This window comes from Oceanobacillus rekensis (assembly GCF_002153375.1).
GTDB classification, from domain to species: Bacteria; Bacillota; Bacilli; order Bacillales; family Amphibacillaceae; genus Oceanobacillus; species Oceanobacillus rekensis.
Window position 1 is genome coordinate 288,357 of record NZ_MTBQ01000003.1, and the last position, 57,671, is coordinate 346,027.

Genomic DNA, 57,671 nt, shown 5'->3' on the forward strand with positions numbered 1-57,671 from the left:
GGCACTCTTGCAAATTCCTTTCCAGCTGCTTCCATCAATGTTTTTCTTTTTTGGGCAGGAAGGTTAAAAAATGTTTGTTTCGGCAATGTTCCCCAACCTCTCGTGAAGTGACATGATGTCATGTATTTATAATAATATCATAAGCAACGTCATTCCACCTGTCAACGATTTTGATGACACTGTGTCACTTCACTATAGTTAGCCTATCATTTAAATGTGGTAGAAATATGGTAATTTTAAGAGCCAATTGTTTTTCCTATTGGCTGTTTTCTAAAACATTAGAACTGCGATTACTCATCCCACCGAAAAGAATTCTTGCTTTTTTTACTTCGCAGTTTCTATAAAGTGCGAAGTAACTGCTGGTTGATTACTATCAGTATGAGAAAGTTCGGCGACCGCTCTGAGAAATAGAAATACACTGCGCGCATCCTAGACGGCTGGTGAGCCCCTTCCTGCTGATGCATTTCAGGGTCTCACCTATTCCCGTAGGAGTCTTCGTGTATTTCCCAGAGCTGGTTTTAAGCTTGCAATCGATTAACTGCTTAGTGATTGAAATAAAAATTGTATCACAACTTCACTAGCCCGGGTGAGCGGAGGGCGGTGACTCCTGCTTAGAGCAGCACGTGTCCGAAGACCCCGCAGAGTGGTTTTCTCTTCGGAGGCTGAGGCCGTGCCCTAAGGTGCGCATCAGCCCAGAGCGATCCCGGACGGCAGCATAAGACTTGTCTTTGGATAACAGCCAGCAGTTACGTCGCACTTTATCTCAACTCTACGATGATAAAATGCAAAAATTATTACAAAATGAGCCTTCTGATTCATTAAAAGGCTTTGTCCAATAATGACAAAGCCTTTTAATGAAAAAGAGACTGATTATTGATTATTTCCAGTCAAAAATATTCTTAATAATCCTCTTGTCCTTCTTCTTTGATGGAAGCTGTTGGAGCCAGATCTTCCTCCTCTACTTTCTGAAAGCCTTTATCTAATCTTCCCGCATTTTCAATATCACCGGAAGCCTTATAACCTGCAATTTCTGTATTGGAAGTTGTCCCATAGAGACCCATCCCACCTAATTTCACACTTACCTTTTCATTCGTATGCTCTTTTTTCTTATCCATTTATTTCACCTCCTACTGGTAATATAACCAAAGGAACTCAATATATTGCTTTTAAAAAATGCATAGTAAACTGTTACATATGGTACATATTATCTAATGAGGTGATAGGATGGAAAATCATAAAAAGAATAAGAAATTACCAAAACAGGTAAGCAGGGAAAGAATTAGCACCCAACCCGGATTAACTATGGATCATCCATTAGATCCAGATAATCGATTATCTGGGGACTCTGTAGACGAACATCGAAGAATAGAATCTGCTAATACTTTTATTGCGGAGAAGGAAATTCGGGCAATCATTTCATAACTCATAACAGTGCAGAAAGAGACTTCGCTAATTTAAAGAAGTCTCTTTCAACCACGCGCATACAATAAAGAGCAAGATTCCCATTTATTATCATTAGGGTATTGTAGATAAAAACGGAAAATCCTCTAGTAACCTTCTGCAGCTATAAGCTCTATCAGTTCATCTTCAATAACTTTTCCAGTTTCTTCATCTAACAGGTTATTTACCATTATGGAAATGATCAGCTGCCTACCATTTTTCGTTTCCATGTACCCAGATAATGTGCTCACACCCTCAATTGTGCCTGTTTTTGCTTTTACGATAAGGTCTTTCATCCGTTCACGAAGTGTGCCACCGATCATTCGATCTTCATTCCCTGCAATTGGGAGTGCATGTAAATAATCCGAAAACCAAACTTTTTTCTGTACTTCATATAATAGATGCGAAATTTCATTTGCTGGTATCAAATTACTGTGCGATATTCCGGAACCATCCTTAATCATTATACTTTTCATATCCAGCCCAAATGCAGCCATTTCCTTTTCTAAGACGACAAATCCTTTTTCCCAGCTGCCCACACCATGGACTCTTTTGCCCATTTCCTTGATAAGAATTTCGCCAATCCCATTATTACTTAATTTCATGAATGGAACCATCAACTCAGAAAGTGGAACAGATTTTCGAGATAAAAGTAGCTTTGCATGCTTTGGAACCTGTTTCTGTTTGATTGTCCCGTTCCAGTTGATTCCATTTTCCTTAAGTGCTTGACTAAAAAGGTTCATTGCATATTCACTGACACCCCATACTGCCATCCATTCTTTAATAGGCTCTGCGTCCTGAGAAATCTCCCCTTTAATTGTAATGAGGTTGCCCCCGTGTTCGCGTTCTATAATCAGCTCATCCTCAACCATTTCATGGACCGTCACAGCTTCGTTTTTAATTTTTATATAATCATTGTTTGGAATAATCGTAAATCTTGGTTTTTCTCCAGCCTTAGTGGGCATAACCTCAATCACGACAGAACCTGTATCATAATCCTTATTTGGAGAAGCGGTTAGAGCAGAAACTTGTGCACCGTAATGATATTGCTCATCTGTCCATACCAAATCTTGAGAAAGCCTAGCATCATCATACCAATTATCATCCCCAATAATATTCCCTGTTATGGTATCGATTCCCTTTCTCCTAATTTTTTCAGCAAATGTCCTAAAATCATCTACTAATAATGTAGGATCTCCTTTGCCAATTAGATAAAGATCCCCCTCTAATTCGTTTCTATTTATTCTTCCATCCACTCTGATTTCTGTTTCAAATTTGTATTTTGCTCCCAGTACATTAAATGCTGCTGCAGCCGTTAATAATTTCATGTTGGAGGCAGGATGCAGACGAATATCACTGTTATGCTCAGCTAAAATCTCTCCTGAAGACATAGAACGGATACTTATGCCGATTAATCCTCCTTTTAGTTTTCCATCATTTTCTATATATTGTTTAAGTTTATGGATCATTTAAAAACCCCCAGCGCCAAATCGTTATAAATTTATTTCTATTACATTATTCGATAAAGATTAGAAATACCCCTCCATTTTCCGGATTATTTCACGCATAAATCCCTTTCATATTTTTGTATTTCTAATTTACGCGCCCTTCCTTATTTCAAACTGGTTCATATACTGTGGGTATACGAATGCTGGAGGTGAACGATATGAGCGGTTATGGTGGTGGAGATTATGCTGGTGGCTTTGCTTTGATTGTTGTTTTATTCATCTTATTAATTATTGTAGGTGCTTCTTTTGGAAAAGGATCTTATTAATATCTGTTCAGGATGTTTATTGTAATTTCACCTTTTATCTGAACTTCTTTCCTCCTCTCAATAAAACGGAATCTCTAAGGGATGCACTGGCATCCTTTTTTTGTTTTTAAAGGAAGTCGAACTGACCTATATCCTGCTGGCCATGCCGTGGTTGGCACATTTTTTTGTGGGACGAGTAAGTGCAGTCCCGGGACGTGCCAGTTTTTGTTGACCCTCCTCTTTAACCAGGCACTTGTGCTTATATCCTTAACATTAATTCCCATTGATATTTCCTACAAAGTCACCTATAATAAGAACAAACGTTCCGATTAGGTGGTGTATCATTCATGGATTATTCTGCTTACCCTCGTCATGATGTACTTTGTATCGATATGCGCTCGTTCTATGCAAGTGTGGAGGCGGTAAAGCTGGGTCTGGATCCGATGAAAACGCAGCTCGCGGTTGTCGGCGATCCAAATAGGTCAGGGAGTATCGTCCTGGCAGCCTCTCCTGAATTAAAGCGAAAACACGGCATCAGTAATGTCAGTCGTTTTTTCGAGTTACCGGATGACCCTGATATTCAGATTGTTCCTGCCCATATGGCGGATTACTTGCATGTTTCCGTGGAAATTACCAAGCTTATTAATCAATATGTGCCAAAAGAAGCTATCCATCAGTACTCCGTTGATGAGGTCTGGGTAACAGTAAATGGTTTACAGAGACTTTTTGGAAATCGCTTCGAAGTTGCAAAGCAAATCAAAAAAGATATTTTTGAAAATTTCGGTATTACCTCTTCGGTCGGTATTGGCGATAATAAGTTTCTTGCAAAAGTTGTCATGGATCTGCATGCCAAGAAGACTGGGATTGCCGAGTGTACGTATGAAGATGTCGAAGAAAAACTCTGGCCTTCCTCTATTGAAGCCATTTGGGGCATTGGCAGTAGAATGAAGAAAAACTTGAATCGTATGGGAATTGTCTCCCTCGGCCAGCTCGCCAATTATAATCTGGAATATTTAAAAAAACGATTTGGAATCATGGGTGAACAATTGTATTGGCACGCATGGGGTATTGACTTAAGCCCCGTTTTCGGCAACTTCACAAAACAAGAACAAAAAGGTTTTAGCCACGGGATTGCGCTGCTTCGCGACTATACGGAAGATGAGATTGCATACTGTATCCTCGATCTTTGTGAGGAAGTATGTCGCCGGACACGAACAGCGAATCAAACGGGAAGAACAATCCATCTTGGGATTTCCTATGCCAAAGAAAGTGGTGGCGGATTTTCCCGATCAAGGTCCATCGATATCCCCACAAATGTAACGATGGATGTCTATCATGTCTGTATGCAATTATTCAAGGAATTTTATGATGGAAAAAGTAATATGCGACATGTATATGTAACCTTGACTAATTTGGTTGATAAAGGAGAAACACAGCTTGATTTATTTGAAGACCGTACAAAGAAAAACGATATTGGCTATTGTATGGATGCCATTCGCGACAAATATGGAAGCACTGCCATACTCCGTGCTTCCAGCTATACAAAAGCAGGCGTTACAATAGACCGAAGTAAGAAGATTGGCGGACATTATGCGTAATAATATGCCGTATCAAGCGAAGGATCTCATCTGATACTTCTTTCATTGTTAATGATAATCGCTCCACATGTTATAATGGATTCATTCATTGACAATACGAGGAGGTTTAATATGAGAAAGATCAAGCAAGGAATCGTTATCTTTGCATCAATACTATTTGTTTTATTTTTGACTGCTTGTGGAAATCAATCGGAAAATGAAACCACAGATAATTCCGGTGAACAACCAAATGAAGAAACAGAATACCCGGTTCCAGAAGAAAATCCAACGGTCACGATCACAATGGAAAATGATGAAGAAATCTTAATTGAACTGTATCCAGATACTGCCCCAAATACTGTAGCAAACTTCATTTCCTTAATTGAAGATGGCTTTTATGATGGACTGATTTTTCACCGGGTAATTCCTGGATTCATGATTCAAGGCGGAGACCCGGAAGGAAATGGTACAGGCGGTCCTAATTATTCCATTCCAGGGGAATTCAGTTCAAATGGCTTTGAAAATGAACTCGTACACGAACGTGGTATTCTTTCCATGGCAAGATCAAACCATCCTGATTCAGCTGGTTCCCAATTCTTTATTATGGCAGAAGATTCCCCACATCTTGACGGAGAGTATGCTGCTTTTGGACAAGTTACAGACGGAATGGATGTAGTGGATGCCATCGTTGCCGAAGAACGCGGTAATTCAGATAAACCGCTTGAAGATCAAACAATGAAAAGCGTTAAAGTTGATACGAAAGGTCATGACTACCCAGAACCTGATGAAACCGATAATTAATAAAAGCTGGAGCTTCTGGAAAACATGCAGTTTTTCAGTGGCTTCCTTTCATTCAAGTCTCTAATCCATTTGGTCAGGGTGAAATAGAATGTTATATTTCTCCGTCGCAATCTTTTAGCATTTCCCCTAAAAACTTCTTCATTTCTCTCCAAAACACCTACCCATTACAGCACTCTATCTTAAAAACCGCATCAATCCCGGTTCTAATATTGCGATATTTGTCACAACTAGTATAATGAAAGTACAATATAGGTATACGTATGCGAAAGAGGTAAATCCAATGAACTATACAACGGAGTTAAACAAGGCATATCAAAAACTGAAAGATATCGAATTTGCACTGGACGCATCTTCTATTGTTGCCATGACAGATAGTAGAGGAATTATTGAATATGCAAATGATAAATTTTGTGAGGTTTCCAAATACAACCAGGAAGAGTTAGTTGGAAGCAACCAAAGCATCGTCAATTCTGGTTTCCATCCAAAAACTTTTTTTAAAGACATGTGGAAAACCATTGGAACCGGTAATGTATGGCGTGGTGAAATTAAAAACCAAGCAAAAGATGGCACGTATTATTGGGTGGATACAACCATCGTTCCGTTCCTCGACTCGGATGGAAAACCATACCAGTATATTGCGATCCGCTATAATATAACAAAACGGAAACAATACGAAGAATATATCGAAGTAATGGCATATACAGACCCACTAACCAAACTGCCAAACAGAAACCAGTTCAGTAAATGGATTGATAATTACGATAAGAAATCAAAAGAAACTGTAACCGTTTTTTTCCTCGACTTGGACCGTTTCAAATCGATCAACGACAACTTTGGACATGACACAGGAGATATCGTACTTACTGCGGTTGCTGATCGTTTAAGGGACTGCCTGCGTGAAACAGACTTCATATCCAGGCAAGGTGGAGATGAATTCATTATCATATTGAGAAATGATGATAGTGAAGAAGCGGTCGCGCAAATCGCAACTACTATTTTGAATCGACTCAGTTTACCTTATAAATTCGGTGATACTCAAACATTTACTACAGCAAGTATAGGTATAAGTAGAGCTGTCCTCCCTACTGATGATTTAGGAGTTGACTTTGTAGAAAATTTAATTAAAAATGCCGACACTGCTATGTACCATGCAAAAAAACAAGGCGGAAATAAATATTGCTTTAATACAGCACATCAAAACGTAGTACTGGAACGAAACTACGAAATCGATTTGGAAATAAAAGAAGCTCTCCATAGAGGCGAGTTTACGATTTCATACCAACCAATCATTAATCTAAAGAATAACAAAATAGTAGGTGCTGAAGCTCTGCTTCGATGGAATAATCGAAAATTAGGATCCGTCGGACCAAATGAATTTATCCCTGTTCTTGAACAAAATGGTTTAATCGTACCTGTTGGAAAGTGGATTATTGCTACCGTATGCAATCAAATGAAAGAATGGCAGGAGCAAGGGCAATTAATGCAGCGGATATGTGTGAATGTATCACCGATTCAATTCAATGACAGAAATTTTGTACATGATTTAAAAGAAATTTTAAATGAAGTAATGCTGGATGCATCCTATCTGGAAATTGAAATTACAGAAGGAACAATCCTTGATATAGAGTCCTCTTCCAAGACAGTTTACGAACTTAAGGATTTAGGTGTCAAAGTTTCCATTGACGATTTCGGTACAGGATATTCCTCATTGAGCTACTTAAAACAGTTGCCAATTGACACACTTAAAATTGATAAATCATTCATTGATGACCTTGATAGAGATGGGGAAATTATCGCCAATACCATTATCAGTATGGGGAAAAATCTGAATTTCCGGATCATAGCAGAGGGAATCGAGAGTAAAGAACAATTAAAATATCTTGTCAATCAAAGATGCCATGAAGGACAAGGGTATTATTTCAGCAAACCAATTACTAGCCAGCAAATGACAGAATTATTTAATGAATTTTAAGCAGTAAAAACACCGGAAATTGATTCCCGGTGTTTTTTATTATGCTTTATCTAGTTCTTTATCAGCATCTGTTTTTGTCTTCTCTTTACCTTTATCCGCGTCAGCAGTTTCGTCATCATCCATCAAATTATTAGCAGATGTCTTAAACTCGCGAAGCGTCTGTCCTGCTGCTTTACCAATCTCAGGTAATTTTTTAGGTCCAAAAATGATTAAGGCCAAAATTACGATAAGTATTAAACCAGGAATTCCTATATTTGCAAAACCCATAAGGTGTCACCTCCAAGCTATTATTCATTATACTCTACTTTAAATGAGATTTTAAGCGTTTTGGTTAATTTTTTTTAGCTTGTACTAGTTGACCGCTGCTGTTTTTTAGGTTATTGTCTTTTTTTCTCTGTAAGTAAATTTAGTCGTAGTTGGCATGAAGTTTGTTAGACTAGACGATTATGGTAAATAAAATGAAGTCTGGAGTTCCTAGAGACTTCATTTTATATAGTTATTATTACTTTTCGTAACAATCTGGAACGTTTTTATCAAGTCATAAAATACAGTTGGAAAAATTAAGAATGAATTATAGTTACATTATTTACCAGTACTTTTCTTGCATAATTTAAAATCCATAGACTTTAACGCAGAATTCCTATATACTACATTTGTAAATTAATAGTTTTAATAGTTTAAATTATTAAAATTAAGGAGTGATATATATGGATCAAGCTGTGTCAAATGTGCTTTCCGAATTACGCAAAATATTAAAAAGTAATCAAATTAGTACCAATGAAACAGTACTTGAGTTACATAGTAAAGACGAATCCTATCACATACCAAGTAATCCGGATGTCGTTGTTTATCCCGAAACTTCCGAACAGGTTAGTGCAATTGTTAAATTTGCTAATGATCATAAAGTTCCTATTCAGCCTTTCGGAATGGGTACAAGTTTGGAAGGTCATATCATCCCATATGATGGAGGAATAACGATTGATTTTTCACTGATGAATAAGATTATTCAAATAAAAGAAAAGGACTTTCTCGTAAAAATCGAACCTGGTGTAACACGCACACAATTGAATAAAGAGTTAAGTAAATATGGGCTCTTCTTCCCTGTCGATCCTGGTGCAGACGCTACCCTTGGTGGAATGGCAGCAACGAATGCCAGTGGCACACTTTCTGTAAAATACGGAACAATGCGGGATAATGTTCGTGATATGGAGGTCATTCTGGCAGATGGCAAAACGATACATACTGGCACATTAGCAGCGAAGTCATCTTCGGGTTATCATTTAAATGGAATCTTTGTCGGATCAGAAGGTACACTCGGATGTATTACTGAATTGACGTTAAAGATATTCGGAATTCCGGAATTTATCTCAGCAGCAAGAGCTACTTTTAAAACGGTAGATAGTGCGATTGAATCTGTTGTGGCCGTATTACAGGCCGGGATACCAATTGGAAGAATAGAAATTGTGGATGAAACTTCTGTAAAACAAGTCAATCATTTCAGTGAATCAACCTATGAAGAAGTTCCTACCTTATTCCTTGAATTTCACGGAAACGAAGCAGGTTTAAAACAGGATGTTGCATTTACAAAGCAGATTTTTAAGGACTTTAACTGCCTGGATATCCAGTTCGAAACAGATACCGCTGCTCGCAACCGGCTTTGGGATGCAAGACATAACCTGGCATATGCCTATATTCATAGTTATCCAGGCAGAAAAATGATGGTAACCGATGTATGTGTGCCAATCTCCGAATTAGCAGGTGCCATCCACCATGCAAGAGTAATAATCGATCAACTCGGACTCCCGGGAGGAATTACCGGTCATGTAGGAGATGGCAATTACCACATCATTCTTATGATCAATATGAACGATCCAGAAGAAATTCAGAAGTCCAAGGAATTGAATGAACAAATCGTAGAATATGCCCTGGCACGTGGTGGTACATGTACCGGTGAGCACGGTGTTGGTTTTGGTAAGCAGAAATATCAAGAAAAGGAACACGGCGAGGCATTGGAAGTAATGCGTAAAATTAAACAAGTACTTGATCCGAACAATATTTTTAGCCCAAATAAGTTATTAAATGTTAAGAATAGCTGAATAGAAATAGAATAAATGCAAAAACACCTTCCGGAAACAACTAATTTGGAGGTGTTTTGCATTTATAATCCTACAATTAATTCAAAAAAACTTAAGATTAATTCTCCGATTAATAAACGTATTAAACTTAGCACTAATCTAGCATATTTTAAGTACTAATTAAATAATGATGGTATCCAAAGTACTAGGTCTGGAACATACGTTATGAGAAATAGTACGGCATATGCAACTGCCAAAAACGGTAATATTGCTTTTGTTATTTGGCCAATACTAACCTTCGCAAGTGAAGAACCGATATAAAGTCCTGCACCAACTGGCGGAGTCAATAGTCCAAGGGTAAGATTAATACAAATAATAACCCCAAAGTGTACTGGATCAATACCATAGCTTGCTAATAATGGTGTGAAAATTGGTACAAGAATAACCAGAGCAGCAATCCCATCCATAAACATACCAACAATAATCAAAAATATATTAACAAGCAACAAAAATACTAATGGATTACTTGTTAACGATGTCATCCATGCTGCAATATTTTGTGGAATTTGTTCGAAAGACAGCATCCAACCAAAAATATTCGCCATTGCAATTAATAACGTAATAATTGCTGTTGTGTTAACTGTATTCACTAAAATACTTGGAATATCTTTTATATTAAGCTCCCTATAAATGAAGAAACCAGTAATAATTGCAACAATACTTGCAATTGCAGCAGATTCGGTCGGTGTGAAAATACCACTTGTAATACCAAAAATAATAATAACAGGTACAAGTAAGGCTGGAATAACTTCGATAAAGCTTTTAGCCATCTTGGAGACCTTTGCACGTTTATGGGTTGGCCATTGTTGCTTCATACCAATTAATGCGATTAGGATAATAAACGCAAGTGCAAGCAAAATCCCAGGTAAAATGCCCGCCATAAACAATGAACCAATCGATACACCTGAAGCAACACCATAAATAATGAATTGCATACTAGGCGGTATAATTGGGCCCATCATACCAGCTGAAGCAGTCGTTGCAGCACTAAAACTTCTGGAGTACCCTTCTTTCTCCATTTCGGGCACCATAATTTTACTCATCATAGCAATCTGTGCCGTTGCAGAACCAATAATCGCTGCAAGCATCATATTTGCCAAGACATTCACATAGGCAAGACCGCCTCTAAAATGTCCGATAAATGTTTGAGCAAAGGCTACTAATCTTTTCGTTAACCCGCCCGAATTCATTAACTCTCCTGCCATCATAAACAAAGGAATTGCCAACAAGCCGTAATTTTCCATACCTGAGTACAACCGTTGAGGAAGCGTTGTCATTAAACCCATATTGCCAGAAACTAATATATAAATAACCGTTGTCATACCAAGTACAAAAGCAATTGGAATTCTTAATAGTAAAAGAACAGCGAATGAAATGATAGAAATTACCATTTATGCAACCCCCTCATCTGTATTGGTAAAACTCTTAAGCAATACTTCAAGTGAGTGTATGACCATAAATGTGAAACTCACTGGAATAGATAGATAGGGAATAATCATTGGCAGCCCCATGGAACCAGATCGCTGAAGCATAATATTTGGAGAAGATATCCAAACAATAGAAAGGTATAAAACATAACTTACAAATACAAACATGATTAAATATCCGAGAACCAATATATACTTTTTAACCTTTCCTCTTAAAAAATTAGTTAAAACATCAATTGTTGGAGAAGACTTTAACTTAATACTCATACTTCCGCCAATAAAAGTAATCCAAGCGAGCGAGAACATGCCAGCTTCATCAGACCATGATAATGGTGAATCAAATACATAACGATAGAGAACACCTGCAGATAATGCAATCAAAATAATGGAACCAAGAATTATTGCTAGACCTTTTTCAATTATAAATACTAAATTACTTAGTTTATAAATTATATTCATGTTAACGCCTCTTTCTAGCTGCTAAAATTTACGCAAATTCTAAAATAAATATCATTTGGGACATGGTTTGTTTTCCATGTCCCGTGTACTAAGAAAAGGCAAGTTTGCATTAATCCTAACAGCCCTTTTAAACTGACTCTTTATAGTGAAAACTGTTAGTCGAATTACTCAGCAGATTCAATAAAAGATTTGATGATATCAGATTGACCAGAAAAGTCATCTTTCACTTCTGTGATAATTGATTCAAAGGAAGACGTATCCTCAAGTTCTTCTACTTGTACCCCTTCATCAATTAAAGTTTGCAAGTTACTTTCTTCTCTACTGATTGCCTCTTCAATTCCCCAATCAACAGCTTTTGAAAGTGCAGTTCTTACAATCTGCTGATCTTCTTCAGAAAGCTTGCTATATGATTCTTGACTCATCACAATGACAGTAGGGAATGTAGCATGGTTTGTTAATGTTAAATATTCTGCGTTTTCATAGTACTTTTCGGTAACAAGTGCATCTAAGTCAATATCCATTCCATCAATAACTCCGGTTTGTAAAGATGTATATACTTCTGACAATGGCATTGCTGTAGGTCCTGCAGGAGTAGCTTCCCAGAAACTTTGCACGGCTGGACTACCAATGATACGTACTTTCTTTCCACTTAAATCTTCTGGAGAATTGACAAATCCATCATTCATCAAAATATGACGATTTCCAGCAAATGCAAAGTCAAGTCCTACAAGTCCCTGTGTTTCTAATGAAGCTAACATATCCTTTGCTTCCTCAGAACTTCTCAGCTCTACAGCCTGTTCTAAATCATTAAACAAGAAAGGCATAAACCAACTATTTAATGATGTTTCACGAGTACTCATATATGCGTTTGTTAGAAACCCAAAATCAATAGATCCAGTCTCTAATTGTTGAACCATATCTTGCTCCATACCAAGTTGGGAAGCAGGATAGATTTCTAGATTCATTCTACCATCTGACAAAGCTTCCAATTCTTCACCAAATTTCTCAGCAGTTGCATGCCATACATGGGACTCTTGAACAACATGTGATACTTTAAATGTATAATTACCATCCCCACCTTCATCAGAGCTTGCGGCAGAATCCTCTGATTCATTTCCTCCACATGCTGCAAGAAGTATCATCCCAACAATAGCAATAAAAACTAAAAGTAGTTTTTTTCTTTTCAAATTCATCGTTTTTCCCCCTCTTATTATTTTTTTGTGTTAGAAGATGATCTCTAGATTACATAAGCAGTTACAAGGCATTTATAAATAGTCACTCTTGAAATAAAATGATTTCTTTCAATTATAATTTTTGGAAAAATCCTTATTAAACTTAGTAGAAAGAACCCTACTATTCTAATTTCATTGATTTAATCCATTCAACTTAAATATGAAGCGCTATCATTTTAACTAAATTATATTCCTTATTTCCACCAATGCTATAAAGTGTTCACCTATTTATAAATAGTATATAGAATTTTCACTATTGTCAATATCAAATTTTTTGAATTTATATTATTAGTGAAAGTATTTAATTAACTATTAATCTTTATATCCTCCAAACCCTACTGCAAAGAGCCATCTCTTTGCAGTAGGGTTAATGGACTAATGAGGATATATAGACTTATATTCAAAAACTAACGAAACTAGACAACTATAGACCCTTGTGGCCTCCGGATCATTCAAAGCAAAAGTTGATAAGTGGCGAGGAGTTGACGTAATGAAAGTATCCAAAGAACAAGATCTGTTACATATGTTAAAAGGAAAAACACGACATTTGTAACAGCCAGAAACGGTGATACAGCTCTTTTAAGTTTGCCAATATTAACCCCGGCAAATGAAGAGCCAATATAAAGGCCTGCACAAACTGGCGGAGTCAAAAGTCCTTATCCCATAAAAACTAATTGCTGACAGCAGGTTGAGCATTCTCAATCTTTTCCTCATGATCGACTTCTTGCTTATAATAGGCATGTTTATCACGTATTAAAAATAGCGCAATTGCAGCAATCAAACCTGGTATAGCAAAAGCAATGAAATTTAATTGAATTGGTAATGTTATAGACAACAGGTAACCACCCAATATCGGTCCTAGCATTCCACCAAGTCTCCCTACACCGGACGCCATTCCTAATGCAGTTGATCTTATATTTGGCGGGTAATATTGTGATACATAAGCTTGTACAATATTTTGTGCTCCAATTGTACAAGCACCCGCAAGTCCAACTAATGTATAGATTACAAATGAATTTCCACCAAATCCTAATAATGTTAGGCTAACTGCGCCTAATGCATACAATGGAACAAGCATCTTTCTTTCTCCGTATCTATCACAGAGTTTAGCAATAATCAATGTACCAACAATGGCACCCATTTGCAAAACAATTAAAAATGCTAAACTGGAATTAAGTGCATATCCCGCTTCCATCATCAGATTCGGAAGCCATGTATTCAATCCATAGACCATCAATAGACACATGAAAAAAGCAATCCAAAACATAATCGTACTTTGTGCACGCTTTTCCTTAAATAAACCGACAAGCGGAACATTAGACTCTTGAACTTTCAATTCTATAAGCTCGTCATCTGGTTGGAACTTTTTAGTTGGATTAATCTTAGTTAGAATACCAAATAACTCCTCTTTTCTATTACTCCTAATTAAATGGGTAGAGGATTCAGGTAAATATTTATATAAAAATGGAATTGCTAACAAAGGTAGCCCAGCGAACCAAAATACAGCTTCCCAGCCAATCGTATCAAATGTGAAAATACCTATAATTGGCGCAAGCATACCACCTACCGAATAACCACATAAGACGATAGAAACCATCATGTTTCTCATTTTTCCAGGTGAGTAATCTGTTAATAATGCGATAACATTTGGCATAATTCCACCTAAACCTAATCCAGCCAGGAAGCGATACGTGGAGAACATCGTAGGGTTACTAGCAAAGCCACATAATAGCGTAAATAAACTGAAAAGGGTAAGCGTAATTACGATAACTTTTCTTCTCCCAATCTTATCTGCAAGCATCCCAAAGAACGGTGCACCGAACACCATACCGAATAAGCCATAGCTTCCCATTGCTCCTACTTCAACTGAAGACAAGTTCCATTCTTCCATCAAAAGCGGGACAGCGCTTCCAAAAACAACAAGATCATACCCGTCAAAAAGTATAATGAAGAAGCATAATCCAAGCAACCCGATGTGGAAACGATTGAATTTGCTATTATTAATAATTTCTGAAGCATTTACTTTTGACACAAATAACAGCCCTTTCTTCGTGATGCAAATTTTCAAATGTGTTTAATTTCAAAAAACAATAAAGAGTTAGTCTCCCCTCTTTATTGTCCTTTTATTAATTATGCTTCAACTTTATTTGTTAACTTCTTATAACCATGATATTTGTCAATAAATTGGAAATCGTTCACTGTATGATTTGCTAAAACCGTATTTCGTAATAGGATGGAAGTGTCATCTACTGCATGAATAATTTCTCCCCACTGTCTTGCACTTGTTTGTACATCTGCTGTACGTGGCAATCTTTCTTCTTGAAACGCACGAAATGCTTTTTCTACATCATCATTATGTTTGTCCAACATATTTGCTAAGTATGGAGCGTCTTCTAAAGCTTGACAAGCTCCCTGTGCTAAATATTGAAGCATTGGATGTGCTGCATCACCCGTTAATGTAATACGGCCATCTGTCCAATTATCAATCGGTTTACGATCATACATTGGCCATCTCTTTTGACGTGAGATGTATGATATAGCTGTTTGAACTTTATCACAAGTCTTTGCAAATACTTCATCCATTTCTTCAGGTGTACCCCACTCATCTGTTTTCTCAATTTCCTTTTTATATTGCGAACTTTTAAATACGACAACTTGGTTGTATAACTCACCTTTTCTTACTGGGTATTGAACAACGTGCAAGTTTGGTCCAATCCACATGTAAACATCATCAAGATTTCCTATATTTGTAACTTCTTCAATAGGAATAGCTCCGCGATATGCAACATACTCAGAACATTCTGGTTGGTCATCGCTAAATAATTGGCGTGTTGTTGACCATAAGCCATCAGCACCGATAAGCGCCTTACCTGTATGCACTTCACCATTTGCAGAAGTTGCCGTCACTGTGTCGTCATCTTGTACTGTTTCCACGATCTTTTGATTTGTATAAAGGTCAACATTAGGGTGTTCTTCACAAGCTTCCAGCAAAATGCGTTGAAGATCTGAACGGTGCAATACAACATATGGTGCACCATATCTTTCTCTATATGTCTCACCAATGTCTAATGCAGCCAATTCATTACCTGTGTAAGCATCCATTAATACGAGTCGTTTTGGAAAAACAGCAATTTCACTGATTTTGTCCATAACACCTAGATGCTGCAGCACATTTGTTGCATTTGCTGCAAGTTGGATTCCTGCCCCAACTTCACCGAATTCTGGTGCTTGCTCAAGTACCTTGACACGTCTTCCTGAATTTGCAAGGCTAAGTACTGTTGCTAAACCACCAATACCACCACCAACAACGAGATATGTATTTTCATTACTGTTTGTCATTTATAATTCCTCCCATTAAGTAAATTTTATATTAGCGAGGGGTAATTTGTAATCGCTTTCTAATTTAAATTACCCCACTAATACTTTTCTTGTTATCTATCAAAATGTTGCTTATCTAAAATCTGCTTTAAATTCACCAGTCACTTTTTGGTAACCATTATTGGATTCCATTTTTTCTTCCTTTTCTAATTCGAAACGTTCCATGATTGGAATATCATTTACAGAGAATAGGTAAGAATCTTCTGCTGGGAAGTGCTCATACCAAGCCCAGTTAGGTATAACAAAGTAATCCCCTTTCTTCCAGTCAAAACGCACTCCATTAATAACGGTGTAACCAGAGCCTTTAAACGCATGGTAAATGGTTGAATGAGTATGACGAATTGCCTTTGTATGGAAATCCTTAGGCAGAAATTGCATCCGCGTTCCCATCGTTGGATTAGCAGATTTACCTGTTGTCGGATTTATATATTCAATTGCAAAACCATTAATTGAATCTGGATCAAAGTTCATTAATCCCTTAATCGCATCCTCTGTACGACTCCACTTGTAGTTTGCTAATGGTGCGACGGAAAATTTATCATCGCCTACCGGACGAACCATTCCACCGCTATAACGGAGTTCTGAGAAATTATCCGGAACATTTGGTTGTTGTAAGCCTTCTTCATATGGTTCAAAGAATGTGCCACCGATTCCATAAATGGTGGGAATATCAAGCGCATCCATCCAAATCATTGGTTTATCACCAGGATGGCCATGTCCATGCCAGAGATTTTTCGGTGTGATTAGAAAGTCACCTTCCTGCATGTAAACGCGTTCACCTTCTACAATCGTATATGCACCGTCACCATCTGTAATAAAACGGAGAGCACTTTGTGTATGACGATGTGATGGTGCTTCTTCACCTGGCAAAAGCAGTTGAACAGCAGCGTAAAGCGATTGTGTTGTTGATACCCAACCCCAAGGCTTGCGGTAAGTTAAACCTGGATTTTGGAAGTAAATTGCACGACGTTCCCCACCGCGTTCAGGTGTAAATATTTCTGCAGCTTCCATCAATTTCTTTTCAATTAATTCCGAACTCCAAAGGTATGGTATTGCTTGTGGTTTAGGAGTGTGGTTCATCACTTCTGGAATTGCTTCCCAAAGTGGTCCAAGGTTGTATTGTTGAATATCTTTCGTAAAATCTTTAACAACATTACTACTCATAAATTCATTCATTTCTGCCATTACATACATCCCCTTTTTATTTTAGTAGTAAGAGAGTTTGTAAACTCTCTTACTACTAATTATTCACTTATTTTGTTGTACCACTTAATTTACTGAGATTTCTTTCGATCTGGCCTAGATGTTTCACAGTATGCTCATCGATAAAATGTTCAATAATAAATGAAACTGGTTTATTACCAAATTTCGCAAAGTTGCGATGTGGGTTCTCTTCTGTTAACTGAGAATCACTAACTTTAGATAATCTTTCCGTTACTTGTTCTTTCAATCCCTTTATATTTGCAAGTACTTCATCTAAATTTAATTGATCAGGACTTTCTACTGCTTCCAAACGTTCTTGATGTTGCAAGCCACGTCCCCATTCAGAGCCTGGTTTTTCTAGAACACGTTCAACTTCTGTCAGCCAATATGGTGTTGCTTCCGTTAAATGCGAAAGAATTTGCAGGATGGACCATTCTTCTTCCGTAGGATTCCAGCGAATTACTTTTTCAGAAAGGTCTTCTGTTACTTTTAAAATATTATCAAAAGAAGTGTTAATTGATTGAATATAACCTTGAACTTTTGGTTCTGCCATATTAATTCTCCTCCTTCTGTAATGTAACGCGGTTTTCAAGAACGCCCACTTTGTCGACTTCAATTTTTACAACATCGCCATCTTTCAAGAATCCAGGTGGATCCATCGCAACACCAACACCACCCGGGGTACCTGTAAGAATGACATCACCTGGCTCTAATGTCATTAAATTGGATAGAAATGAAACGAGCTTTTGCACGGTAAATACGAGATTAGAAGTATTCGAACGTTGTCTTTCCTCTCCATTAACCGTTAAAACAATATCAAGGCCTGATGGATCTGTTAATTCATCTGATGTAAGAATCCATGGACCCATTGGTGCACTGCCATCTACTGATTTCCCCTGCATCCATTGAAGGGTACGTCGTTGAATATCACGATATGTAACATCATTCGTTATCGTATATCCTGCTACATAATCCAGTGCATCCTCTTCCGAAACATTTCGTGCTTGTTTTCCAACGACAAAAGTAAACTCCGCTTCATAATCCAATTGCTCCGATATAGGGTAGAATGGAATATCATCCTCCGGTCCTATAATCGTATTGGCATACTTGGCAAACACTACCGGGTTAGCAGGAAGATCACGTCCCATTTCAAGGATATGTTCGCGATAGTTGTGACCTACACAAATCATCTTTTTGGGATTTGTAACCGGTGCTTCCACTTTCACTTCCGATTTGTTATATAATAGCTGATGTTTGAAAGTACCACCGATAGAAAGCGCATAATCTACAGCAGTATTTGCAATTGCAATGCTTTCCTGTCCACCTTCTAAAAACGCTTCCATTTCAGCTGGGACATATGCTTCAGCGATTTCTTTATAACGGTATTTTCCCTCGCTCTCGAGTTTAGCCTGGTAAGCATAATTTAGATCAACAACCTTTTCCCCTTCAATTAAAGCTCCGATACGAGAATGACCTGCTGTGGTAAAAGTAATTAATTTCATTGTTTTCTCCTTTGTATGTGAAATTTTAGAACACTTTTAATGTAATGAATACTGGAAACGCATTCATTCATTTTATAAATAAAAGACATTTTCATATAAGTAAATTGAAATGCCTTTTATTCCACCAATGTTATAACGTGTTCTCTCTTTGCATAATTATATTATATATCAGAATATTAATTACTGTCAATCTTAAAATTATATAAAAAGTTTAATTATAAAATACTATTTGAATTTACTAATTTATTAATCTATACTCTGTGTAGATGTAAAAAGTGGGAACTATATATTTCCAAAACTTATTAGTTAATTTTAGAGGAGAATATTATGGAAACAAAAAAGAGTAGAGACACGATTCAATCACTACAAACGGGAATTACTATTATTGATGTACTTGTAGAGTCCAAGCATCCAATGCGATTCTCAGAAATTCAGGAAAAAACACAAATAACCAAGAGTAACTTATACAAATATATGAATACGCTTACTAAACTGGAATTGGTCATTCGTGAACAAGCGACAGGACTATATCATCTTGGTAATAAGCTGATACAATATGGGATGGCTGCGATTGGCAACCAGGATACAATCGCACTTATAACACCCTATTTACATACAATCAGCCAGCATAGTAATTGTTCTGTCCTCTTTTCTGTTGTTACACAAAATGGACCTGTGATTGCTAAAATAAAGAATGCTGATGGGATATTAAACATTGGCGCCCAAATGGGATCTGTTCTCCCGCAAAATTCATCATCCGGGAAAATATTTAATGTGTTTTCCAGCAGCGATATGCTAAATGCTATGCAGTCGGATCCTTTATTAACAGCAGAAAGTAAAGAATTTCAACAAATAGAAGTTGAAAAAATAGCATTTGCAATGGAGCCGTTAATTTCTCAAATTTCTTCTGCATCCATTCCTATTCTCTCATACACGAATGAACTCGCAGGAATAATTACTGTAGTCGGCTTTACAGATGGTATTCCTAAGTCAATCAATGATCCGCTTAGTGTTTATTTAGTAAAGATGCAGGAGGATATCTCGAATGTTTTTGGCTATATAAAGTAAAAAGTTCAAACCATATATGGTTTGAACTTCTTTTTGTGATTGACCATGAAGCTGTATTTCTAGCCTTTTACACCTTGTAATAAGTAAATTACTAAATTTAGAGAGATAATCACTTCATTTATTAAGGCGTTTTTGTATAGAATTGTTACCTGTCTCTTAGTCGAGATAAACTGCTGTGAAGTAACTGCTAGCTGACATCCAACTACATGCGCTATCGCTACCGTCCGGGATCGCTCTGGGCGGATGCGCATCCTTAGGGCACGGCCTCAGCCCCGAAGAGAAAACCACTCTTCGGGGCTTCGGACACGTGCTGTTCCCGTAGGAGTCACCGCCCTCCGCTCAACCGGACTGGCGAAGTTATATGATGCTTTTTGAGCGATTACAAGCCACTTCTTACCAGCTCTGGGAAATTCACGAAGACTAGCGGGAGGAAAGGCTCACCAGCCGCCTTAGGATGCGCGAAGTATATTTCCCAGAGCGGTCGCCGAAGTTCTTACATACTGATAGAAATCAACTAGCAGAAAACTGCGAAGTTAAAGCAACATCTCTGGGACGAGCAGTGCGGAGTCCCAGTTCTTTTCGATAGGACGAGTATCTGCAGTCCCAAAGTTTACGATATTCAACGTTTATGAAATATATCCTTTCTCTTTCAAATACTTCACAATAACCTGAACCGATTCTTCCAACGACTGATTCTCCGTATCAACGATAAGTTCTGGATTATCAGGCTCCTCATATGGTGCATCAATCCCGGTAAAACTTTTAATTTCACCTGCACGGGCTTTTTTGTATAAACCTTTAGGGTCACGATCTTCACATGCTTCCAGACTGCATTTGACGTAAATTTCTAGGAATTCATCCTTATCAAGCAACTCACGCACCTTATCTCGGTCTTCTCGATAAGGTGAAATAAATGCTGTCAGCGTTAGTAGACCAGCATCAACCATCAAATTTGCAACTTCCCCGATACGACGAATATTTTCTGTACGATCTTCCGGGCTAAAACCTAAATTTTTGTTCAAACCATGGCGTACATTATCTCCATCTAGACGATACGTATGGACTCCAATAGCATGAAGTTCTTTCTCCAATGCTACAGATAAAGTGGATTTACCCGAACCAGATAAACCTGTAAACCATAAAACCGCACTTTTATGATGATTCAGGTTTGCTCTTTCTTCTTTTGTTACTGTAGATTCGTGCCATACGATGTTTGTAGATTCACTCATTTTGCTCCTCCTAAAACCACCAGTAGTAGACAATAGTAACGGTCATTGCCATTACAATTAGACTAAGTGGTGTTCCTATTTTTATATAATCAGTAAACTTATAGCCACCTGGACCATAGACAATAAGATTTGTTTGGTATCCTATTGGTGTAATGAAACTCGCTGAGGAAGCAATTGCAATTAAAACAGCAATACCCATTGGATCGATTTGCAGACTCGCCGCCATTTCCAATCCGATTGGAATCATTAATATAGCGGCAGCACTATTTGTAATTAATTCTGTAAAAATATTTGTTATTAGATAGATTGCTAGTAGTATTGCAAATAATCCCAGTGGCTTGCCAATAGTTAATAACCCCTCAGCAATCCTCCCTGCCAAACCTGTTTTTGTCATTGCCATTCCGATACCGAAGGAACTGGCAATTAAAAGCAATACATCAAAATGAATATATCTCTTCGCTTCTTCTGCAGTGATGATTTTAGTTAAAAATACCAGTATCACAGCCAATGCCATGCCCTTTAACATGCTTAGCAGACCAAATGTGACCAGTAAAATCATACTAATAAATATAATAATCGTAAGCTTTTCTTTTACAGGATTCCGCTTTAGTGATTCTGGTGTGTCCAAGGGAGTAAGAACATAGAAATCATTGGATTGATTATACTTTTCCACAAAATCTTTACCAGCCAGCAACAATAACGAATCTCCAGGCTTTAATACAATGTCACCAACTTTGCTTGCAATTCGTTCGTTTTTACGGTGGACTGCAATTACGCCAGCATCATATCTAGACCGGAATTGTGATTGTTTGATCGACTTGGATTGCAAATTGGATTGATGGGATATAACAGCTTCCACAATCTCTGTATTGCCATTTTTCAATTCATCAATTTCAAGATCCGTTCCTGTCCTTAATGTCAACCCTTTCGTCATTTGCACATCTGTGATTGTGGATATTAACCCTGTAAAAATCAATCGGTCGTCTTTTTGTATAATGGTAGTTGATCTTACGGGTGATATCCGTTCTTTTCCGCGGATAATTTCAACTAAATAGAGACCTTTTAGTTCTCTTAAACCAGCCTTTTTCACACTTTTATTAAGATATGGAAAGAATGCTTCAACAATTAACTCTGCAATGTATTCCTTGGAATCCTCTTTCACCTGTTGCTGAAACCCTTTATGCTCAGGTAGTAATTTATGTCCAATCGTGAAAATATAGAGAAGACCTACAATGGTTATCGGTATACCAACAATAGCAAGTTCGAATAGAGAAAAACCCCGATAGCCATAATCAACCAACATACCATGGACGACTAAATTTGTTGATGTCCCTATAACTGTAATCGTTCCACCAAGAATTGTTGCATAAGAGAGCGGAATTAAAAACTTGGAAGGCGCAATCCCCCTCACTTCACACCATTTCTTCAGCATTGGTGTGACGGTTACAACGATTGGAGTATTATTCAAAAATCCGGATAGTAAAGAGATAGGGATAAAAAAGCGGACCATCGAACCGAGTAATGTATTACTCCGATCAAGCCACGATTTCAATATATTTTCAATAATGCCGGTTTTCTGTACAGCTCCTGCTACAATAAAAAGAAGAGCAACGGTGAGCATGCCTTCATTGGAAAATCCACTTAGTGCTTCCTTTGGGCTGAGTATTCCAGTGATTAGAAATATAACTAGCACCAATGAAACAATAAAAGCAGGACTGGCAATTTCAAAAAGGAGTGCGCCAAACATGGCTATCACCATGACAAGAACAAAAACTATTTCGACTGACATGGAGAAACACCCTTAATAGGTTGTTCAAAAAGACCGGTTAAAATGACATATCTGATTTCCATTGTCCCTTCTATCCTCCTTTTTGAACGACATCTTACATTAATTTTGCTGCATTCCTTTAATAAGCACTGCTGCAACTTCCGGACGGGAAAACTCTTTAGGGAGCTCCTCTCCATTCCGAAGCTTTTCACGTACCTTCGTCCCACTAAGATGAACATGGGATTCTTTACCATGTGGGCATGTTTTTTCCGTACCCATGTTCTCGCATTTTCTGCAATAGAACGCATGTTCAAATTTGAATATTTGAATACCTAGTTCTTTCTCAAATTCGGATATCAATTCCTGTGCTTCGTATGTGCCATAGTAATCACCTACACCTGCATGGTCCCTTCCGACAATGAAATGTGTGCATCCATAATTCTTACGGACAATTGCATGCAGAATTGCTTCTTTCGGACCGGCATAGCGCATTGCTGCAGGGTAAATGACAAGTCGCGTACGATTTACAGGATAATAGTTTTTCAGAATAACTTGATAGCTTTCCATTCTTATTTCTGCTGATATATCATCTGACTTTGTTTCACCTACTAATGGATTCAACAATAATCCGTCTACAGACTCCAATGCTGTTTTCTGAATATACTCATGTGCACGGTGAACAGGATTACGCGTTTGAAAGCCAACTATCGTTTTCCAACCTAGATCAGCAAATAGCTTTCTTGTTTCAGACGGATCAAAGTAAAAATCTTCAAAATTACCATGACTTGGTCGGTTTAATAAATAAATTGGTCCGGCAAGATATACTTCTCCTCTTTCATAAACTTTTTTCACACCAGGATGGGCATTATCTGTTGTACCATAGACAAGACGCGCTTCTTTCTCTTTGTCAGATGTATACTTTTCCTCCAATTCAAGTACACCATAATAAACGTCATCTTCCCCAATTAGCGCTATCGTCTGCCCGATTTCAAATGTAGCTGCTTGCTCCTCAGTTACTGGAAGGGTAATGGGAATACTCCAAATTGTCCCATTTTCCAAACGCGTATCCTCAATAACACGATTGTAGTCTGCCTGCCCCATAAATCCGGTTAACGGACTAAAACCACCTATCGCAATCAACTCCAAGTCAGACAAGCTCCAGGCGTCCAGCTTAAGCGATTGTAGTGAATCTATTTGATCCAGGTAGGATGCTTTCTGTTTACCATGTAATTCCCTATTTATAAGCTCACCACCATGTGGCAGAATTGTTTCGATTTCCTTCTGTTTTGTCACTGACATCATTAAAACCTCCATATAAATAATTATCTCTCTAACTCATTCTCTAGATACTCTCTCAAACCATTTGATTGCTTTCATTTGTTTATCTTTATCTAGAAAACTCTCGGATAGAAGTTCTTTTAATAATAATTTTTGTTGTAATTTACTAAATAAAGAATGTTTGATAAGTTGTCGGCTTTCATACAAAAAATCCAAATAATCTTCATAAGTTTCACTATATACAGCTTGAAGCTCTCTATTTAATTTGGCTGAAAGTTGTGGACTTGCTCCACTAGTTGATATACTGATGGCCAACTTTCCACGTCTGAAAAAGGATGGGAATTCCACATCTCCCTTGTCAGCTTCTGCCGCAGCATTTATAAGAGAATTCGTTGGCGCTGCCTCGATAACAGAGTCATTTACAATTGGATCATTCGTAGCAACGATGATCAAAAAGGCATCCACCACATCATTTGATTCAAAGGATTTTTGCTTCCAATTCAATCTTCCTTTTTCCCAATGAGAGCGAATGCCTTTTTCAATCACTAGGCTGATAACGGTTAGAGAAGCACCGCTCCCCAAAAGAGTCTCGATTCTCCTTTCAGCTACATGGCCACCTCCAACAATAACAACATTTTTTTCACGTAATTCAATCATAAGAGGTATTGCTGTCATGTCTTTAACATCCCTTTACTTGTGGAAAACTCTACTACATAGTGTTATTTAATAGATTCATAAACTCTTTCTTTCAGTGCATTTTTCATTGCAGGATGGTCACCAAGTTGGCGACATAGTACAAATTCCTTATCCGCCTCAAATAAATCACTTACTTTCGTTTCTAAAAAGTCCATAAGCACCCCTGTAAACCAAAGATAAGGAACAATAAATATTTGTGAATGCTCTTCACTTAAAGAAGATTGAATTCCCTGCTCAAAAGAAGGTTCACAGGCGGCTAGAAAACAAATATCTACTTGAATATTCGTTTGCCCCTGTAATTTATTAGCTATATTTTTTATATCTATCTTTGTTTGTGGATTACGACTGCCACGGCCAACAAGCAGTATTTTCGCATCCGCTTTGACTGGAACATTCGTCTCTTCTATACGTTCTGCTAAAATTGTTGTAAACTGGTCTTGAACCCCTAGTGGCTGACCATAAGTGAAAGTAATTTCAGGATACTTTTCCTTTGACTGGTTCACTACTTCAGGAATATCTTTGAAGTAGTGTCCAGCACTTAAAAGCAGGACAGGTACAATGGATATTCTGGAAGCTCCTTGCTTTACCAGATTATCAATACCCTCTGTGACATTTGGCTCGGCAAGCTCCAGAAAACAACTCTCCTGAAGGGGAATATTGACTAGTTTCTTTACAGATGTGATAAATTCGACCGCTTCGTTTGTTGCTTCCTTTATACGGCTCCCATGACTAACATATAGAATTCCTTGCACCTGTCTTCCCTCCCATTCATCCTAAGATTGCTTCAGCACCGAACTCTTTTTCTAGAGAATCATTTTCAAACCACTTAATTTGATTTCTAAGCCTAACTACCTCACCGATAATAATCATCGACGGATTCTTGAAAGTATGCGATTTATCTAAAATATCCTCCAATGTTCCAGTTACCGTCTGTTGATTCTCAGTCGTTCCCCAATGTATCAAAGCTATTGGGGTAGTGGGTTTGCGACCGTACCGAATAAGTCGTTCACAAATACCTGGTAGATTTCGTACTCCCATATAAATGCAAAGTGTATCAGATCCTTGCGCAAGGTTTTCCCAGTACTTTTCATAGGATTCACCACTTTTACTGACACCAGATACGAAAGATACCGATGAACTATAATCCCGATGCGTTAACGGTATGCCTGCATAGGCGGGAGCTGCAGAACCGGAAGTGATTCCAGGGACAATTTCATAGCTGATGCCATTTTCCTTAAGTAATTCAGCTTCCTCTCCACCTCTGCCAAAAATAAACGGGTCTCCGCCTTTTAACCGAGTAACAATCTTTCCCTCGTTCGCAAATTTACAAAGGAGGTCATTGATCTTATCCTGTGTAAGCGAATGATGGTCAGGACTCTTTCCACAGTATATTAATTCCGCTTTGTCTGAAGCGTAACCTAGTAATTCTTCGTTAACTAACCGGTCATATAAAATAACATCTGATTTCTGAATTGCTTTTAGCCCTTTAATGGTAATTAAGTCCGGGTCACCAGGACCTGCACCAACTAAGTAAACCTTTCCCATTATTTCACTTCCTTTCTGTCTATCCCTTTATTCTATTTTGATGTAGTTGAAGTTGTGTGAAAATCAAGTCCAGAAAGTACTTCTTCAACATAACCGGCACGAATAACATAATCACCGAAATGTTCCCCTTGCTCCCGTTCCTTTGCATACTGGAAAATGATTGGACGAAGGGAGTTCAGAATCTCTTCCTCACCTATATTCTCCCGATAAAGTTTGTTCAAGCGGCTTCCATTGAAACCTCCACCAAGATACATATTGTATTTCCCCGGGGCTTTGCCAATAAAGGCTATTTCTGCAAGACTTGGACGGGAACATCCATTAGGGCAACCGGACATACGAATGGTGATCTCTTCCTCACTAATGCCTGCCTCATCAAGAATGACTTCAATTTTATCCAATAAAGACGGAAGATATCGTTCAGATTCAGCCATAGCCAGCCCACAAGTAGGAAAGGCAACACATGCCATCGAATTTCTGCGTAGTCCTGAATAATGTTTTCCTTCTGTAAGCTTATATTTTTCGACTAATTCGATGATTTGTTTCTTATTTTTGCTAGTTACATTCGCGATAATTAAATTCTGATTCGGAGTGATTCGGAAATCTCCCGTATGTACCCTAGCAATTTCTCGCAAACCTGTACGGAGTGGATAATCATCAAAGTCTTTAATCCGGCCGTTTTGGATAAATAGTGTCAAATGCCATTTGTCATCTCCTTTTAACCAACCATAACGATCCCCATTTGATTCGAAATGATAAGTACGAGGCTCATCTAGATTCCATTCCAATCTTTCATTCAGTTCATTTTTGAACCAATCGACCCCTCTTGCGTCAATTGTATACTTGAAACGAGCATTCTTTCGGTCCGTACGGTTCCCAAAGTCGCGCTGAATGGTGACAACCTTTTCTGCAACTTCCGTTAATTTTTCTGGGGTACAGAATCCAATCACACGGGAAACTTGTGGATATGTTTTCGTATCACCATGTGTCATTCCCATACCGCCACCGACCGCTACATTAAATCCTTTGAGCTGTCCATCTTCCAGAATCGCGATAAAACCTAAGTCCTGTGAAAAAACATCGATATCATTAGATGGTGGTACTGCAATTCCTATTTTAAACTTCCGTGGTAGATAGGTTGATCCGTAAATCGGCTCCGTTTCCACTGTTCCGCGGCTATCGATTACTTTTTCATCATCCAGCCAGATTTCATGATATGCATTCGTCTCTGGTAATAGATGGTCACTGACCTTCTTCGACCATTCATAAACTTCAGAATGGACTGCTGATTGCTCCGGGTTCACATTACACATAACATTCCTATTGATATCCCCACAGGCTGCAATCGTAGTCATCAGCGCCTCATTCATTCCCTGCATCGTTTTCTTCAGATTCCGTTTCAAAATTCCGTGTAATTGGAATGTCTGTCTCGTTGTAAGTTTCATCGTTTCATTGCCATATTTATGTGCAAGATCATCCATTGTTAACCACTGGTCTGGTGTCGTCACTCCGCCTGGCGTTCGTACGCGGATCATAAATTGATATGCTGGCTCAAGCTTCTGACGTCTCCGTTCATCCCGTATATCCCTATCATCTTGCTGGTAGCTTCCATGAAATTTTAATAATTTATTATCATCATCGGAAATGGCACCAGTAATTGGGTCCTCAAGCCCTTCTACAATCGTTCCTCTTAGAAAATTACTATCCTCTTTAATCTTTTCCAACTCAACTAGTGGTCCATTTTGTTCTGGAACTTTATTTTCACTCATTGCTTTATTCTCCTCTCCATACCTTGCCGATCATTAATAGACATCACGCTGGTAACGTTTCTGTTTACGCATTTCACGTAAATATTCCTCTGCTTCTTCGTGGCTTAAACCGCCCTCTTGCTCGAGAATAGTTGCTAATGTTTGGTGAACGTCATTTGCCATATGTTTTTCGTCCCCACATACATAAACATGTGCACCTTCATTCAGCCATTGATATAATTCCCTACGTTTCTCCAACATGCGATGCTGTACATACACCTTCTGATCAGTATCACGGGAAAATGCCACATCCATCTTCGTAAGCACCCCATCTTTTAGCCATCTTTGCCATTCTGTCTGATAAAGAAAGTCTGTATCAAAGTGCTGGTCACCAAAGAATAACCATGTTTTACCTTTAACATCCTCTTCTTCGAGTTCTTCTAAATAAGAACGATACGGTGCTACCCCAGTACCAGGACCAATCATAATGACAGGTGTTTCAGCATTGAAAGGAAATTTGAAATTAGGGTTCGGGTGAATATACACTGGTAAAAGTTCTCCCGGCTCGATTCGTTTGGCAATCTGCTCGGAACAAACACCAGCTCGATCACGCCCATGTGTATGATATCTAACCGTTCCAATCGTAAGTTGAACTTCATCCGGGTTTGCCTTATAACTGCTCGCTATGGAATACAGTCGAGCCGGTATTTTCCTTAGAATTTGAATACATTCACTTGGTGACAATTCTCTTGGCGGATAATCCTTAACTAAATCAAGTAAATCCCTTCCATCAAGATAAGCCTTAAGCGCCTCTTCCTGTCCCGCCTTCACAAGTATATCAAACTGTTCATTATTAAAGAGCTTTGCAGCTTTCTCTAGTAATGGCTTCGTAAGTCTAGTAATCTCAAAGTTAGAAAGCAATGCTTCTCGAAGTGACCGGATTTCTCCTTGTTTATTAACTTGAACGGTTTCATCAGCGTCCCAATTCATTTGCTTAATAATCTGGTCTACAAGTTCTGGGTCATTTTGAGGTGAAATTCCTAGACTATCCCCTGGTTCAAATGCCAGATTAGATCCTTCTAGTGACAACTCAAGATGACGGTTTTCTTTCTTTGATCCTCGCCCATTCAAATTAAGATTATCTAAGACTTCAGCCATAAATGGATTCGTTCTTGTAAATACTTGTTGTTCTTGCACAATTGTTCCAGCTGCTTCTTGCACTGCTAACCCTGATTCAACCGCTTCTGCCTCATTTAATATACTTAGGACGCCTTCCATCCACTCAGCTGCGGGTTCATCAAAATCCAAGTCACAATCGACTCTCGGATGCAGTCTTTCTCCTCCCAATTCTTCCAGACGTTTATCAAAATCCTTACCTGTCTGGCAAAAGTACTCGTAGGACTCATCGCCTAAAGATAGTACGGAAAAGCGAAGACCCTTCAATTTAGGTGCTTTTCTGCTATGAAGAAATTCATAGAAAGAAATAGCGTTTTCTGGTGGCTCCCCTTCTCCATGGGTAGCAGATATAATTAGCAGATCTTCAACTTTCTTTAGATCCTTTGTTTTAAAATCATCTAAAGCTGATAGTTTCACCTTTATATTTTTCTCTTCTAACTTGCAATTTATTTCCTCAGCAAGTCTTTGCCCGGTACCTGTTTCAGATCCATAGAGCACGGTCACTTCTCTGGTAGCGACTGGAACGACAGGTGGAGGTGCTATGGCTGCACCTCCTGGAGTAGCAGAACCATTATTTGGTGGATCTGTTATTTGTATAGCGGCCAAATATCCGCCAAGCCAATTTTTTTGTGCTTCTGTAATTGTTGATAGAAGGACATTAAGATTTTCTGTTTGCTCCTGATTAAAAGGACTATTCATTACAGTTAACTGCAAAGCTCCTCACCCCTCATACTTTTTTTATAATAACTAGCCTGGTACAAAGTATCCTATCCAAAGTTGTTTACTCGGTTTTAAGTTTAAAAAAAATTTAGCAAAATAATCTAATTGGAGGAATTCCCCGTTGTATGAAGACCACATTCTGTTTTATTCATCCCTGACCATCTTCCTGCACGTGAATCTTGTGAATCTGTTACTTGCGATGTACATGGTATACAGCCAATACTTGGATATCCATTATCATGCAATTCATTATACGGTAGATTATTTACTTTGATATATTCCCATACATCATCCCAGGTCCAATGGATTAACGGGCAAACTTTAACAGATTTAAACCGGTCATCTTTATTCACAAAATCAGTTTTCCTTCTTGATGGTGATTGTTCTCTCCGAAGACCGGAAATCCAAGCAGGTGCACCGCTTAAGGCATCTTCAAGAGGTTTGATTTTTCGGATAAAGCAACATTGGTCAGGCTTTCGTTTCCACAATGCTGAACCATGTTCTTTAGCCTGCTCTTCCAAAGTCAAGTCCGGTTTCTTCAACTGAATACGCAAATCCGGATATTTTTCTTTCGCCTTGTCGATTAAATCATACGTTTCCTGAAAATGCAGATCTGTATCTAGAAATACAATTTCAGCATCCTTTTGCACTTTAGAGATTAAGTCAACCAATACAACACCTTCCGCACCGAAACTGCAAGCATAGACGATTTTCTCACCGTAAGTTTCGTATGCCCACTTGAGGATTGTTGAAGCTCCCTTTGTTTTGTCTGTAGGAATCCAGTCTTTATAAGGGTCACCAGTAAATTCATTGTAGGTAACCGAATAGTTATCCATCCTTCATTCCTCCACATTTTTTGAGACTTTAAATCTAAGGAATCAGCCTAGATTAGAAAACTTAGCGCTCGCTATTAGGTTTTAGCGAATACCTTAGTTGCACTTCTTCAAATAGAAAAGTTATATACTTTCGTATCTGCCAAAATAATTCATGGTTCTATTTTCTTTAGAAGAGGGTTTGCTACTCTCCTTGCCCTATGATGGCTAACATTAGCACTCTTCTTATCTATCAGGTCATACAACTGAAGGATTTAGGCACAGTATTAAAACTAACCTGTTGCCGAGGTTTCTAGGGCCCTTACCTCCACCTCTCTGAATAAGAATCTAAATACAAGTAATATGATATGATTTGTTAAGTATTATATGTCTAAAATTCATTTTAGTCAATAGATATTTGTAAAGAATAAATTAATTACAAATATTTAACTAATACAGGTTATTCCTAAAAGCTTAACGATGTTAATAAATTTCATTTCAAATGAAAGTCTAATAGTTACCTTGTATTCTTAACTACGAAGTACTGATACGTTTGTGAACAATAAAGGCTCTTTGATTAATTCCTGTATGCGCTCACAACAGAAATTGTCGTCGTGCACATTAGTTGAAGCACAGATTGAAGAAAGAGCTATTCAATTCAATGAATAGCTCTTTCTTCATTACTGTTTACTAAAACTTTGGTAATTCTTGTTTCCACCAGAAAGATTAAATACTTCTTTAAACCCCATATTTCTTAATACATTCTGAGCTGCGTTACCCGTTACTCCACTATTACAGTAAGTAACAGTTGGAATGTCATGATTTAAGTTTTTAGCTTCAGATCGTAAGTTGGCAAGAGGGATATTAATTGCTCCAGTTACGTTAGAAACATCAAATTGCTTGGTTGCTCTCGTATCAATAATTTGTAATTGTTCACCACTCTCAATCCGGTCTGTTAATTCCTGTGGTGTAATTAGCTTGTTTTTCTTATCAATTGCATTCTGCAAAGCCATGCCTGTATACATAACTGGATCTTTTGTCGTACTGAATGGAGGGGCATACGCTAAATCTAAATGAAACAAATCTTCTGCTTTAGCTCCAAATGATATCGCTGTTACAAATACATCAATTCGCTTATCAACACCATCTACACCCACTATTTGAACACCAAGAACTCGGCTTGTCTTTCTGTCTGCAATTGCCTTAATTACGATTTCTTTTCCTCCAAGATAATCTGCCCTTGATGGTTTAATATTATGGAGAATTTCCACATCAAATCCTTTTGACAATGCTTCTTTCTCACTAAATCCGGTATAACCTACAGCAAGGTCAAACACTCTCAAGATTCCAGTACCGAGGATTCCACGGTGCTCTAAATCACCACCAGTGATAACATCTCCGGCAATACGACCCATTTTGTTTGCTGTGGAACCTAATGGACGATAAATTGGTTCTCCAGTGATAACGGAGAAGCTTTCTGCAACGTCGCCTACTGCATACACATCAGGTAGATTCGTTTGCATCTTGTTATTGACTTTAACAGCACCAGATGCTCCTAATTCAATACCCATTTCTTGCGCCAATTTTGTATTTGGACGTACACCAGTTGCTAAGATGACCATATCCGATTCAATCGTTTTCCCTGATTTTGTTTCGACAACACTTTCTGAAATTGTACTGGCTTCTTCATTTAACAGCAGATTCACGCCATTACTTCTTACATGTTCCTCAACTCTTCTTGCCATATCCTTATCCAAGTGTGGCATGATTTGGTCACTTCTTTGGATGATGGTAACTTCCAATCCTTTATGCTTTAGTTGCTCAGCAACTTCGAGTCCAATAAAACCGGCACCTATTATGGTAATCTTTTTTGGGTTATTCGCCCTCATAAAGGAATCGATATTTGCTGTATTTTGAATAGTACGTACCTGAAAGACATGTTCTTTATCTGCGCCAGTAATGTTTGGTGTTATTGGTGTTGCCCCTGTTGCAAATACTAACGTATCATAACTGTCTTCCTTGATTTCATATGTATCAAGGTTTTTAACCGTTACTTTTTTATTTTCCGAATCAATCGTTGTTACCTCATGGCGAGTAAAAATATCAACGTTATAACGCTTTTTGAACCACGCAGCACTTCTTGGTGTCAATGATTCTAACTCATCAACTTCGCCTCCTAAGAAATAAGGGATTCCACATATTGAGTAGGAGATATCGTAGTCTGCATTATATAAAGTTATCTCCGCATTTTCATCGTTTCTGCGAGCTTTCGCAGCAACAGAAGTACCAGCTGCAACTGAGCCAATGATTATTATTTTCATGTAATATTTCCTCCACAGGTATCTAGTTGGTTGCATGTTTAATTTTTATAATTATATCATTCTACTAGCAGCATTGATCCATTCCCAATAGAACAAATTGTGAGCCATTTGGAGTATCATCATTGTCTAGTGTTAATTCTTCTAATGTATCCTTTACATCTTTATCAATAGCTACTTTTATTCCATTGATTTCTTCAATGATGTCGCTCTCCTCTGGTGCATCCAGAGATATTCCTAACTGCGGTCCACAACAACCTGCACCCATAGAGTAAAAGCGAATTCCTTCGCCACCTTTTTCTGTGAAAATCGTTTGTAAATTTTGTTTTGCCTTCTCAGTTATAATCATTTTAAAATTCCTCCAATTAATTTAGTGAAAACTTATGATTGAGTAATCTTACTGTCATTGTTTAGGTTAGCTTCCTTTGTCCACGGAATAATTGCGCATCGTTCAGCCAATTCATTTTCTACTTTGTTAATCCATTGTTTTTCGCTAGAAGCCCTTACCTTTAAGACTTTGTCATCTGTTCCTGCTGCCGACAAACTGCGATTAATTACCCACCATTTTGGTGCGATTTGAGCACGTCTAAGATCTTCTTGTAAACGGGTTGATTCAAATACAGGCGTAGCTTCTGCTAACGTTACAATTACAACTTCGGTTTCTTCTGGATTACGAAGACGAGGCAATAATGCCTTCACGCTTTCTGGCGTACTTCCTGTCGAGCGACTCATCTCTTTATGATAGGCTTCTGATGAATCGAGTAATAGCAATGTATGACCAGTTGGTGCTGTATCAATGACAATAATTTCGTTTTCTGACCTTGCTACGACATCTGCAAAGGCACGGAATACTGCAATTTCATCTGTGCATGGTGATTCCAGGTCTTCTTTTAAATATGCTAATTCGCTTTCTCCTAATTCCCCTGCGGCTGAAATGACTTCTTTCTTGTAATTTTCAACTTCAATTTCCGGGTCAATACTGCTAATTGATAAATTTTCTTCTACATCACTATTTTTAAACATGTAATCGAGATGTGATGCTGGATCAGTAGTCGTCAGATGAACCTTATGTCCCTTTTCCGAAAGTCCGACAGCAATGTTAGTGGCAACGGATGTTTTTCCAACACCGCCTTTACCCATTGTAAAAATTACTCTTGTATTTCTATCCGAGAAATCATCTATAACGTCCTGTAAATAGGCTAATTGATTCAATTCAATGTCTTCATTGTTATTTCCTCTGTCAACAAATGGGTGATCGCTAACCAGTTGACGTAGGCTATCAATACCTGTAAGCGAATAAGGGACATATGGTAGTGATAATGTGTTTATTGGCTTTAACTCTTCTGGTATTTGACTTAACGCATCTTGCTGACTTTCGTAAAACGCAATTGCGACTTCATCATTTGAATCATGTGACTGAAGAAGTCCATTAATGATCAGCATTTGATTTTGGATTCCAACTTCTCTCAATTCCGAAGATGCCCGATTTGCCTCAAAGAGAGTGGATTCCTCTGGTCTTGCAACTAACATAAGCGTTGTTTTTTCGGAGTCAGAGAGAGCCTGAACTGCTTTTCCGTACATATCCTTCTTATCTCCAAGACCTGAAAGGGGTCCCAAACAAGATGCACCATGTGTACTTTCTTCTAAAAATCCACTCCAGGCAGTTGGGAGCGACAAAAGTCTTAATGTATGACCAGTTGGGGCTGTGTCAAACAACACATGATCAAATTGTTTTAAGATCGATTCATCAGCAAGTAAATGGGAGAATTCATCAAACGCCGCAATTTCTACCGTACAAGCACCAGAAAGTTGTTCTTCCATTTGGTTCACCACAGATTCCGGAAGTTTTCCCCGATATGGCCCAACCGTTTTCTCTCGATAGGCAATTGCAGCCTCTTCCGGGTCAATGTTGCAAGCATTTAAGTTTTCCACTCCAGGAATTTCAATCGGATTGTTAGATAGTTCAACCCCGAATACATCCTGTAAATTAGATGCTGGATCTGTACTGACTAGAAGTACTTTTTTACCTTGATCTGCTAGAGAAACCGCCGTTGCACATGCTACGGAAGTTTTTCCTACGCCGCCTTTACCTGTAAAGAACAAAACTGGTGTTTTTACATCTTGTGCTGGGTTATGTAATTGGTACATATCAATTCCTCCTAGTTAATCAAGTTTCATGGATACACGCACTCGAGGTTTTTCGGTGAGTTCATCCGTTTTTGTTTCAAACCATTCAGCAAAATCCTCATTCGTTGGATATGCCCCCAATCTTACGACTTCGTTATCTAAGAGTGTTATTGGTAGTGCATCTACACCCTTATCATGAAGAACTTGATTAACTGTTTCATTATCCGAAAAAGCAGCTGGGTCATTTGCCAAGTTATAGCGTGTAATATCTTCACCCTTTTTTTCTAGTGAATAAACAGCCGATGCTACCCTTGTCAAATCAGGGTCTACACTTGGTCCACAAACCCCAGTGGAACAACACATTGCTGGATCAAAAATCTCAACTTTTTTCATGCCTACACATCTCCTCATAAATATATAACTATATCCTTATATTGAAGTTAAGGGAAGAGCCTTGAGTACTCCCAAGGTTTTCCAAAGTTTACTCTCCCGTTTCTGCAAAACGTTTGATACGTTCACCAATTTCATCACGAACGCGTTGGAAGACTTTCCATTTTTCCTCTTCTGTACCTTCTGCTTTTGCTGGATCATCAAATCCCCAATGCTCTCGCCTAACATGGGGTGGTGTCATTGGACATTTGTCAGCAGCATCTCCACAAAGCGTAACAGCCATCCTTGCGTTGTTCAAGAATTCTGTATCGATGATTTCTGATTTTTGATTTGATATGTCCATACCGACTTCATTCATTGCCTTCACTGCATTCGGATTTAATCCATGTGCTTCAATCCCAGCACTTCTAACTTCCCATTCATCTCCAAGATATTTCTTTGCCCAACCTTCTGCCATTTGGCTTCGGCAAGAATTTCCAGTACATAAAAAGTAGATTGTTTTTTTAGACATAATAACTCTCCATTTCATTTATATTTTATCTTTCCGCTAATTCAGATTAAAAGAGTAGAAGTGTCAAGTATAAACCTAATAATGTTATTAACAGAATTGGAATAGTTAGGATAATACCTGTTTTAAAATAAGTTCCCCATGATATTTTGACTCCTTTTTTCGCTAACACATGAAGCCATAATAGGGTTGCAAGTGAACCAATCGGTGTGATTTTCGGACCTAGATCAGAGCCAATTACGTTGGCATACACTAATGCTTCACGGATAACACCAGTTGTATCTGTTTCAGCTATCGCAATGGCGTCAATCATTACAGTTGGCATATTATTCATAACGGATGAGAGAATAGCTGCAATGAACCCCATAGATATCGTTGCAATAAACAATCCCTGCTCTGCAGCTGCCTGAATAAGATCAGCCAACAGATCTGTTAATCCCGCATTACGTAGACCAAAAACGACCACGTACATTCCAATCGAGAAAAATACGATATTCCATGGTGCATCTTTTATAACTGTAGTTGTATTGACCGCTTTACTTTTTCTAGCCATCAGAATGAAGAAGATGGCGATGACCCCAGCCACAATAGATACAGGTACCTGGATGAACTCACTCGCAAAGTAGCCAATGACGAGCACGCCAAGCACGTACCAGGATAGTTTGAACATTTTCAGGTCGCGAATCGCTTCCTTCGGTTCCTTTAATTTGGACAAATCATACGTTTTAGGAATACTTTTTCTGAAATAGATTAATAACACGATAATCGTTGCAGCTAGTGAGAACAAGTTTGGAATAATCATTCGTGATGCATATTCTACAAACCCAATATCAAAGAAATCTGCTGAAACGATATTAACTAAGTTACTTACAACAAACGGAAGTGAAGTTGTATCTGCAATAAATCCACTTGCCATAATAAACGGAAAAACCATCTTCTCCGCAAAATTTAAGTTTCGTACCATAGCAAGTACAATTGGTGTTAAAATCAATGCAGCTCCATCATTTGCAAAGAACGCTGCAACCACTGCACCGAGAAGACTGATATAAACAAACATTTTTATACCATTTCCCTTTGCAATTCGTGCCATATGCAGAGAAGCCCACTCAAATAAGCCTATTTCATCCAATATTAAAGAAATAAGTATGATAGCTACAAATGCTAATGTTGCATTCCATACAATACCGGTCACTTCTGCCACATCACCAAAATCAACTACACCGACTATCAGCGCGAGTATGGCACCCCCGACAGCTGACCAACCGATTGATAATCCTCTAGGCTGCCAAATTACTAAGACTAGCGTAGCCAAGAAGATAAGAACTGCTAAAATAGCCATTATTGTCTCCCCCCCATTAACAACACGTAATTCGTGTACCTTGCTTTTCTAATTCTATTAATTTATCGTCTTGATCTGGTAATTGATTAAGAATCTTTGCGACGAATGGATAATATTCATTATTTTTATTTACCGAGTAAAAGATCCATTGTCCTCTTCGTTCTTCTTTTACAAGTCCAACATCTTTCAATTTACGAAGATGTTGACTAATGGATGGCTGACTCACTTTAAAAATCTCAACAAATTCACATACACAACAATCATGGAAATCAAGTATTTTAACCATCGTTAAACGCGTTTTATCACCTAATAACTTCAAAATCAATGCAGCTTTATCCATTTCTATAGTAGTTTTTAGCATGAATAAGCACCTCCTTCATTATTCCCAAATCATTATATAATGATTTGCTTATATATACAATGATTTGAATTATTTAACTGTGAAACTTTTTAAATGTCATTATTATTCTAACAACGAATTATTGTTTGTGGAACAACTCTTGGTAATAAGCGTATAATTAAAAAAGTAAAAAATCCCCGGCGCTAGTGCAGGGAATCTTTTAAGAGTTTATTTAGCTTTACTAATCATATGGATTAATTCTTCCATAATAACCGGGAATTCCTCAAAAGCATTTTTGATATTTAACCGCTCTGTCCGTTTATGTGCGTCATGCCCGAATGGTCCTACATTAAGAACAGGGGCATTCAATTGTTGCATCTTCTGAAATGGTAATGTGTAACTATCTCCCCAAACCGGTGTATTTTCTTCAAATGCATTCCAACCTTCTACTGTGCCTGAATAATTTACATAACTAAGATCACAAATGCCATTGAAATAATGGATACGTTTTATCGGCAAGTTTAATTTTTTGTTGGCCAAATCTTTGATAAACGATGTGCAATCCTCGACTAAATCATTACCTGACGAATTGACGGGTGGATAATATGGTGGTGCTAACAGCACAATGATCGCAGGGGCAAGTTCCTGGCATTGAATCATCAATTTATCCGTAATCCGCAATGACTTTTCGCGATTATCCCATGTATCATGGTAATCAATATCTGCTTTCACCTCGTTAATATATTCCGCACCCAATTTGTCCGTTGCATATGTTAATAAATCTTTATAGCGAATAACCTTTACCTTTCCAATTGGTTTCACTTGATGCTTCTTACAAATTTCTTCATATTCACGATTACACTTTTCTGCGGCTGTTACTGCAACCTTTTCAAAAATATCAAAGACTTCGGAAGCACTCCGTTTCATGAGGAATATATTGTATAATGCCGATGAGCGATATGGTGTCTGTGTTGAATAATGCAATCGCAAATCAGTTTGCTGCAATGTTACTGGAAGTGGCGTCGTCTCCCCTAAAGCTGTCTCCTGAAATAAATCATTCCATTCCATTTCTCTCGTCATGAAAGATGCAATGTATGGAGAAGTCATTCCACTTAATGGCTCACCTGCATGTGTTTCCTTTCCATAAAACAAAGAGGCAGCAAGAATCTTTCCAATTGATCCGGTATACACATAATTAGAAGTATCTGTCGGATCCTGGCGAAAAGTCGGTTCACTATTTAAGAAAAGTTTGTATGTGAATTGATGTTTTTTTTGAAAATCCAACAATACGGGAACAGCATAACGCATCCCTGACGAGCTGACCTCTTCATCCGGCACGGTCAATAATAGTAAATTAATTGGCCACTTTTCCACGCTCGCTTTTTCGATCAAACTCATATGCATAACAAGTCCCATCTTCATATCCATTGTTCCGCGACCAAATAGAAAATCTCCGGATTCCAGATCTTTTCGTACTTCCTCCTGAACCTCATCCTGTCTCTCCAATAACACTTTTGTAAGTTCCTCTGGTTGTGTTGCCAATGGTTCCAACATACCGTATTCTTCCGTATTTACTGTATCAAAATGACTAATTAAGCAAATGGTCTCTTTTGCATCGGGATGTTTATAAAATGCCGTTAAAAATTTACGTCTTAAATCGGCATCATGTGTAGAAAGATAATCCGGGAACTGTTGGAAATACTCCAAGTTTTGCAGCTTGGCATGCAACTTGGCAGGAAATTGTCTCTCTCCTTCCGATAATGTCATGCTTTTCCAGCTTACAATCTCATTCAATAAGGTTCGAAGTTTTTTTGGATTATCCCATCTTAATTCTGCCATATCAGTTTCCCCCTTCTTCATGCTATAAGAAATTCAATAATTCAATTGTAACAATAAATATTCTGAATATATACACTTATTTCACGCTTTAAACTCCCCTTAACTATATATTTTTTTATTTTCACCCCCAAACGCCTACTTATTTCGATTATGGCTATAGAAGGATAATTTAATATGAAATGAGGTTGTATTAAATGAAGAAAGTACAGAAGTTTACTTTTGAAGAGATTTTCAGTCAAAATGAGAAAAGAATCCATTATTATATAAATCGGCTCCACATTCAGGATAATAATGAAGATTTCTATGAAGAAGGCCTTTTTGCATTATGGAATGCGTATGAAACATATGTACCTGACAAAGGACCAATGGCAACTTATTTTAATTATACAATCAAGAATCGATTAATCGATCGCATCCGGAAAGAAAACAGTGCTATGGAGAAGCTGGAACATTTTAAACTCAAAAATAAGTATCTATATGATGATGGAAACTATGTATGTGGACAGGCATCTAATACTTCTATTCCATGTAAAGAAGGAACTTCAATGGACAACACACATTTATGGGAGCAATTGGAGACTCATTTATCTGTAAAACAATGGAAATGGATTAAATACGCTATAATTGAAGAACTGTCCATGATGGAAATTGCAATACATGAAAAAGTTTCCGTGGAAGCTGTCAAAAGCTGGGGAAAAGAAGTGAGGAAGAAGTTGAGGGATAGTACATTCCGGGAAAAGATTGGCTGGCATGTTGATGGTGGTGGTTGATTATTCTTAATTTTAGACTCTTCTCTTAATTATTGTTACTCTCAATGCACGCAATTTGAGATAAGCTGTGAAGTAACCGCTGCTAGTTGATTTCCAAAGTCATGTGCTCTTGCCACCGTCCGGTATCGCTCAGGGCGGATGCGCACCTTAGGGCACGGCCTCAATCCACGTCCAATAAACCAACTCTACGGGGTATTCGTACACGTGCTTTTCCCGCAGGACAAGGAAGGCTTCGGCAGCTTTTGCTTCTTCGTAAGAAAATTGGTTTGTATTTTTTTGTGGCACTAATATCAAATCTTTTCAGTGAGACGAGTAAGCTTTAGATATCAGACTTATTTTATATTCAAAAAGAAGACCGAATAACTTTCGTATCCGGTCTTCTCTCTTACTAAATCTAGTAGTTAATAACTCATTTCCACCGCATTATCAAGTACTTCCTGTGGCACTTCAATCGAATCAACTGTGTTTATGCCAGTATATTCAGCATTGATTTGTTGGGCTATCGTCATCTCTTCGCCTTCTTCAGCAATAGTCATATAAAGATCCATCGCAAACGTTCTAGTTTCATAGGTTTCTTTGTCGATTACCATTTCATAATTTAGCTTGTTAACTGTCATACTTTCGAGAACCTTGTTAACATCTTCGCCAATACTCGCCATTATTTCCGAGCTCATATATTCATCTAATATTTTTTCTGTAAACTGGTTTACCTCTTCCCCTTCACCTGTAAATTTAAAAATGTATGTATCATCTGATTCCTCAAACTCTACATCATCCATAAAAGGTTCCAATAATTCCAACTGTGCAGCAGGATCTTGCTGTTCCATATTCATCAGATCACCATAGAGTTCATTATCCAGTTTCATCCAACTTTGGGACATGGAATCATAAGTGTATAAACCTTCCTCAGTCATATACATTTCGGTTTCAGTATCCATCGTTTCTTCACCCATTGTCATAGTCATCGTTCCCTTTTGATACATTGCGATAGGATCCAGCGTCATTTCAGCTTCCATTTCACTTTCCATTTCCAGCTCCATGGAATCATTTGGTGAAGACAAGAACTGATTCATGTCCATACTTACTTCAGCACTGTCCATTTCTTCTGAAACTTCCATTGCCTTTGTATACACGTCTTGCGCATTTTCACTATTACAGGCGACTAAACTAGCGGTTAGCAATACGAATACAAACGAAAACATCCCTTTTTTCATTATGAATTCCTCCTTATATGTATGTTAATTGTTTATACGTTTATGGACCTAGAAAGTTTCAAAAATGATAAAATTTGATTATACCTAATACTTTATTTTTAAGTGAAATATTATTATTCCATCAAAAAGCACAAAAATAAAAAGCTGCTTCATAAGCCCGATTGGTTTGGACTTATGAAGCAGCTTTTGAAAAATTCTTAATTAACTGGTGTTTTTGTCATCGTATGATCTGTAGTTAACTGTGATGTCTCCTTGGTGCCTGAGTCAGCTTTAGACTTCACGTCGTCTTTAGCAGATAGTAATTCATCCTTTGCTTCGACTGCTTTATCTTTTACATCTATTAAATCACCTTGCGCATCTTTCACTGAAGATAATACGTCTTTCGAATCCTCAGTTACATTTTTAGTTGTATCTTTAATGTCTTTTACTTGTGTATCCAATATTGCCTGTATTTTATTTATTGCCTCTTTTGAAATTTCTGTTGCATTCTGAACACGAGTAATAAGTGCATTCTTCGTACCATTTGGATCTTCTTTAATTGTTGTTGCATATTTGTTTACGGAATCCTTCATTGTCTTCGAAGTATCTTTTACTTTCGTACGTGCACTACTGTTTAGAAGTACTAATGAAGAAGCTCCTGCAATTATTCCAGCAACAACCAGTCCTTTTTTAGCCTTGTTTTGTTTTTCTATTGTCATACCCAATGAAAAAACTCCCTTCCATATTATAAAACTTTTTTATCGGTTACTCATTAAATTCCCGTTTTGCAACAAATTAAACATTCACTTATCAAATACCATTTTTAAAATATACCGATAATTTTTAATAAGTTGAAACATTTCACTCTTTAAACCGTACGTAGTAATAGAGTTTAAAATTGGAGGTATTTATTTATGTCGGAAACAGCCATGGAATTAATGGATGTCAAAAAAAGAATTGGCAAGAAGGAAATCATTAAAGGATTGTCATTCACCATTAATAAAGGTGAAATATTTGGCTTAATCGGACCAAATGGCGCCGGTAAAACAACGACCATTCGGATGATGGTAGGGTTAATGCAGCTTTCGAATGGGGATGTCAAAATCCTAGGAAAGAGTATCAAGACGAACTACAAGGAAGCTATACGTGAAGTTGGTGCAATTGTGGAGAACCCAGAAATGTACCCATTTATGACAGGAGCACAGAATTTAGCTCACTATGCCCGCATGATTCCCGGAATTTCAAAGAAGCGCGTGCAGGAAGTCGTTCGTATTGTCGGACTGGAAAAAGCAATGAAAGAAAAGGTTGGCAAGTATTCATTAGGTATGCGCCAGCGTCTCGGTATCGCTCAAGCCTTGTTACATAAGCCTTCCATACTAATATTGGATGAGCCAACAAATGGTCTTGATCCAGCTGGAATTAGAGAAATTCGTATGTACATTCGCAGACTCGCAACTGAACAGAATGTTGCCGTTATTATCTCCAGTCATCTTTTATCCGAGATTGAACTGATGTGTGACCGAATCGGAATTATTAAAAATGGGGAACTCGTTGCTCTTCAACAAGTGAATGAAAAAGCGGACCAAAATAATTTGAATCAGATCCAAATGGAAGTAACACCAGTTGAACGGGCCATCGAGTTATTGAAAGCCCATCATGGAATACATGCCGTTCAAGTTGAAGAAAGCTTAAGCTTTCAAAGCGAGAAGGAAAACATCCCTTCCCTGGTACAAACATTCGTCCAAAACGATGTTTCCGTCTTCCAGGTAGAAGTAACCAAATCTACATTAGAAGATAAATTTTTTGATTTGATTGGAGAGAATACAATTGGGTAATTTTACGAAATTAATTTATAATGAATTAACTAAAATGTACATACGTAAATCAACCTGGGTTATGTATATTCTCCTAGGTGTAATTATTTTGGGGATAGGTATTATAGCCAATATGTATGGGGAACTTGAGGAGAGTTATGAACAAGACACATGGCGAGAAGTATTACAGAAAGAGAATGGTCAATTAACAACTGAAATGGAACAGGAGGAATTTTTACAAGGAATTAACACAAGTCTCATAGAAACTAATAACTATTATTTAGAAAACGATATTCAGCCTGTTGGCTACGGGGCATGGCAGTTTGTCATGGAGAACGAAATTCTGTTATCCCTCGTTAGTTTACTTACAATTATTGTTGCTGCAGGTATTGTAGCTAATGAGTTCAGATGGGGAACAATTAAACTAATACTTATCCGCCCGATAACCAGGACCAAAATATTAGCTTCCAAATATATAGCAGTACTATTCTTCTCTTTATTCACATTGTTATTTGTATTACTGTTTTCCTGGATTATTGGCGCGATCTTCTTTGGCGTGGAAAGCATGAACCCTTCTATTGTCTTGGAAAAAAATACAGGTCTGGAATATGTATCCGTTTTTGGCGAAATAATCTCAGGCTATGGCTACCAGCTTGTTACACTTGTAATGATGGCTACCTTCGCCTTTATGATTTCAACAGTATTTCGCAATAGTGCACTTGCAATCGGAACAGCAATATTCTTAATGATGGTTGGAAACCAAATAGTATTCTTTTTTATCGAGCGTTCATGGGCAAAATATATCCTTTTTGCAAATACCGATTTAAATCAATATACAAATGGAAATACTCCACTGATTGAAGGAATGACAATGGGATTTTCTGTTACGGTTTTAATCGTGTATTATGCAGTATTTCTATTATTATCATGGGTGTTTTTTACAAAAAGAGACGTTGCGGGTTATTAATCAATCAAAATGTTCAAAAGCGACTACTTGCTAAAAGCAGGTGTCGCTTTATTTTTATGCTATTCCATTGATAATCTGAACAATCAGCCTGCTTCACCTTTTTTATTTCTCTTCTTCCTCCAGACCAATACGGATGTAACGGCAAGTGTACCCAATAGAATAGGTTGCCTTTTTAGCTTGTTATCTTTACCATAAAAAACGTCTTTAACGATGAGGTTCAGGTTTTGAGGGCGCTCTGCCAGCCGGCGCATAAAGTAACCGAACCAGTCATCACCAAAAGGAATATACGTGCATAAGTTATATCCTTCCCTTATTAATTCGTCGTACATTTCTGTTCGGAAACCATATAACATTTGGAATTCAAATAATTCTTTACTAATATTATTCTTTTGAACAAAGCTCTTTAATTCTTTAATGATCTTGTGGTCATGGGTAGCAATGGAAGTAAAGGTATACCCTAGTAATCGCTTTTTCGCTAGTTTAATAAAATTGCGATCTATTTCTTCTTTAGTGCAATAAGCAACTTGACTACTTTCTTTATATGCACCTTTTACGAGGCGTATTCTAACATCCTTTAGTTGTTCCATATCACTTTCAGCACGATATAAATAAGACTGGATAACCGTCCCAATGTTAGGGTATGAAGCGCGAATATTCTTTAATACATCGAGCGCCTTTAAATAGTGAACATATTTTTCCATGTCGACATTAATGAATATATTAGATGTAGCTGCCGTTTCTAAAATTTCTTTAAAATTACTCATACAAAATTCTTGATCGATATCTAAACCGAGTTGCGTCAGTTTCAAAGAGATATGACAATCCAGATTTTCTTCGTTTATTTTTTCTATAGTACGAATAATCTCTTCTTTAGCTATTCTTGCTTCTGACTTTTCAGATACAAATTCCCCAAGGTTGTCGAGTGTCCCACTAATTCCCCTACTGTTCAACTCTTTTACCGTTTCAACAACACTATCCATATTGGTGCCCGCAACAAACTTATCCGCTCCAAGACGAAATCCCCACTTTTTTGCATTCGTATTTAGTAATTTATTATTCGATAAACTGATAAAGAAATCCTTTGTTAGATTAGTCATGTCAGTTTCTCCTTTAGTATGTGACTTCTCTTTATTCATCACATTCCTTCAATATCAGTAAGGTTTTTGCGGCAAGCAGTCACTGCTGCCCACCGCGTGAAGTAAAACAAGCCTAGAATGTTTCAGATACAACTTTAGCTTCCAGGAAATGCTGTAGATAATCGGGTCCTCCTGCTTTTGAATCTGTGCCCGACATTTTAAAACCACCAAATGGCTGGTATCCGACAATTGCTGCTGTACATCCACGATTAAAATACAAATTACCAACATGAAATTCGTGACGTGCCCGATTTAAATGCTCTCGATTATTCGAAATAACAGCCCCTGTTAGACCATATTCTGTGTTATTGGCAATTTCCAATAGCTCATCAAAGTCTTCTGCTTTTGCAAATGCAACGACAGGCCCAAAGATTTCCTCCTGCATAATTCTCGCTTTTGGATCAAGATCTTTGAATATCGTAGGATAAATAAAGAAACCTTGTGTATCATCGGCATCCCCACCATACACAAGCACACCCTCATTTTTACCAATTTCAATATAATCTTTAATTTTATCGAATTGTTTTTGATTAACAACAGCACCCATATAGTAATTGTCTTCCGATGGGTTTCCTAGTGTTAATTCCTTTGTCAGTTCAATTGACTTTTCAAGCACTTCATCATATACATCTTTGTGAATAACAGCTCTTGAACATGCAGAACATTTCTGACCGGAGAAGCCAAATGCGGAATTGACAATGGCATCAGCTGCCAATTCAAGGTCAGCGTCCTGATCAACAATAATCGTATCTTTTCCACCCATCTCAGCAACAACTCGTTTTAGAAATCTCTGTCCTTCTTGCACCTTTGCTGCCCGTTCTATAATACGTGTTCCAGTCGTTCGTGATCCTGTAAAATTGACGAAGCGTGTTTCTTTATGATCAACAAGATAATCGCCAATTTCAGTTGGATCACCAGGTACAAAATTAAGAACACCTTTTGGTAATCCTGCTTCCTCAAGAACTTCAACTAATTTATATGCAATAACCGGTGTATTTTCAGATGGTTTTAGCAGTACTGGATTGCCAGCTACAATCGGCGCTGCAACTGTTCCACAACAAATCGCAAATGCGAAGTTCCATGGTGGAATCGTCACACCTGGGCCCATCGGCTGATAAAAATAGTCATTATGCTCCGCTTCATGATCGACTAACTTCTTCCCCTGTCCTAATTCAATCATTTGGCGTGCATAATATTCGAGAAAATCGATACCTTCAGCCGTATCACCATCTGCCTGATTCCATGGCTTACCAGCATCATAAACCAGCCATGCAGAAAATTCATGCTTACGACGCCGAACGATAGCGGCTGCGCGATACAGAACATCGGCACGTTCTTTCGCTGTCCACATTTTCCATGTTTTAAAAGCCTCCAGTGCCGATTCAAATGCCTGATCCACATGTTTCTTTGTAGCTTTAGAAACCCTTCCAATAATTTGCTCTTTATTGGAAGGATTGACAGATACAAGCGAATCATCCGTAAAAATTTTTTCCCCATTGATAACCAATGGATATTCCTTGTTAAGCTGTCCTTGAACGAGATTCAGTGCTACTTCAAATTCTTTACGGTTCGTTTCATTATTAAAATCTGTAAACGGTTCATGCTTAAATGGTAATACCAATATAAAAACCTCCTTGTATAAGTTAATAGTTTTTATTATTTTATTAAACGTTTCACTATTAAATAAGCAAAAAACGTGCCAACTTTGGAGATTATTATTAAAAAGAAGTTTAGGGGCTTATCCAATCGATTAAAAAAATTTTTATCATAATCAAAATATAAAAAATAGCTAGGGAATTTGAATATATGTGTGAACTTTATTTACAATATTGTAAAATATCTATACAATTATAGATACACACGTTGCGAGGTGAGTTAAATGCTTCATAATCAATATTATTTAGAAGCTTTACTAGATGCCGAAGATGATGCAATTACAATAGTAGATAGTAATATGAAGGTTGTCTTTTGGAATGATGCAGCAGTCCAGACGTATAATATTGACCGATCAACCATTCTTCATAAACCCATTAATGATTTTTTTCATAACGATGATTTAATGGTTTTCAAAGTTTTAGATACAATCCAACCGGTTAAAAACACTTATCACCGCCCTCGAAAAGACAAACATGTCGTAGTTAACGCGGTTCCAATCATGAATAATGAAGGCCAATTAATTGGTGCGTTATCCATCGAAAGGGACATCACACAAATTGTAAAATTAAACAATAATCTAGAAACGACATCCGCTGAATTAGATGAATTAAGACAAAAGGTATATAGAAATACAGATGAAACTCCCTTTTCTAAATTAGTAGGTAATAGTCTGCCCTTACAGCAAACGATTCGAATTGCACGTAAAGCCGCAAAATCGGATGCGACAACACTTATCCTCGGAGAAAGCGGCACGGGTAAAGAAGTTTGCGCCCGCGCAATACATGAAACGAGTGACCGAAGCACGGGGCCTTTTATACCTGTTAACTGTGGAGCTATTCCAAGTGCTTTATTTGAAAGTGAACTTTTTGGCTATGAAGGTGGATCTTTCACCGGTGCTGAGAAAAATGGTAAAGCTGGGAAAATTGAAGTGGCAGACGGTGGCACCCTTTTTTTGGATGAAATTGGTGAACTCCCCCTTGAAATGCAAGTTAAATTACTTCGTGTACTGCAGGAAAACAATCTGTACCGAATTGGGGATTCAAAAGGAAGAATGATTAATGTTCGCTTTATTGCGGCTACAAACCATAACCTTGAACAACTTATGGAAGAAAAAAAATTCAGGTCGGATTTATTTTATCGGCTAAATGTGATTCAACTGACCATGCCACCACTCCGTGAAAGACTTGACGATATAAACGAACTGTCAGATATGTTTTTAAAACAGTTCGCATTGAAATACCAAGTACCCATTCCAGAAATGAAACGAGAAGCATTTGATTTACTTCTTCAATATAATTGGCCAGGCAACATTCGAGAACTGCGCAATATAATGGAACGTATCATCATACTCACCGAAAAGGCACAGGTTACAAAAAAGGATATTTTAAGTTATCTGCCCACTAATTATGCAGGTCATAACCACCTAGAAAAGAAAGCGGTTAATTCACTCCCACAAGAGAAAGAAGACATAGAAAAACAACTGATCGTGAAAACCCTTCAAGAAACCAATGGAAATAAATCGGAAGCTGCTACAAGACTGGGAATATCCAGAGTGACACTTTATAATAAAATCAAGAAGTATGGAATTTGGAAATAAGTATTAGTTCCGATACTGCGGAAATGTAATATCATAGTTTAATTAAGTGACTAAAATGCAGTAAGATTACACCATACTAAAATAGTTAACCAGTACAAAAAGGCTTGGGGTCAATCCAAGCCTTTTTCAAATAACCCTTTAACATGCTAACATATATCCACTCTTCTGTTTATCATAGCATTTTGTTTGCTCATTAAAACCCAATTTCCCTCTACTTCTAATACTTTATAACGCCTTTTGCTTCGTATTCATCACATACCATCTGTTTTTATACTTAATATTCAAATATGGTTGATATAGGTAAACATTTAGAATATATTTAATATGTATGTTCCTAATTAAATCCATATATGACTTACCAGCAAAAACGCAAACTAAAAGTAGATAAATCGGATTAATATTTAGATTCTTATGAAACCTTTTAGATAAGTATACCGTATATAAGTTATAAGGACTTTCACATTACATATAAGGGACTGGTGCATATGACAATTCTTGGCTATCCAATGGAAAGCCTTTATTTAATCACGCTTGTCATCGTAGGACTATTAACTGTACTATATATTTTTTTCGGAGATATTGCTGAAGGAATTGCCGATTCTGTCAGTTTTCTGAATCCTGCATTGATTTTAGCATTTATTACACTTTTCTCGGCATCGGGGTATGTGATGGAATTTATCACTTCCTTATCCAGTATTACAATCATAATTATTTCTCTTGTTATCGCCTTCATTCTGGACACCCTTCTAAATCTATTTGTCCTCATTCCATTGTCATCTGCCGAGGAATCGCTTAGCTATACAGAGGAATCATTAAAAGGCCGGGTCGGAAAGATTATTATTCCTGTTCCAATCGATGGATTTGGAGAGATTGTGATTGAGAGCAAAATAGGAATGATTTCAAGAACTGCTGCGAGCTATGAAAATGAAATGATTAAAGAAGGCCAGCAAGTATTAGTAATTGAAGTTCAAAATGGTGTTTTATACGTAGTGCCATATGAAAATGATCTGGACCAACATCACTCAGGTTAATAATACTTATCAACTGGTAAGTATTTTAATATAAAAATTTAAGGGGGAAATAAAATGGTGGGAATATGGATTGTAATTGGGATTGCAGTATTTCTTTTAATTGCACTTATTGCTGTATTTGTTACAAAATACCGTACTGCAGGTCCTGACGAAGCATTAATTGTAACAGGAAGCTACCTCGGTGGAAAAAATGTCCATGTTGATGAATCAGGAAATAAGATTAAAATCATTCGTGGTGGCGGTACATTCGTCCTGCCAGTTTTTCAGCAGGCAGAACCATTAAGTTTATTATCTAGTAAACTAGAAGTTACAACACCGGAAGTTTATACAGAACAAGGTGTGCCAGTAATGGCAGATGGAACTGCAATCATTAAAATCGGTGGCTCCATTAGTGAAATTGCAACCGCTGCAGAACAATTTTTAGGAAAATCAAAAGGAGATCGCGAGAACGAGGCTAAGGAAGTACTTGAAGGTCATCTTCGTTCCATTCTTGGCTCCATGACAGTTGAAGAAATTTATAAGAATCGCGATAAATTTTCGCAGGAAGTACAACGTGTTGCTTCCCAGGACTTAGCTAAAATGGGACTTATCATCGTATCCTTCACCATAAAAGATGTCAAAGATAAAAATGGATACTTGGATTCACTAGGTAAACCAAGAATTGCTCAAGTAAAACGGGACGCGGATATAGCTACCGCTGAGGCTGATATGGAAACACGAATTAAACGTGCACAAGCAGCAAAAGAGGCACAGAAGTCTGAGCTGGAACGTGCAACTGAAATAGCTGAAGCTGAAAAGGAGAATCAGCTTAAAACAGCGGAATACCGCCGTGAACAGGATATCGCAAAAGCCCGTGCCGACCAAGCATACGACTATGAAACTGCCCGTGCTAAACAACAGGTTACCGAACAAGAAATGCAAATAAAAATTATCGAACGTCAAAAGCAAATTGAATTGGAAGAAAAAGAAATTCTTCGTCGTGAGAAACAATATGACTCTGAAGTTAAAAAGAAAGCAGATGCCGATCGTTATGCGGTTGAGCAGTCCGCTGTAGCTGATAAAGCGAAGCAAATTGCCGAAGCAGATGCGAATCAATACAGAATTGAAGCTGAAGCAAGAGCACAAGCAGAGCAAGTACGTGCAGAAGGTCTTGCCAAAGCCGATTCTACAAGAGCTCAAGGGGAATCAGAAGCAGAAATTATTCGTCTGACAGGTCTTGCAGAAGCTGAAGCGAAAGAAAAAATTGCTGAGGCATTTGAACAATTCGGTCAAGCAGCTGTACTTGATATGGTTATGAAAATGCTACCAGAATATGCGAAGGAAGTAGCAAGCCCATTGGCAAACATCGATAAAATCACTGTTGTTGATACCGGAAGCAGTGGATCTGATGGTGGCGCCAATAAAGTAACTGGCTATGCAACGAATCTCATGTCAACATTACAGGAATCCCTAAAAGCTTCCTCAGGAATCGATGTAAAGGAACTACTTGAAAACGTAACAGGCAAAGATCAGTTACCGAACGATTTCGACTCTAACCGTATAAAATATGAAGCTGAAAAAAAGACAGAAGTGGAAAGTAAATAAGCAAATCAAACGAAGGAACAATCCTATAAATCTGGATTGTTCCTTTTTTAGCGCCTATCACTCCTTAGTTTTTGTCGGATTTTCGGTTGATAATGTTACCGAAACAATTTCTGGCTTATTCAAAACCCTTTGAGGAAAGAGACTGTTTCCAAGTCCTCTATTCACTATTAATGTTGAGTTATCTTCATCATGTATTCCAGATGTGTACTCTGGAAACAGTCCTTGACCTGGAGCAATCAATCCGCCAAGAAATGGAATTCTTAATTGTCCACCATGTGCATGACCAGAGAATATTAAATCCATATCAAATTCCTTATACAGCGAAAACAACTCCGGCCGATGTGACAATAGAATTCTAAAACTATCTTGATTTTCCAATCCTTCCAGCGAATCCTCAAGAGCCGCTTCCGCACTATTATAATCTGCATATGATTTATGAGCATCTATTGATGGATCATCAATGCCAAGAAGATTAATTTCATCCCCACTCTTGTATATCGAATCATGCGAATTTCTCATTACATTCACACCAAGATCAATTAATTTATCCTCTAATGAGCTAATAAATTTTCCTGACCCCCATTCATGGTTACCGGTCACAAAATATACCGGGGCAATTTCCACCATTTCCTTGATTAGTTTAAGACTTGGCTCTTCGTTGTACCTTCGCCTGTCTATCAAATCCCCCGTTACTAGAATTAAATCTGGATGTAATGCTTTTACCTTTTGCGTCAGACTACCTTGATTCTTACCAAACGACTTACTATGTAAATCTGATAATTGAATGATTTTATAACCATCAAAACTTTGTGGAATTTTATTGGAACTGATCGTAAAATCGGTCACCGTTATAGCGTTATTTTGATCATACAAAAACCTCAAAAATAAACTGAAAAACAAGATTACGAGTAAATATATTTTTTTTCTGCTACGTTTCACTTTACACATCCTATTAATCTATTTCTCATTTGTTTTCTATTCTCTACACCCTTAAACAGATAATGAATCCCCTTTCCTGTTGTTTATTAAACTACATTATTTCCCAGACAATAATCCAATTAAAGCATCTTTCCCCTTAATATTATCATACAATTTAAACGGATTTTACTCACATCTACACAAAAGGAACAATCATTTAACCGATTGTTCCCTTCCATCAATTTCCATATAGTGGCAATGTAAAAATCACCATCAGGATAAATAATATGTTTAAATAATTTATCGAATATGTTATATAAATCAGCATCTGCCGTTTCGTGATTTGCGATACCGTGTACAACTGGCAACATCGCCACTCCCGCTGCTTTATATTCATCGTATTTTCTATGGCAATTGCAAACATATGTGGAATCTGCCAAATAAACAACAACAGGAATAAAACAATTTGGTAAACCAACCAATAAAACCGTACAATGTGGCTTCCAACGTTGTAAATAAGATAAATTATCATAATTATTGAAATATTAATTATAAGGTGCTACTCTTGGAGTTAGAATAGGACCCACCTGCATTATAGTCATCTTTAAAACTTTCCTATTTTAAGGAGTGGTTAGCGTGAGTAACAAAGCAGTCGTTTATGTTAAGGCAGGAGAAGTAGAGGTAAGGGATATTGGCTATCCTGATTTGGTTCTTCGAGATGGACCAGGGGTTAATCCTCTAAACGTAGGCAGAAAGTGTAACCATGGTGTTATCTTAAAAGTAATTTCTACTAACATTTGTGGTAGTGATCAACATATGGTAAGAGGACGTACAACAGCACCAAGTGGGTTAGCTCTAGGACACGAAATTACTGGGGAAGTTATTGAATTAGGCAGTGATGTAGAATTTATTCAAAAAGGTGATATTGTATCTGTTCCTTTTAATATCGCATGTGGACGCTGTGAAAGTTGTAAAAAGCAGGATACACATATTTGTACGAATGTTAATCCTGATCGCCCTGGATCAGCATATGGATATGTTGATATGGGCGGATGGGTTGGTGGACAATCTGAATATGTCATGGTACCATATGCAGATTTTCAATTATTAAAATTTCCGGATAGAGATCAAGCATTAGAGAAAATCCTTGATTTAACAATGCTATCCGATATTTTCCCAACTGGATATCATGGAGCAATAAGTGCAGGTGTTAAAATGGGTTCAACCGTTTATGTTGCCGGTGCAGGTCCTGTTGGCTTAGCTGCAGCACATTCTGCACAATTATTAGGTGCTTCTGTAGTTATTGTTGGCGATCTCAATGAGGACCGTTTAACACAGGCCAGGAGCTTTGGCTGTGAAACAGTAAACTTACGTGAACATGATGATCTTGGTGAGCAAATCGAACAAATTCTTGGTACATCTGAAGTAGATTGCGCGATTGATGCAGTAGGTTTTGAAGCAAGCGGGCATGGGAAAGATGCTGGCGAAGCTCCTGCAACTGTATTAAACTCGATCATGGGAGTAACAAGAGCTGGTGGCCGTTTAGGAATTCCAGGTCTATATGTAACTGGAGACCCCGGTGCAGCTGATCAAGATGCAAAAGAAGGAACATTAAAAATTCGATTTGGCTTAGGTTTTGCAAAAGCACATACATTTGTAACTGGACAGACTCCAGTTATGAAATACAATCGAGACCTAATGAAAGCTATTTTAAGTGGCAGGGCGCAAATTGCGAAAGCTGTCAACGCTACCGTTATTTCATTGAATGATGCTCCAGATAGTTATATAGCGTTTGATGGTGGTATCTCAAGAAAATTTGTCATTGATCCACATAGTATGATTAAATAAAAATCTTATATGGTAAAAAATCAGCGCGTCAATATCTAATTAAATACATTTAATTAGTTGTAACTAAAACACCTAGTGGATGATGAAATATTCCTACTAGGTGTTTTTCTGTATTCACCTTTATTTTCCATTTTTGTTTAACCGATTTATCTTCATAGAATCGTTTCTTTTTTGAATTCTAATTTATTGTATAAAAGTCAATATTCCCTCTAAAGCTTCATCCAGCAGATTCTGGTTACACTTATTTCAAATTATGACAAACCTCTTTTATAATACTTTTAGCCTTACCTAAATATGTATCCTGTTATCTGCTGTCTATACATAAAGACTATTGAACTTTAGCATAATAGTCAGAAAAGGGATTGCACTGGATATGGTGACTTTGACGTCGATACAGGATGTGTCGGTACTTAGTCGAAAATCCCCCTAAAGTAAGAGGTGCCAGACTACTAGAGAGAATAAAAGCATTCCTAGTCGCAAATGTATCCTGCGCAATTTGACGCTAGGTTTTATTAGCCGCATCCAACCTGAAATAACTAAAAACACTAATGTAATCATTGCCAGCAGGCCGACAAGCATTTTTCCATTTTTGAATGAGAATCCATAGTGATATATCACGGTACCCCCATGCAATAAAATAAAAGTGAGTGCTGCCATACCTGTCCAGCGGTGAAATGGAATTACTTTTTTTGATACATTCACCAATCTTATCTTGATGTTTCTATCTGGGACAGACCGGATGGTTGAGAACATAGCATTTCTAGTCCAATTAAATAAAAAGAATAAAAAACCAATAAACCCAAGTAAAACATGCAAAGATAGCTCCGGAAACGAAAAGTGCGTAATAATTTTCCATATAGCAAGGAGCAATAAAATAAAATTCAGATAAAACCAATTACTCATACTTCTTCCTCCATAGGCGAGTTTGTTTCAGTTTATTTGACTGGGACTCTCCGTTTATAAATGACATAACTTCCTTTGAAATACTTGAGCGGGAAACTAAATACATGTACAAGCTATGAGTCTCTCCCTTCTATACGGTAACATAATGGAGCAATACTAGCTGGGATACCAAATGAAATTGCAACAATATATTATACACGCTCCGAAACACCTAAGGAATTGTCTGAAATAGAATCGAGCCGGTACAGAGTTGTTTCTTTTTTTAAAATTCACTGGATTTCTCTGGCCAGCAATACAATCCTTCTGATATCACTAAATTATGCTTATTACCTGTTTTAGGCACCTTTGTTTTCGATTACTATTTTCTATCTAAAATAGAACTACAAATGAGCAAACATTTCATCATGACCTACCCAACAGAAATATCATCATACTTTCCTGGTTCTTCCAGTACAAAAGCTGCTTCACCCTCACCTTAAAGTGAGCAGGTACCTACTCCCACGAATTTCGTCGGAATTTACCATGTGAATATATACCACGGTATGAAAGTATATTACGATTATAGATGGATAGTTTGATAGTTAGTCACTATTACAACCGAAGTAAGGAAGGTTTTTGGGGTACATTTTTATACAGTAAAAAAAGCATACATTGTATTGCGTATGCTGCCTTTACTAACTATTCCGTTATACTCGATCAATAAAAAAAGCTAATACCTGTGCTTTTTCGTCATTCACTGGAATAAAAAGATGAGGTTTGGAACCTTGGAAGTAGGCACTATCCCCTTTTACCATCAAGTGTTTTTTTCCGTCATAAAGCAAATGAATTGTCCCTTCGATTATGTAAATAAATTCGTCCTGTGAGTGTGTATAGGTTTTTTCCTGCCGTTGATTTATATGTTTAGGAGTCACATGAACAATGGTAGGTTCAATACCACTATACTTCGACCGGTTTGCAAGCAGTTCATAGGAATAGCCCATATTATCATCACCAATTTTGGATTGCCGGTTCGAATATTTCTGAAGCACCAGATCCTGCTCCGGCTTGTCATCGAGTATCCACGAGAGCTGGACACCTAATGCTTCGCTAACTTTTGATAAGGTAGCAATAGCAGATGCTGTTTGACCATTTTCAATTTTGGATAATAAACTTTTAGAAATACCACATGCATCCGCAACCTGCTGTTGTGTATTTTTATTTCGTAATCGTATTTGCTTTATCTTTTTCCCGATATTTTGAAGATCGATTGGAATTCAGTCCTTCCTTCCACCTAAAATCATATGTATATTTTTATATCATAGAATAGCCACAAAAAGTAGTCAAGAGCGAGTAGGATAGCGCCATCTGTCAAATATATTATTAATAGACTATAAAAGTTTCGGTTGATTCCGGATCCCAGGTGCTTTAGACTTCCTAACAATTCCGCCCTATAGTAAACATCCATTTGCTTAATAAAAAACCGCCAATACAGCAGAAGCATATGCTGTGTTGACGGTTACATCTCATTGTGCATTTGCAAAATATGCGAGTGATCTGCTGGGTAGAATCTTTTCTAACTTGTTTTGTATATACAACCCCGCATCCTGTATTTTTTTCTCTTCGATACCTGTTTCGACTCCCAAACCATGCAAAAGGTAGAGCACATCGTTCGTGGCCACATTTCCTGCAGCTCCCGGTGCATATGGACAGCCACCAAGACCGCCAACTGTACTATCAAAACGATTAATTCCATAATGCAGGGACGTCATAATATTTGCAATTGCCATCCCTCTTGTGTCGTGAAAATGAAGAATGAGTTTTTCTACTGGATAATGTTTCATTAATACCTCAAGAAGCTGCTCAACTTGTGTAGGTACAGCAGTCCCAATTGTATCCCCTAATGAAAGTTCATCTACACCCGACTCAAATAATTGTTCACATACTCGAAGTACCTGATCTGGTGAAATTTTCCCTTCATATGGGCAATCAAAAACAGTTGAAATATAACCGGTTACCCTTTTGCCCGCATTTTTTGCTTCCCTAATTACCTCATCCAAAACAGGAAAGGTTTCATTGATTGTTTTATTGATATTATTTTGATTATGCATCTCGCTTGCAGACATAAAGACGGACGCACCATCAATCCCTGATTCTAATGCAAATTCAAGACCTTTCATATTTGGAACGAGGGCTGAATAGAGTACATTTGGATTACGATTAATCTTCCTGCCTACTTCACTTGCATCTGATAAAGCGGGAATCATTTTTGGATTAACAAAAGACGTATATTCAACTTCACTTAAACCAGACTCAGAAAGCATATTAATCCATGCAACTTTATCAGCTGTGGAAATCCATTTCTTTTCATTTTGTAATCCGTCACGTGGTCCAACTTCTTTGATTTGAACATATCTAGGCAATCGACCCACTTTAACCCCTCCATTCAATTAGATAAACATCTTAATACCTGATATTAATGGAATGAATATATTATTAAT

At 37.7% G+C, this 57,671-nt stretch carries 52 protein-coding genes, 2 pseudogenes and 1 riboswitch (1 of these 55 only partly in view); of the genes and pseudogenes, 14 read left to right on the forward strand and 40 right to left on the reverse strand.

What is annotated here, in order from left to right; translation table 11 throughout:
- Positions 1-86, reverse strand: the 5' end (the start) of a protein-coding gene (locus BV906_RS08855; RefSeq protein ID WP_087973147.1) for a TetR/AcrR family transcriptional regulator. Its footprint begins 532 nt before the window's first position; 86 of the gene's 618 nt are visible here — the first part of the coding sequence; the start codon lies at positions 84-86; its stop codon lies off the left edge, out of view.
- 813 nt (positions 87-899) lie between these two features.
- A complete protein-coding gene (locus tag BV906_RS08860; RefSeq protein WP_087973149.1) occupies positions 900-1,115 on the reverse strand; it encodes a hypothetical protein in 216 nt (71 codons plus the stop codon).
- 109 nt (positions 1,116-1,224) lie between these two features.
- On the opposite strand from BV906_RS08860, the gene BV906_RS08865 reads away from it, so the two are divergent.
- The gene (locus BV906_RS08865) at positions 1,225-1,422 is read left to right on the forward strand and encodes a hypothetical protein (protein WP_087973150.1); all 198 of its coding nucleotides are present in this window, start codon (positions 1,225-1,227) and stop codon (positions 1,420-1,422) included.
- A gap of 125 nt (positions 1,423-1,547) precedes the next feature.
- Here the strand turns inward: BV906_RS08865 and dacB are convergent, their stop codons facing one another.
- Complete coding sequence (dacB, locus tag BV906_RS08870; RefSeq protein ID WP_087973151.1) at positions 1,548-2,909, reverse strand: D-alanyl-D-alanine carboxypeptidase/D-alanyl-D-alanine endopeptidase; 1,362 nt, start codon at positions 2,907-2,909, stop codon at positions 1,548-1,550.
- A gap of 197 nt (positions 2,910-3,106) precedes the next feature.
- Here dacB and BV906_RS08875 point away from each other — a divergent pair, with 197 nt between their 5' ends.
- The 4 genes from BV906_RS08875 (at position 3,107) to BV906_RS08890 (ending at position 7,543) form a co-directional block, all read left to right on the forward strand.
- The gene (locus BV906_RS08875) at positions 3,107-3,214 is read left to right on the forward strand and encodes a YjcZ family sporulation protein (RefSeq protein WP_087973152.1); all 108 of its coding nucleotides are present in this window, start codon (positions 3,107-3,109) and stop codon (positions 3,212-3,214) included.
- A gap of 326 nt (positions 3,215-3,540) precedes the next feature.
- Entirely contained in the window at positions 3,541-4,791 is a 1,251-nt protein-coding gene (locus BV906_RS08880; protein WP_087973153.1) for a DNA polymerase IV, read from the forward strand.
- Between the two features lie 111 nt (positions 4,792-4,902).
- Positions 4,903-5,571 (forward strand): peptidylprolyl isomerase, encoded by a 669-nt coding sequence (locus BV906_RS08885; protein WP_087973155.1) that lies wholly within the window; start codon positions 4,903-4,905, stop codon positions 5,569-5,571.
- Between the two features lie 280 nt (positions 5,572-5,851).
- Positions 5,852-7,543, forward strand: a complete 1,692-nt coding sequence (locus BV906_RS08890; protein ID WP_087973156.1) for a sensor domain-containing protein — start codon at positions 5,852-5,854, stop codon at positions 7,541-7,543.
- Between the two features lie 39 nt (positions 7,544-7,582).
- Here BV906_RS08890 and tatA read toward each other — a convergent pair whose 3' ends face one another.
- Positions 7,583-7,810 (reverse strand): twin-arginine translocase TatA/TatE family subunit, encoded by a 228-nt coding sequence (gene tatA / locus BV906_RS08895; RefSeq protein WP_087973157.1) that lies wholly within the window; start codon positions 7,808-7,810, stop codon positions 7,583-7,585.
- Between the two features lie 440 nt (positions 7,811-8,250).
- Between tatA and BV906_RS08900 the strand changes: the two genes are divergently transcribed.
- The gene (locus BV906_RS08900) at positions 8,251-9,639 is read left to right on the forward strand and encodes an FAD-binding oxidoreductase (RefSeq protein WP_087973159.1); all 1,389 of its coding nucleotides are present in this window, start codon (positions 8,251-8,253) and stop codon (positions 9,637-9,639) included.
- Between the two features lie 155 nt (positions 9,640-9,794).
- Here the strand turns inward: BV906_RS08900 and BV906_RS08905 are convergent, their stop codons facing one another.
- The 9 genes from BV906_RS08905 to BV906_RS08940 all read right to left on the reverse strand — a co-directional run bounded on the left by BV906_RS08905 (position 9,795) and on the right by BV906_RS08940 (position 18,879).
- Positions 9,795-11,069 carry a TRAP transporter large permease gene (locus BV906_RS08905; protein WP_087973160.1) on the reverse strand — a complete coding sequence of 425 codons (1,275 nt, stop codon included), beginning with the start codon at positions 11,067-11,069 and terminating at the stop codon, positions 9,795-9,797.
- Complete coding sequence (locus BV906_RS08910) at positions 11,070-11,564, reverse strand: TRAP transporter small permease (protein ID WP_087973162.1); 495 nt, start codon at positions 11,562-11,564, stop codon at positions 11,070-11,072. It lies immediately after the preceding gene.
- 164 nt (positions 11,565-11,728) lie between these two features.
- Positions 11,729-12,757 carry a TRAP transporter substrate-binding protein gene (locus BV906_RS08915; protein ID WP_245844017.1) on the reverse strand — a complete coding sequence of 343 codons (1,029 nt, stop codon included), beginning with the start codon at positions 12,755-12,757 and terminating at the stop codon, positions 11,729-11,731.
- 491 nt (positions 12,758-13,248) lie between these two features.
- Complete coding sequence (locus BV906_RS20250; protein ID WP_140321977.1) at positions 13,249-13,446, reverse strand: TRAP transporter large permease subunit; 198 nt, start codon at positions 13,444-13,446, stop codon at positions 13,249-13,251.
- Positions 13,447-13,466: 20 nt separating this feature from the next.
- Entirely contained in the window at positions 13,467-14,828 is a 1,362-nt protein-coding gene (locus tag BV906_RS08920; RefSeq protein WP_087973165.1) for an MFS transporter, read from the reverse strand.
- A gap of 98 nt (positions 14,829-14,926) precedes the next feature.
- Complete coding sequence (locus tag BV906_RS08925) at positions 14,927-16,135, reverse strand: FAD-dependent monooxygenase (protein WP_087973167.1); 1,209 nt, start codon at positions 16,133-16,135, stop codon at positions 14,927-14,929.
- A gap of 111 nt (positions 16,136-16,246) precedes the next feature.
- Positions 16,247-17,359 (reverse strand): cupin domain-containing protein, encoded by a 1,113-nt coding sequence (locus tag BV906_RS08930; protein ID WP_087973168.1) that lies wholly within the window; start codon positions 17,357-17,359, stop codon positions 16,247-16,249.
- A 67-nt stretch (positions 17,360-17,426) separates the two neighbouring features.
- A complete protein-coding gene (locus tag BV906_RS08935; protein WP_087973169.1) occupies positions 17,427-17,930 on the reverse strand; it encodes a DinB family protein in 504 nt (167 codons plus the stop codon).
- 1 nt (position 17,931) lies between these two features.
- Positions 17,932-18,879: a fumarylacetoacetate hydrolase family protein gene (locus tag BV906_RS08940; RefSeq protein ID WP_087973170.1), complete on the reverse strand. Its 948-nt coding sequence runs from the start codon at positions 18,877-18,879 to the stop codon at positions 17,932-17,934.
- 327 nt (positions 18,880-19,206) lie between these two features.
- Here BV906_RS08940 and BV906_RS08945 point away from each other — a divergent pair, with 327 nt between their 5' ends.
- Complete coding sequence (locus tag BV906_RS08945) at positions 19,207-19,947, forward strand: IclR family transcriptional regulator (protein WP_087973172.1); 741 nt, start codon at positions 19,207-19,209, stop codon at positions 19,945-19,947.
- A gap of 626 nt (positions 19,948-20,573) precedes the next feature.
- Here the strand turns inward: BV906_RS08945 and cysC are convergent.
- The 17 genes from cysC to BV906_RS09030 all read right to left on the reverse strand — a co-directional run bounded on the left by cysC (position 20,574) and on the right by BV906_RS09030 (position 39,777).
- A complete protein-coding gene (gene cysC / locus BV906_RS08950) occupies positions 20,574-21,176 on the reverse strand; it encodes an adenylyl-sulfate kinase (RefSeq protein ID WP_087973173.1) in 603 nt (200 codons plus the stop codon).
- A gap of 10 nt (positions 21,177-21,186) precedes the next feature.
- Positions 21,187-22,965 (reverse strand): SLC13 family permease, encoded by a 1,779-nt coding sequence (locus BV906_RS08955; protein WP_087973174.1) that lies wholly within the window; start codon positions 22,963-22,965, stop codon positions 21,187-21,189.
- Between the two features lie 99 nt (positions 22,966-23,064).
- Positions 23,065-24,243 carry a sulfate adenylyltransferase gene (sat, locus tag BV906_RS08960; protein ID WP_087973176.1) on the reverse strand — a complete coding sequence of 393 codons (1,179 nt, stop codon included), beginning with the start codon at positions 24,241-24,243 and terminating at the stop codon, positions 23,065-23,067.
- A 36-nt stretch (positions 24,244-24,279) separates the two neighbouring features.
- Positions 24,280-24,897, reverse strand: coding sequence for an NAD(P)-binding protein (locus BV906_RS08965; RefSeq protein WP_087973178.1), 618 nt, complete (start codon positions 24,895-24,897; stop codon positions 24,280-24,282).
- Between the two features lie 44 nt (positions 24,898-24,941).
- Complete coding sequence (locus tag BV906_RS08970; RefSeq protein WP_087973180.1) at positions 24,942-25,670, reverse strand: sirohydrochlorin chelatase; 729 nt, start codon at positions 25,668-25,670, stop codon at positions 24,942-24,944.
- A gap of 16 nt (positions 25,671-25,686) precedes the next feature.
- Positions 25,687-26,463: a uroporphyrinogen-III C-methyltransferase gene (gene cobA, locus BV906_RS08975; RefSeq protein WP_087973181.1), complete on the reverse strand. Its 777-nt coding sequence runs from the start codon at positions 26,461-26,463 to the stop codon at positions 25,687-25,689.
- Positions 26,464-26,495: 32 nt separating this feature from the next.
- Positions 26,496-28,229: an assimilatory sulfite reductase (NADPH) hemoprotein subunit gene (gene cysI, locus BV906_RS08980; RefSeq protein WP_087973183.1), complete on the reverse strand. Its 1,734-nt coding sequence runs from the start codon at positions 28,227-28,229 to the stop codon at positions 26,496-26,498.
- A 33-nt stretch (positions 28,230-28,262) separates the two neighbouring features.
- Positions 28,263-30,098: an assimilatory sulfite reductase (NADPH) flavoprotein subunit gene (locus tag BV906_RS08985; protein ID WP_087973184.1), complete on the reverse strand. Its 1,836-nt coding sequence runs from the start codon at positions 30,096-30,098 to the stop codon at positions 28,263-28,265.
- 107 nt (positions 30,099-30,205) lie between these two features.
- On the reverse strand, positions 30,206-30,940 hold the full coding sequence (locus BV906_RS08990; protein ID WP_087973185.1) for a phosphoadenylyl-sulfate reductase: 735 nt from the start codon (positions 30,938-30,940) through the stop codon (positions 30,206-30,208).
- 219 nt (positions 30,941-31,159) lie between these two features.
- A riboswitch (SAM riboswitch) is annotated at positions 31,160-31,263 on the reverse strand.
- A gap of 333 nt (positions 31,264-31,596) precedes the next feature.
- Positions 31,597-33,237 carry an FAD-dependent oxidoreductase gene (locus BV906_RS08995; protein WP_087973186.1) on the reverse strand — a complete coding sequence of 547 codons (1,641 nt, stop codon included), beginning with the start codon at positions 33,235-33,237 and terminating at the stop codon, positions 31,597-31,599.
- 64 nt (positions 33,238-33,301) lie between these two features.
- Positions 33,302-33,583, reverse strand: coding sequence for a HesB/IscA family protein (locus tag BV906_RS09000; RefSeq protein WP_087973187.1), 282 nt, complete (start codon positions 33,581-33,583; stop codon positions 33,302-33,304).
- A gap of 32 nt (positions 33,584-33,615) precedes the next feature.
- The gene (gene arsA / locus BV906_RS09005; RefSeq protein ID WP_087973189.1) at positions 33,616-35,382 is read right to left on the reverse strand and encodes an arsenical pump-driving ATPase; all 1,767 of its coding nucleotides are present in this window, start codon (positions 35,380-35,382) and stop codon (positions 33,616-33,618) included.
- Between the two features lie 15 nt (positions 35,383-35,397).
- Positions 35,398-35,754 carry an arsenite efflux transporter metallochaperone ArsD gene (gene arsD, locus BV906_RS09010; protein WP_087973191.1) on the reverse strand — a complete coding sequence of 119 codons (357 nt, stop codon included), beginning with the start codon at positions 35,752-35,754 and terminating at the stop codon, positions 35,398-35,400.
- A gap of 88 nt (positions 35,755-35,842) precedes the next feature.
- Positions 35,843-36,262, reverse strand: coding sequence for an arsenate reductase (thioredoxin) (arsC, locus tag BV906_RS09015; protein WP_087973192.1), 420 nt, complete (start codon positions 36,260-36,262; stop codon positions 35,843-35,845).
- A gap of 46 nt (positions 36,263-36,308) precedes the next feature.
- Positions 36,309-37,598, reverse strand: coding sequence for an arsenic transporter (locus BV906_RS09020; RefSeq protein ID WP_087973193.1), 1,290 nt, complete (start codon positions 37,596-37,598; stop codon positions 36,309-36,311).
- 16 nt (positions 37,599-37,614) lie between these two features.
- The gene (locus tag BV906_RS09025) at positions 37,615-37,959 is read right to left on the reverse strand and encodes an ArsR/SmtB family transcription factor (protein ID WP_087973194.1); all 345 of its coding nucleotides are present in this window, start codon (positions 37,957-37,959) and stop codon (positions 37,615-37,617) included.
- A 207-nt stretch (positions 37,960-38,166) separates the two neighbouring features.
- Positions 38,167-39,777 (reverse strand): M20/M25/M40 family metallo-hydrolase, encoded by a 1,611-nt coding sequence (locus BV906_RS09030; protein WP_087973195.1) that lies wholly within the window; start codon positions 39,775-39,777, stop codon positions 38,167-38,169.
- Between the two features lie 194 nt (positions 39,778-39,971).
- Between BV906_RS09030 and BV906_RS09035 the strand changes: the two genes are divergently transcribed.
- Positions 39,972-40,547 carry a sigma-70 family RNA polymerase sigma factor gene (locus tag BV906_RS09035; protein ID WP_087973197.1) on the forward strand — a complete coding sequence of 192 codons (576 nt, stop codon included), beginning with the start codon at positions 39,972-39,974 and terminating at the stop codon, positions 40,545-40,547.
- Between the two features lie 401 nt (positions 40,548-40,948).
- Here BV906_RS09035 and BV906_RS09040 read toward each other — a convergent pair whose 3' ends face one another.
- Both BV906_RS09040 and BV906_RS09045 read right to left on the reverse strand, forming a co-directional pair.
- Positions 40,949-41,761 (reverse strand): DUF6612 family protein, encoded by an 813-nt coding sequence (locus BV906_RS09040; protein ID WP_087973199.1) that lies wholly within the window; start codon positions 41,759-41,761, stop codon positions 40,949-40,951.
- 197 nt (positions 41,762-41,958) lie between these two features.
- On the reverse strand, positions 41,959-42,465 hold the full coding sequence (locus BV906_RS09045; protein ID WP_087973200.1) for a hypothetical protein: 507 nt from the start codon (positions 42,463-42,465) through the stop codon (positions 41,959-41,961).
- A 189-nt stretch (positions 42,466-42,654) separates the two neighbouring features.
- Here BV906_RS09045 and BV906_RS09050 point away from each other — a divergent pair, with 189 nt between their 5' ends.
- Both BV906_RS09050 and BV906_RS09055 read left to right on the forward strand, forming a co-directional pair.
- Positions 42,655-43,575, forward strand: a complete 921-nt coding sequence (locus tag BV906_RS09050; RefSeq protein ID WP_087973201.1) for an ABC transporter ATP-binding protein — start codon at positions 42,655-42,657, stop codon at positions 43,573-43,575.
- On the forward strand, positions 43,568-44,521 hold the full coding sequence (locus BV906_RS09055) for an ABC transporter permease (RefSeq protein WP_087973203.1): 954 nt from the start codon (positions 43,568-43,570) through the stop codon (positions 44,519-44,521). Before BV906_RS09050 ends, BV906_RS09055 begins: the two co-directional genes overlap by 8 nt.
- An 83-nt stretch (positions 44,522-44,604) precedes the next feature.
- Here the strand turns inward: BV906_RS09055 and BV906_RS09060 are convergent, their stop codons facing one another.
- Positions 44,605-45,618 (reverse strand): proline dehydrogenase family protein, encoded by a 1,014-nt coding sequence (locus BV906_RS09060; protein WP_087973551.1) that lies wholly within the window; start codon positions 45,616-45,618, stop codon positions 44,605-44,607.
- 112 nt (positions 45,619-45,730) lie between these two features.
- Positions 45,731-47,278, reverse strand: coding sequence for an L-glutamate gamma-semialdehyde dehydrogenase (gene pruA, locus BV906_RS09065; RefSeq protein WP_087973204.1), 1,548 nt, complete (start codon positions 47,276-47,278; stop codon positions 45,731-45,733).
- Positions 47,279-47,536: 258 nt separating this feature from the next.
- On the opposite strand from pruA, the gene BV906_RS09070 reads away from it, so the two are divergent.
- The 3 genes from BV906_RS09070 to BV906_RS09080 all read left to right on the forward strand — a co-directional run bounded on the left by BV906_RS09070 (position 47,537) and on the right by BV906_RS09080 (position 51,525).
- Positions 47,537-48,910 (forward strand): sigma-54 interaction domain-containing protein, encoded by a 1,374-nt coding sequence (locus tag BV906_RS09070; protein WP_087973206.1) that lies wholly within the window; start codon positions 47,537-47,539, stop codon positions 48,908-48,910.
- A gap of 485 nt (positions 48,911-49,395) precedes the next feature.
- Positions 49,396-49,941, forward strand: a complete 546-nt coding sequence (locus BV906_RS09075) for an NfeD family membrane protein (RefSeq protein ID WP_087973207.1) — start codon at positions 49,396-49,398, stop codon at positions 49,939-49,941.
- A 54-nt stretch (positions 49,942-49,995) separates the two neighbouring features.
- Positions 49,996-51,525 carry a flotillin lipid rafts scaffold protein FloT gene (locus tag BV906_RS09080; RefSeq protein WP_087973208.1) on the forward strand — a complete coding sequence of 510 codons (1,530 nt, stop codon included), beginning with the start codon at positions 49,996-49,998 and terminating at the stop codon, positions 51,523-51,525.
- 57 nt (positions 51,526-51,582) lie between these two features.
- Here BV906_RS09080 and BV906_RS09085 read toward each other — a convergent pair whose 3' ends face one another.
- Both BV906_RS09085 and BV906_RS19165 read right to left on the reverse strand, forming a co-directional pair.
- Positions 51,583-52,464: a metallophosphoesterase gene (locus tag BV906_RS09085; protein ID WP_087973210.1), complete on the reverse strand. Its 882-nt coding sequence runs from the start codon at positions 52,462-52,464 to the stop codon at positions 51,583-51,585.
- A 217-nt stretch (positions 52,465-52,681) separates the two neighbouring features.
- Positions 52,682-52,906: pseudogene (locus tag BV906_RS19165) on the reverse strand (UbiA family prenyltransferase); the annotation flags it as partial.
- 173 nt (positions 52,907-53,079) lie between these two features.
- On the opposite strand from BV906_RS19165, the gene fdhA reads away from it, so the two are divergent.
- The gene (gene fdhA / locus BV906_RS09095; protein ID WP_087973213.1) at positions 53,080-54,291 is read left to right on the forward strand and encodes a formaldehyde dehydrogenase, glutathione-independent; all 1,212 of its coding nucleotides are present in this window, start codon (positions 53,080-53,082) and stop codon (positions 54,289-54,291) included.
- Positions 54,292-54,717: 426 nt separating this feature from the next.
- On the opposite strand, the gene BV906_RS09100 is transcribed toward fdhA, so the two are convergent.
- The 4 genes and pseudogenes from BV906_RS09100 to BV906_RS09110 all read right to left on the reverse strand — a co-directional run bounded on the left by BV906_RS09100 (position 54,718) and on the right by BV906_RS09110 (position 57,602).
- Positions 54,718-55,194 carry a hypothetical protein gene (locus BV906_RS09100; protein ID WP_087973215.1) on the reverse strand — a complete coding sequence of 159 codons (477 nt, stop codon included), beginning with the start codon at positions 55,192-55,194 and terminating at the stop codon, positions 54,718-54,720.
- 686 nt (positions 55,195-55,880) lie between these two features.
- Positions 55,881-56,222: a cupin domain-containing protein gene (locus BV906_RS19830; protein WP_245844025.1), complete on the reverse strand. Its 342-nt coding sequence runs from the start codon at positions 56,220-56,222 to the stop codon at positions 55,881-55,883.
- Between the two features lie 24 nt (positions 56,223-56,246).
- Positions 56,247-56,447 (reverse strand): annotated as a pseudogene (locus BV906_RS19835) (helix-turn-helix domain-containing protein); the annotation flags it as partial.
- 249 nt (positions 56,448-56,696) lie between these two features.
- Positions 56,697-57,602 (reverse strand): hydroxymethylglutaryl-CoA lyase, encoded by a 906-nt coding sequence (locus BV906_RS09110; protein WP_087973217.1) that lies wholly within the window; start codon positions 57,600-57,602, stop codon positions 56,697-56,699.
- Between the last annotated feature and the right edge of the window lie 69 nt (positions 57,603-57,671).

Coding starts and splice junctions, on each gene's coding strand:
- BV906_RS08860 (WP_087973149.1), bottom strand. CDS start 1,115: ATGGATAAGAAAAAAGAGCATACGAATGAAAAGGTAAGTGTGAAATTA.
- BV906_RS08865 (WP_087973150.1), top strand. CDS start 1,225: ATGGAAAATCATAAAAAGAATAAGAAATTACCAAAACAGGTAAGCAGG.
- dacB (WP_087973151.1), bottom strand. CDS start 2,909: ATGATCCATAAACTTAAACAATATATAGAAAATGATGGAAAACTAAAA.
- BV906_RS08875 (WP_087973152.1), top strand. CDS start 3,107: ATGAGCGGTTATGGTGGTGGAGATTATGCTGGTGGCTTTGCTTTGATT.
- BV906_RS08880 (WP_087973153.1), top strand. CDS start 3,541: ATGGATTATTCTGCTTACCCTCGTCATGATGTACTTTGTATCGATATG.
- BV906_RS08885 (WP_087973155.1), top strand. CDS start 4,903: ATGAGAAAGATCAAGCAAGGAATCGTTATCTTTGCATCAATACTATTT.
- BV906_RS08890 (WP_087973156.1), top strand. CDS start 5,852: ATGAACTATACAACGGAGTTAAACAAGGCATATCAAAAACTGAAAGAT.
- tatA (WP_087973157.1), bottom strand. CDS start 7,810: ATGGGTTTTGCAAATATAGGAATTCCTGGTTTAATACTTATCGTAATT.
- BV906_RS08900 (WP_087973159.1), top strand. CDS start 8,251: ATGGATCAAGCTGTGTCAAATGTGCTTTCCGAATTACGCAAAATATTA.
- BV906_RS08905 (WP_087973160.1), bottom strand. CDS start 11,069: ATGGTAATTTCTATCATTTCATTCGCTGTTCTTTTACTATTAAGAATT.
- BV906_RS08910 (WP_087973162.1), bottom strand. CDS start 11,564: ATGAATATAATTTATAAACTAAGTAATTTAGTATTTATAATTGAAAAA.
- BV906_RS08915 (WP_245844017.1), bottom strand. CDS start 12,757: ATGAATTTGAAAAGAAAAAAACTACTTTTAGTTTTTATTGCTATTGTT.
- BV906_RS08925 (WP_087973167.1), bottom strand. CDS start 16,135: ATGACAAACAGTAATGAAAATACATATCTCGTTGTTGGTGGTGGTATT.
- BV906_RS08930 (WP_087973168.1), bottom strand. CDS start 17,359: ATGGCAGAAATGAATGAATTTATGAGTAGTAATGTTGTTAAAGATTTT.
- BV906_RS08935 (WP_087973169.1), bottom strand. CDS start 17,930: ATGGCAGAACCAAAAGTTCAAGGTTATATTCAATCAATTAACACTTCT.
- BV906_RS08940 (WP_087973170.1), bottom strand. CDS start 18,879: ATGAAATTAATTACTTTTACCACAGCAGGTCATTCTCGTATCGGAGCT.
- BV906_RS08945 (WP_087973172.1), top strand. CDS start 19,207: ATGGAAACAAAAAAGAGTAGAGACACGATTCAATCACTACAAACGGGA.
- cysC (WP_087973173.1), bottom strand. CDS start 21,176: ATGAGTGAATCTACAAACATCGTATGGCACGAATCTACAGTAACAAAA.
- BV906_RS08955 (WP_087973174.1), bottom strand. CDS start 22,965: ATGTCAGTCGAAATAGTTTTTGTTCTTGTCATGGTGATAGCCATGTTT.
- sat (WP_087973176.1), bottom strand. CDS start 24,243: ATGTCAGTGACAAAACAGAAGGAAATCGAAACAATTCTGCCACATGGT.
- BV906_RS08965 (WP_087973178.1), bottom strand. CDS start 24,897: ATGACAGCAATACCTCTTATGATTGAATTACGTGAAAAAAATGTTGTT.
- cobA (WP_087973181.1), bottom strand. CDS start 26,463: ATGGGAAAGGTTTACTTAGTTGGTGCAGGTCCTGGTGACCCGGACTTA.
- cysI (WP_087973183.1), bottom strand. CDS start 28,229: ATGAGTGAAAATAAAGTTCCAGAACAAAATGGACCACTAGTTGAGTTG.
- BV906_RS08990 (WP_087973185.1), bottom strand. CDS start 30,940: ATGGATAACTATTCGGTTACCTACAATGAATTTACTGGTGACCCTTAT.
- BV906_RS08995 (WP_087973186.1), bottom strand. CDS start 33,237: ATGAAAATAATAATCATTGGCTCAGTTGCAGCTGGTACTTCTGTTGCT.
- BV906_RS09000 (WP_087973187.1), bottom strand. CDS start 33,583: ATGATTATAACTGAGAAGGCAAAACAAAATTTACAAACGATTTTCACA.
- arsA (WP_087973189.1), bottom strand. CDS start 35,382: ATGTACCAATTACATAACCCAGCACAAGATGTAAAAACACCAGTTTTG.
- arsD (WP_087973191.1), bottom strand. CDS start 35,754: ATGAAAAAAGTTGAGATTTTTGATCCAGCAATGTGTTGTTCCACTGGG.
- arsC (WP_087973192.1), bottom strand. CDS start 36,262: ATGTCTAAAAAAACAATCTACTTTTTATGTACTGGAAATTCTTGCCGA.
- BV906_RS09020 (WP_087973193.1), bottom strand. CDS start 37,598: ATGGCTATTTTAGCAGTTCTTATCTTCTTGGCTACGCTAGTCTTAGTA.
- BV906_RS09025 (WP_087973194.1), bottom strand. CDS start 37,959: ATGCTAAAAACTACTATAGAAATGGATAAAGCTGCATTGATTTTGAAG.
- BV906_RS09030 (WP_087973195.1), bottom strand. CDS start 39,777: ATGGCAGAATTAAGATGGGATAATCCAAAAAAACTTCGAACCTTATTG.
- BV906_RS09035 (WP_087973197.1), top strand. CDS start 39,972: ATGAAGAAAGTACAGAAGTTTACTTTTGAAGAGATTTTCAGTCAAAAT.
- BV906_RS09040 (WP_087973199.1), bottom strand. CDS start 41,761: ATGAAAAAAGGGATGTTTTCGTTTGTATTCGTATTGCTAACCGCTAGT.
- BV906_RS09050 (WP_087973201.1), top strand. CDS start 42,655: ATGTCGGAAACAGCCATGGAATTAATGGATGTCAAAAAAAGAATTGGC.
- BV906_RS09060 (WP_087973551.1), bottom strand. CDS start 45,618: ATGACTAATCTAACAAAGGATTTCTTTATCAGTTTATCGAATAATAAA.
- BV906_RS09070 (WP_087973206.1), top strand. CDS start 47,537: ATGCTTCATAATCAATATTATTTAGAAGCTTTACTAGATGCCGAAGAT.
- BV906_RS09075 (WP_087973207.1), top strand. CDS start 49,396: ATGACAATTCTTGGCTATCCAATGGAAAGCCTTTATTTAATCACGCTT.
- BV906_RS09080 (WP_087973208.1), top strand. CDS start 49,996: ATGGTGGGAATATGGATTGTAATTGGGATTGCAGTATTTCTTTTAATT.
- BV906_RS09100 (WP_087973215.1), bottom strand. CDS start 55,194: ATGAGTAATTGGTTTTATCTGAATTTTATTTTATTGCTCCTTGCTATA.